Source organism: Peribacillus sp. YIM B13472 (assembly GCF_042788005.1).
In the GTDB taxonomy this organism is placed as follows: domain Bacteria; phylum Bacillota; class Bacilli; order Bacillales; family DSM-1321; genus Peribacillus; species Peribacillus simplex_E.
In genome coordinates, this window is sequence record NZ_JBHZPG010000026.1 from 1 (window position 1) to 57,671 (window position 57,671).

50 protein-coding genes and 3 pseudogenes (1 of these 53 running past the window's edge) are annotated in these 57,671 nt (G+C 38.4%); 15 read left to right on the plus strand and 38 right to left on the minus strand.

Features of this window, described 5'->3' with window-relative positions; translation table 11 throughout:
• Window positions 1-177: 177 nt before the first annotated feature.
• The 5 genes from ACFX4I_RS18230 to ACFX4I_RS18250 all read right to left on the minus strand — a co-directional run bounded on the left by ACFX4I_RS18230 (window position 178) and on the right by ACFX4I_RS18250 (window position 4,488).
• Window positions 178-1,578 carry an MFS transporter gene (locus tag ACFX4I_RS18230; RefSeq protein ID WP_230302531.1) on the minus strand — a complete coding sequence of 467 codons (1,401 nt, stop codon included), beginning with the start codon at window positions 1,576-1,578 and terminating at the stop codon, window positions 178-180.
• Between the two features lie 158 nt (window positions 1,579-1,736).
• The gene (locus tag ACFX4I_RS18235) at window positions 1,737-2,078 is read right to left on the minus strand and encodes a hypothetical protein (protein WP_377422159.1); all 342 of its coding nucleotides are present in this window, start codon (window positions 2,076-2,078) and stop codon (window positions 1,737-1,739) included.
• 502 nt (window positions 2,079-2,580) lie between these two features.
• Window positions 2,581-2,778 carry a hypothetical protein gene (locus ACFX4I_RS18240; protein ID WP_377422160.1) on the minus strand — a complete coding sequence of 66 codons (198 nt, stop codon included), beginning with the start codon at window positions 2,776-2,778 and terminating at the stop codon, window positions 2,581-2,583.
• A gap of 570 nt (window positions 2,779-3,348) precedes the next feature.
• Window positions 3,349-3,696, minus strand: a complete 348-nt coding sequence (locus ACFX4I_RS18245; protein ID WP_377422162.1) for a VOC family protein — start codon at window positions 3,694-3,696, stop codon at window positions 3,349-3,351.
• A gap of 363 nt (window positions 3,697-4,059) precedes the next feature.
• The gene (locus ACFX4I_RS18250; protein WP_377422164.1) at window positions 4,060-4,488 is read right to left on the minus strand and encodes a hypothetical protein; all 429 of its coding nucleotides are present in this window, start codon (window positions 4,486-4,488) and stop codon (window positions 4,060-4,062) included.
• Between the two features lie 369 nt (window positions 4,489-4,857).
• Here ACFX4I_RS18250 and ACFX4I_RS18255 point away from each other — a divergent pair.
• Window positions 4,858-6,075: pseudogene (locus ACFX4I_RS18255) on the plus strand (IS110 family RNA-guided transposase).
• A 261-nt stretch (window positions 6,076-6,336) separates the two neighbouring features.
• Here ACFX4I_RS18255 and ACFX4I_RS18260 read toward each other — a convergent pair.
• Together ACFX4I_RS18260 and ACFX4I_RS18265 are read right to left on the minus strand one after the other, a co-directional pair.
• Complete coding sequence (locus ACFX4I_RS18260; RefSeq protein WP_377422166.1) at window positions 6,337-6,531, minus strand: hypothetical protein; 195 nt, start codon at window positions 6,529-6,531, stop codon at window positions 6,337-6,339.
• A gap of 189 nt (window positions 6,532-6,720) precedes the next feature.
• Window positions 6,721-7,206: a peptidoglycan-binding domain-containing protein gene (locus tag ACFX4I_RS18265; protein ID WP_230302526.1), complete on the minus strand. Its 486-nt coding sequence runs from the start codon at window positions 7,204-7,206 to the stop codon at window positions 6,721-6,723.
• A 687-nt stretch (window positions 7,207-7,893) separates the two neighbouring features.
• On the opposite strand from ACFX4I_RS18265, the gene ACFX4I_RS18270 reads away from it, so the two are divergent.
• The 4 genes and pseudogenes from ACFX4I_RS18270 to ACFX4I_RS18285 all read left to right on the plus strand — a co-directional run bounded on the left by ACFX4I_RS18270 (window position 7,894) and on the right by ACFX4I_RS18285 (window position 12,315).
• Window positions 7,894-9,090: an L-lactate MFS transporter gene (locus ACFX4I_RS18270; RefSeq protein ID WP_230302525.1), complete on the plus strand. Its 1,197-nt coding sequence runs from the start codon at window positions 7,894-7,896 to the stop codon at window positions 9,088-9,090.
• A 103-nt stretch (window positions 9,091-9,193) separates the two neighbouring features.
• Window positions 9,194-10,918 (plus strand): ubiquinone-dependent pyruvate dehydrogenase, encoded by a 1,725-nt coding sequence (gene poxB, locus ACFX4I_RS18275; RefSeq protein ID WP_377422168.1) that lies wholly within the window; start codon window positions 9,194-9,196, stop codon window positions 10,916-10,918.
• A 74-nt stretch (window positions 10,919-10,992) separates the two neighbouring features.
• Window positions 10,993-11,217, plus strand: a pseudogene (locus tag ACFX4I_RS18280) (MFS transporter); the annotation flags it as partial.
• Between the two features lie 417 nt (window positions 11,218-11,634).
• Window positions 11,635-12,315, plus strand: a complete 681-nt coding sequence (locus ACFX4I_RS18285) for a DUF1796 family putative cysteine peptidase (RefSeq protein ID WP_309518817.1) — start codon at window positions 11,635-11,637, stop codon at window positions 12,313-12,315.
• Window positions 12,316-13,106: 791 nt separating this feature from the next.
• On the opposite strand, the gene ACFX4I_RS18290 is transcribed toward ACFX4I_RS18285, so the two are convergent.
• Window positions 13,107-13,961, minus strand: a complete 855-nt coding sequence (locus tag ACFX4I_RS18290) for a helix-turn-helix transcriptional regulator (RefSeq protein ID WP_230300686.1) — start codon at window positions 13,959-13,961, stop codon at window positions 13,107-13,109.
• Between the two features lie 119 nt (window positions 13,962-14,080).
• Between ACFX4I_RS18290 and fabF the strand changes: the two genes are divergently transcribed.
• The gene (gene fabF, locus ACFX4I_RS18295) at window positions 14,081-15,316 is read left to right on the plus strand and encodes a beta-ketoacyl-ACP synthase II (RefSeq protein ID WP_377422171.1); all 1,236 of its coding nucleotides are present in this window, start codon (window positions 14,081-14,083) and stop codon (window positions 15,314-15,316) included.
• Window positions 15,317-15,895: 579 nt separating this feature from the next.
• Here fabF and ACFX4I_RS18300 read toward each other — a convergent pair.
• The 6 genes from ACFX4I_RS18300 to ACFX4I_RS18325 form a co-directional block, all read right to left on the minus strand.
• On the minus strand, window positions 15,896-16,123 hold the full coding sequence (locus ACFX4I_RS18300; RefSeq protein ID WP_377422173.1) for a hypothetical protein: 228 nt from the start codon (window positions 16,121-16,123) through the stop codon (window positions 15,896-15,898).
• A 643-nt stretch (window positions 16,124-16,766) separates the two neighbouring features.
• Window positions 16,767-17,711, minus strand: a complete 945-nt coding sequence (locus ACFX4I_RS18305; protein ID WP_377422175.1) for a sporulation protein — start codon at window positions 17,709-17,711, stop codon at window positions 16,767-16,769.
• Window positions 17,712-18,749: 1,038 nt separating this feature from the next.
• Window positions 18,750-19,178 carry a MarR family winged helix-turn-helix transcriptional regulator gene (locus ACFX4I_RS18310; protein ID WP_377422177.1) on the minus strand — a complete coding sequence of 143 codons (429 nt, stop codon included), beginning with the start codon at window positions 19,176-19,178 and terminating at the stop codon, window positions 18,750-18,752.
• A 311-nt stretch (window positions 19,179-19,489) separates the two neighbouring features.
• The gene (locus ACFX4I_RS18315) at window positions 19,490-20,119 is read right to left on the minus strand and encodes a fumarylacetoacetate hydrolase family protein (protein WP_230300695.1); all 630 of its coding nucleotides are present in this window, start codon (window positions 20,117-20,119) and stop codon (window positions 19,490-19,492) included.
• Window positions 20,120-20,989: 870 nt separating this feature from the next.
• Window positions 20,990-22,219 (minus strand): NAD(P)/FAD-dependent oxidoreductase, encoded by a 1,230-nt coding sequence (locus ACFX4I_RS18320; protein WP_377422179.1) that lies wholly within the window; start codon window positions 22,217-22,219, stop codon window positions 20,990-20,992.
• Window positions 22,220-22,604: 385 nt separating this feature from the next.
• Window positions 22,605-23,240, minus strand: a complete 636-nt coding sequence (locus tag ACFX4I_RS18325) for an FMN-dependent NADH-azoreductase (protein WP_230300679.1) — start codon at window positions 23,238-23,240, stop codon at window positions 22,605-22,607.
• A 240-nt stretch (window positions 23,241-23,480) separates the two neighbouring features.
• Here ACFX4I_RS18325 and ACFX4I_RS18330 point away from each other — a divergent pair, with 240 nt between their 5' ends.
• The gene (locus ACFX4I_RS18330) at window positions 23,481-24,299 is read left to right on the plus strand and encodes a histidinol-phosphatase (RefSeq protein ID WP_377422181.1); all 819 of its coding nucleotides are present in this window, start codon (window positions 23,481-23,483) and stop codon (window positions 24,297-24,299) included.
• 383 nt (window positions 24,300-24,682) lie between these two features.
• Complete coding sequence (locus ACFX4I_RS18335; protein WP_230300677.1) at window positions 24,683-24,850, plus strand: hypothetical protein; 168 nt, start codon at window positions 24,683-24,685, stop codon at window positions 24,848-24,850.
• A 360-nt stretch (window positions 24,851-25,210) separates the two neighbouring features.
• On the opposite strand, the gene ACFX4I_RS18340 is transcribed toward ACFX4I_RS18335, so the two are convergent.
• Entirely contained in the window at window positions 25,211-26,194 is a 984-nt protein-coding gene (locus ACFX4I_RS18340) for an MBL fold metallo-hydrolase (protein WP_377422183.1), read from the minus strand.
• A 275-nt stretch (window positions 26,195-26,469) separates the two neighbouring features.
• Here ACFX4I_RS18340 and ACFX4I_RS18345 point away from each other — a divergent pair, with 275 nt between their 5' ends.
• A complete protein-coding gene (locus ACFX4I_RS18345) occupies window positions 26,470-26,634 on the plus strand; it encodes a hypothetical protein (RefSeq protein ID WP_153246145.1) in 165 nt (54 codons plus the stop codon).
• Between the two features lie 268 nt (window positions 26,635-26,902).
• On the opposite strand, the pseudogene ACFX4I_RS26410 reads toward ACFX4I_RS18345, so the two are convergent.
• Both ACFX4I_RS26410 and ACFX4I_RS18360 read right to left on the minus strand, forming a co-directional pair.
• Window positions 26,903-27,414: pseudogene (locus ACFX4I_RS26410) on the minus strand (transposase); the annotation flags it as partial.
• Window positions 27,415-27,714: 300 nt separating this feature from the next.
• The gene (locus ACFX4I_RS18360; RefSeq protein ID WP_309519106.1) at window positions 27,715-28,341 is read right to left on the minus strand and encodes a hypothetical protein; all 627 of its coding nucleotides are present in this window, start codon (window positions 28,339-28,341) and stop codon (window positions 27,715-27,717) included.
• 456 nt (window positions 28,342-28,797) lie between these two features.
• On the opposite strand from ACFX4I_RS18360, the gene ACFX4I_RS18365 reads away from it, so the two are divergent.
• Window positions 28,798-29,418, plus strand: a complete 621-nt coding sequence (locus ACFX4I_RS18365) for an NAD(P)-dependent oxidoreductase (RefSeq protein ID WP_377422185.1) — start codon at window positions 28,798-28,800, stop codon at window positions 29,416-29,418.
• A gap of 168 nt (window positions 29,419-29,586) precedes the next feature.
• Here ACFX4I_RS18365 and ACFX4I_RS18370 read toward each other — a convergent pair whose 3' ends face one another.
• Entirely contained in the window at window positions 29,587-30,327 is a 741-nt protein-coding gene (locus ACFX4I_RS18370; RefSeq protein WP_377422231.1) for a VCBS repeat-containing protein, read from the minus strand.
• Between the two features lie 425 nt (window positions 30,328-30,752).
• On the opposite strand from ACFX4I_RS18370, the gene ACFX4I_RS18375 reads away from it, so the two are divergent.
• Window positions 30,753-31,334 carry a TetR/AcrR family transcriptional regulator gene (locus ACFX4I_RS18375; RefSeq protein ID WP_230300673.1) on the plus strand — a complete coding sequence of 194 codons (582 nt, stop codon included), beginning with the start codon at window positions 30,753-30,755 and terminating at the stop codon, window positions 31,332-31,334.
• A 25-nt stretch (window positions 31,335-31,359) separates the two neighbouring features.
• Window positions 31,360-32,562, plus strand: coding sequence for an MFS transporter (locus ACFX4I_RS18380; RefSeq protein WP_230300672.1), 1,203 nt, complete (start codon window positions 31,360-31,362; stop codon window positions 32,560-32,562).
• Window positions 32,563-32,747: 185 nt separating this feature from the next.
• Here ACFX4I_RS18380 and ACFX4I_RS18385 read toward each other — a convergent pair whose 3' ends face one another.
• The 10 genes from ACFX4I_RS18385 to murQ form a co-directional block, all read right to left on the minus strand.
• Window positions 32,748-33,476, minus strand: a complete 729-nt coding sequence (locus ACFX4I_RS18385) for a GntR family transcriptional regulator (protein WP_377422187.1) — start codon at window positions 33,474-33,476, stop codon at window positions 32,748-32,750.
• Between the two features lie 127 nt (window positions 33,477-33,603).
• Complete coding sequence (locus ACFX4I_RS18390) at window positions 33,604-34,470, minus strand: MurR/RpiR family transcriptional regulator (RefSeq protein WP_230300670.1); 867 nt, start codon at window positions 34,468-34,470, stop codon at window positions 33,604-33,606.
• A gap of 25 nt (window positions 34,471-34,495) precedes the next feature.
• A complete protein-coding gene (locus ACFX4I_RS18395) occupies window positions 34,496-35,392 on the minus strand; it encodes an N-acetylglucosamine kinase (RefSeq protein ID WP_283931864.1) in 897 nt (298 codons plus the stop codon).
• A gap of 60 nt (window positions 35,393-35,452) precedes the next feature.
• Entirely contained in the window at window positions 35,453-36,538 is a 1,086-nt protein-coding gene (locus ACFX4I_RS18400; protein WP_309518808.1) for a DUF871 domain-containing protein, read from the minus strand.
• Window positions 36,539-36,553: 15 nt separating this feature from the next.
• On the minus strand, window positions 36,554-36,883 hold the full coding sequence (locus tag ACFX4I_RS18405) for a PTS lactose/cellobiose transporter subunit IIA (protein ID WP_377422190.1): 330 nt from the start codon (window positions 36,881-36,883) through the stop codon (window positions 36,554-36,556).
• Window positions 36,884-36,963: 80 nt separating this feature from the next.
• Window positions 36,964-38,310, minus strand: a complete 1,347-nt coding sequence (locus ACFX4I_RS18410; RefSeq protein ID WP_377422192.1) for a 6-phospho-beta-glucosidase — start codon at window positions 38,308-38,310, stop codon at window positions 36,964-36,966.
• Between the two features lie 40 nt (window positions 38,311-38,350).
• Window positions 38,351-38,635, minus strand: a complete 285-nt coding sequence (locus tag ACFX4I_RS18415) for a hypothetical protein (protein WP_098370660.1) — start codon at window positions 38,633-38,635, stop codon at window positions 38,351-38,353.
• Window positions 38,636-38,707: 72 nt separating this feature from the next.
• On the minus strand, window positions 38,708-39,997 hold the full coding sequence (locus ACFX4I_RS18420) for a PTS sugar transporter subunit IIC (protein ID WP_098370661.1): 1,290 nt from the start codon (window positions 39,995-39,997) through the stop codon (window positions 38,708-38,710).
• A 49-nt stretch (window positions 39,998-40,046) separates the two neighbouring features.
• On the minus strand, window positions 40,047-40,352 hold the full coding sequence (locus tag ACFX4I_RS18425; protein WP_061463755.1) for a PTS sugar transporter subunit IIB: 306 nt from the start codon (window positions 40,350-40,352) through the stop codon (window positions 40,047-40,049).
• Window positions 40,353-40,393: 41 nt separating this feature from the next.
• A complete protein-coding gene (gene murQ / locus ACFX4I_RS18430; protein ID WP_377422194.1) occupies window positions 40,394-41,278 on the minus strand; it encodes an N-acetylmuramic acid 6-phosphate etherase in 885 nt (294 codons plus the stop codon).
• A gap of 329 nt (window positions 41,279-41,607) precedes the next feature.
• Between murQ and ACFX4I_RS18435 the strand changes: the two genes are divergently transcribed.
• Window positions 41,608-43,218, plus strand: a complete 1,611-nt coding sequence (locus ACFX4I_RS18435) for a glycoside hydrolase family 10-like protein (RefSeq protein WP_377422196.1) — start codon at window positions 41,608-41,610, stop codon at window positions 43,216-43,218.
• Between the two features lie 160 nt (window positions 43,219-43,378).
• Window positions 43,379-44,539 (plus strand): anhydro-N-acetylmuramic acid kinase AnmK, encoded by a 1,161-nt coding sequence (gene anmK / locus ACFX4I_RS18440; protein WP_377422198.1) that lies wholly within the window; start codon window positions 43,379-43,381, stop codon window positions 44,537-44,539.
• 322 nt (window positions 44,540-44,861) lie between these two features.
• On the opposite strand, the gene ACFX4I_RS18445 is transcribed toward anmK, so the two are convergent.
• The 10 genes from ACFX4I_RS18445 to ACFX4I_RS18490 form a co-directional block, all read right to left on the minus strand.
• Window positions 44,862-46,301 carry an NAD-dependent succinate-semialdehyde dehydrogenase gene (locus tag ACFX4I_RS18445; protein ID WP_377422200.1) on the minus strand — a complete coding sequence of 480 codons (1,440 nt, stop codon included), beginning with the start codon at window positions 46,299-46,301 and terminating at the stop codon, window positions 44,862-44,864.
• Window positions 46,298-47,686, minus strand: a complete 1,389-nt coding sequence (locus tag ACFX4I_RS18450) for a DUF3360 domain-containing protein (RefSeq protein WP_230300663.1) — start codon at window positions 47,684-47,686, stop codon at window positions 46,298-46,300. Before ACFX4I_RS18450 ends, ACFX4I_RS18445 begins: the two co-directional genes overlap by 4 nt.
• Before the next feature lie 14 nt (window positions 47,687-47,700).
• Window positions 47,701-48,852: an iron-containing alcohol dehydrogenase gene (locus ACFX4I_RS18455; protein WP_377422202.1), complete on the minus strand. Its 1,152-nt coding sequence runs from the start codon at window positions 48,850-48,852 to the stop codon at window positions 47,701-47,703.
• Window positions 48,853-48,983: 131 nt separating this feature from the next.
• The gene (locus tag ACFX4I_RS18460) at window positions 48,984-50,588 is read right to left on the minus strand and encodes a sigma-54 interaction domain-containing protein (RefSeq protein ID WP_377422204.1); all 1,605 of its coding nucleotides are present in this window, start codon (window positions 50,586-50,588) and stop codon (window positions 48,984-48,986) included.
• Window positions 50,589-51,311: 723 nt separating this feature from the next.
• The gene (locus tag ACFX4I_RS18465) at window positions 51,312-52,805 is read right to left on the minus strand and encodes an aldehyde dehydrogenase family protein (protein ID WP_377422206.1); all 1,494 of its coding nucleotides are present in this window, start codon (window positions 52,803-52,805) and stop codon (window positions 51,312-51,314) included.
• A 51-nt stretch (window positions 52,806-52,856) separates the two neighbouring features.
• Complete coding sequence (locus ACFX4I_RS18470) at window positions 52,857-53,822, minus strand: PDR/VanB family oxidoreductase (RefSeq protein ID WP_377422208.1); 966 nt, start codon at window positions 53,820-53,822, stop codon at window positions 52,857-52,859.
• Between the two features lie 5 nt (window positions 53,823-53,827).
• Complete coding sequence (locus ACFX4I_RS18475) at window positions 53,828-54,346, minus strand: hypothetical protein (RefSeq protein WP_377422210.1); 519 nt, start codon at window positions 54,344-54,346, stop codon at window positions 53,828-53,830.
• 16 nt (window positions 54,347-54,362) lie between these two features.
• Window positions 54,363-55,349: a heme-dependent oxidative N-demethylase family protein gene (locus tag ACFX4I_RS18480; protein ID WP_283931874.1), complete on the minus strand. Its 987-nt coding sequence runs from the start codon at window positions 55,347-55,349 to the stop codon at window positions 54,363-54,365.
• Between the two features lie 46 nt (window positions 55,350-55,395).
• Window positions 55,396-56,808 (minus strand): purine-cytosine permease family protein, encoded by a 1,413-nt coding sequence (locus ACFX4I_RS18485; RefSeq protein ID WP_230300656.1) that lies wholly within the window; start codon window positions 56,806-56,808, stop codon window positions 55,396-55,398.
• Between the two features lie 85 nt (window positions 56,809-56,893).
• Window positions 56,894-57,097 carry a hypothetical protein gene (locus tag ACFX4I_RS18490; protein WP_141993493.1) on the minus strand — a complete coding sequence of 68 codons (204 nt, stop codon included), beginning with the start codon at window positions 57,095-57,097 and terminating at the stop codon, window positions 56,894-56,896.
• 196 nt (window positions 57,098-57,293) lie between these two features.
• Here ACFX4I_RS18490 and ACFX4I_RS18495 point away from each other — a divergent pair, with 196 nt between their 5' ends.
• Window positions 57,294-57,671: the 5' end (the start) of a sigma-54 interaction domain-containing protein gene (locus ACFX4I_RS18495; RefSeq protein ID WP_377422212.1), read on the plus strand. The gene runs 1,455 nt beyond the window's last position; 378 of the gene's 1,833 nt are visible here — the first part of the coding sequence; it begins with the start codon at window positions 57,294-57,296; its stop codon lies beyond the right edge, outside the window.

The window sequence follows — 57,671 nt, forward strand, 5'->3', positions numbered from 1 at the left end:
AAAAAATATCTTCCCCTATCATTATACCTTAATTATCACAATCGGCCAGATATGACTTCGTTTTTACTGAACTGTTCTGTGTCAATAAGTAAAACAAAAACCCGAAATACAGACGCTCATGTTTGAGTGTCTGTATTTCGAGTAGTAACCCATTGAATGGGTGCTTTTTAATTCCATTTATTTTTCTCTTTGTTCCTTTTTCCACCATAGTGAATCTTTTGGGTTTTCAACAGCTTCTTGATAATCAGATTTAGTAGCAACTGTTGGGTAAGAACCTTTTAGGGATTTTCCTGAAGTACTATTGAACAAGAATACTATCACTAAAAATCCGATAATACTCACGGCTGTTAGATAGAAACCAGGTGCTAAGTTATTCCCCGTTTGGTGAACTAGCCATGTGGAAACTAAGGGGGTAGTTCCACCAAATATTGAAACCGAGACATTAAAGGTCACTGATAATGTCCGATATCGAATATCAGTATAGAACATGGTTGGTAACGATCCAGGCATTGTGCCTTCATAAATTGAAAGCAGAACACCTAGAATTAGAATACCTAACGAAATAAATACTAAAGCATTCAAGTTTATTAAATAAAAAGCAAGGGCAGATAATAGGGTTAATCCGCCTAAACCGATTAAGAGTACAGTCTTATTTCCAATTTTATCACTGAGCTTTCCAAACATTAAAGTAAGTGGCACCATAATAATCATTAGAATCGTAATTAATAGGGTTCCTACTGTACTAGATAATCCAATAATCTCATCTAAATAAGAAGGCATGTATGATAATAGCATATAGCTTGTAATATTAAAGAATGCAACAGCTACAAAACATACAAGAATATCTTTTTTGTGATTTTTAAAAATAGATAGGAAGCTTTCCTCTTGGACTTCATCATCAGAAAGTTCATTTTCAAAAATCGGTGATTCTTCTAAACTTTTTCTTAAGTACAACCCAATAAGCCCTAAAGGTAAGCCGAGTAGAAACGGTATCCTCCACCCCCATGAGGCCATCTGTTGATCAGAAAGAGTGATAAAGAGTGTACTGGCAAGTAGTGAAGCGAATATATAACCAATAAGCGTACCAATTTCTAATCCACTTCCAAGCATATTACGTTTATTGTCTGGAGAAGATTCTGCAATATAGACCATTGCACCAGCGTATTCGCCACCAGTTGAAAAACCCTGAATAATTCTAGCTATTAATAAGAGTATAGGTGCCCATATACCGATTTGATCATATGTAGGTAATAAACCGATTAGTAATGTTGAAAAAGCCATTAAAATAATTGTGGTTGTTAAAACGACTTTTCTTCCTAATTTATCTCCGATTTTACCAAATATAACACCGCCTACTGGGCGCATTAAAAAGGCAATCGCAAATGTTGCAAAGGTGAACACTAATTTTAGCTCATCATTCTCAACAGCACTAAAAAAGTTTTGACTAATGATAACAGCTAAATAGGAATATAAGCCAAAATCAAACCACTCCATAGCGTTTCCTACCCCAGTAGCAAACACACTTTTCTTCGCTTTTTGAATATCTACAACGTTGATTTTTTTCTTGTTAAATTTCATTTTATCATGTCAACTCCACGGGATACAATTATGCAAGAATGAGAAATAAAGTCAAACAGGAGTACAAGCAGATTTTGGGTGTTTTCTAATAAAATTTTGTCTTTTTATGAAAACAATTCCAACAATATTAGAAAAATCGAAAAGCCTTTGTACATTAGTTATTTTGATACAAAAACAGAAAAATATTCGTTTTTTAGCTTACAATAGCCCTTTTTGTTGGTAGGCCCTCTGCATAGAGAAGAAAGCCGGTGAAGAAGGAAATCCCTGATTCCGTAAGGGATGTCTTTCTGCTCTGTTTCCTTACCCCTTGGCATAGTCCAACAAAATTGGAAACGGTTTTGTTGATTCTGTTGTTGACCTGAATTTTGTTGTACTTGAGATGTAGCTTGGGCTTGTTGAACTTGTTGCTGTTCTTGTGCAGTAGCTTGGGCCCCTGCTTGGTTTTGAACTTGTTGAAATTGTTGTTGAGCTTGTTCAAGCTGTTGCTGTGCCTGTTGCAATTGTTGTGGATTTGCATTAAATTGAGCAGATTGAACAGCCTATTGGGCTTGTTGAGCAGCATTGATAGCTTGCTGATATTGTTGTTGTTGATTCTGATTATTTTGTGTCATTTTAAAAGTCTTCTTCACCATTGTTGCTAAAGGCTAAACCTTTAACCTTGTTTATTTTGCATAAAACTTTTGAGATTATTCATGTACAAGGGAGAGAGATCCATTTGCTCCTTTTTCTTGAAGTATTTGTGGAGATAAAGGAAGTGGAAAATCGGCGAAGGGTTTCTAAATGAGGACATCAAAAAACAGAGATTTTATTGACTTAAGGTTTTTAGTTTTTCTGAATCGTTTTCAAATGTATTAACAAGTGATATATTTTTTTCTAATAATTTATTTAGCTTATGGTACGGATCAAAACGTTCACCTGTATTGTTTAGAATATTTAATGACCAAGAAATTGCTTTTAGATATACTTCAATTCCATGATTAGCATTAAAGAGGATAGGGAAAATTAAGGAATCAGCTTTTTATCTACATTATCTATTTTATCTACATTATCTAATAATACTTGTTTTGCTAATAAAGTAGCTGCTGACATAAATCCATCTGCTAAAACAATCATATTATGAATATGGTCATTCCTGTTGGTTCTCCAATTTAAGTAGGCATTTTTTTTAAAATCTGCGTTATAAGAAAATACATTATTCATAATACCCCCTCCAATTTCCCATTATAAATTTTACCAAAGAATAAATTTCCAAAACCAAATGAAAAGCCAACACTATAAAAATATACTGTCGGCTTTTCATTTACATAATCTACCTTACAGATATCTTAACAATCAATGCTACAATTATTATGAGGTGGTACTTTGTTAATTTCTCCAATGCTACTTGCACAAAACAGAGCAACCCTTCGAGGACGATAATTTTATAACTGAACTCAAGTTATCAAGACCTAAATTATAAAAAACCTTAATAAATAAAGGAGAGCACATACTAACCATGTATAATATGTACTCTCCTTTTATCTTTTAATGAACGAACGCACCCGTTAGCCATCCATGAATCGCAAAAATCGGCGATTCACCACAAAGAATGAAAATGGTTAGGAAGTGTCAATACTGATACTGACCTTAATCCAGTCAACCCTAATCTATAAGCTAATTTATTAACGCTCTCCTCTTTTTTTTTACGATTGAGAAGGGTCTTCTTAAGTATTGTCATTTTTCATTTTTAAAGAAACTTATTTTCATGGTAGCTCAATGAATTACAACTCGTTATTTCTCCCAAAGCTCGACCAGTCGACCTTCAGGATCTCTAATCCAAATAAACTTTCCAAATTCACTAATCTCTTTTTTCTTTGCAAGAGGTACACCAATATGTTCAAGATGCTTAATAGTATCGTTTAGATTATGTACTTCGAAATTTAACATCACTTGTTGTTCTGTTGGAAAATAACTGTCATTCTCGGTAAAGAAAGAAAAGATAGTCTCATTTCCTAATTGGGGTTTTATCACAGTCCCATTCCAATTTTCTATTTCAATCTTCAACACTTCACTGTACCATTTTTTTATAACTTCAAGATTCTTAGTTCTCCAAAATATTCCTCCGAAACCTTTTATCATCGTATCTAACTCCTGTCTGTCATCAAATTTTTAGCTATCCGATTACTTTAGATATTCGAGATTTAAATTTAAGTTCCTTCTTCAACTATACTGCCCTATTAGTTCATTAAGAAAAGCGATTCTTATTAAAGAATTGCGCCCGTATAAAAAAACATCTGAGACTTACGAAATGGATGAAAGAGTAAATGGGATTAAGGTTGAATATGTAAAAATAATCGCTATTTCGTATTTAAAGGAGTATCGGTTTCGATGTCTCTTTTTTGCTGTAATATTTCTCGCTGAAAAATACACATGGAAACAGTGAGAAAGTATTTTTTTTTTCGCCAAACTCCCCATTGAGGGAAGTCGTTATAGGTTCTCACCTCAGGGCTTTTCACTTATCTCTTTTCGTTCATGTAAAATTTCTTGAATGATTTCAATATGAACAAAAGCCCATGATTTTTCATGAAAATGAAGAAACACACTTATGGCGAGAATGGAAATATAAGTTAAAATAAAGACAACCCAAAGCAAACTCCCATCTTTGAAAAGGAAATCTTGTAATTGTTTTGAAAACAGAAAAAAAAGCCAAGGTCCAGAGGATATTATAATAGGAATGATTCCCGATCCGTTTTTCTCTTTTATCATACAATAATAAATTTTTTTTAACGTATCGCTATCAATCGAACTATAAAAATTTTGAATTTCTTCCACTTCATTAAGTTTCTTCATACATTTGAAAGATCGGTCATTGTATGAGACTTTTTTTAATTGAAGGTAAATTTTATGAGCATCTCCACGTAATGAAAACATATGTCTAATCTTTTTACTCCTTCCAAAAAAACTCCTTACTAGAGGTTTTGTAATAATCCGTTTTTTTATTTTACAAATTATTGGTACTTCCCATGTAACTAACCTTCCCGTTAGCCACCCATGAAGCGCAAAAATCAGCGCTTCACCACAGAGAATGAAAATGGCGAAAAACCGTCAATACTAATGCTAAGGCTGTGAGAGGAAGGTCGATGAATTATGGTGCCTTAGAGCCCATCCGTTAGTCTGACTCCAACGACCACGGTGCACCACAAACTGTCGCTCCCTTACGGGAAGCACTTATGGTAGATTATCCCTAATTCTGATTGTTGCACCAGCCTCCAATTTTCAAGCCTAGAAAGGAAGATTTCAATGGATGAAATCTTTGAAAAAGCATGTGGTTTGGATGTCCATAAGGACAGTTTCACTGCTTGCATTATGACAACAGAAGAAAAGGAGATTCAAGCGTTTTCTACAAAGACTGTTTTTTATTAAAGTTATTGGACTGGATTAAGGAAAATAATTGTACTCACGTAGCGATGGAAAGCACCAGTGTTTATTGGAAACCTATTGTAAACTTGTTAGAGTCCGAAGGAATTGAGTTTTTAGTTGTAAATGCTCAACACATGAAGGCTCTTCCGGGACGTAAAATGGATGTTAAAGATGCCGAATGGATAGCCCAACTTCTTCGTCATGGATTACTAAAAGCAAGTTTTATTCCAGATCGGAATCAACGAGAACTGCGGGAACTTGTACGCTATCGCCGAAGTATTATAGAAGAAAGAGCCAGACAACATAATCGGATTCAAAAGGTTTTAGAAGGAGCCAATATCAAACTCGGCTCTGTTGTTTCTGATATTATGGGCGTTTCATCGAAGGATATGCTCCGAGCGATTGCGAATGGTGAAGACGATCCTGAAAAACTAGCAAGCTTCGCTCGTCGTACAATGAAGCCAAAAAAAGAAGAACTAGAATTAGCTCTTAAAGGATATGTAACTCACACCAACGATTAATGTTGAAAACCATTCTGACTCACATTGATTTTTTTTAAGTGAACAAATTGAAATGTTGGATCAAGAGATAGCTCAAAGAGTAAGCTCTTATCAGGACGATATAGAACGACTGATTCAATACCTGGTATCGCCACAAGAATGGCTGAGCAAATCTTAGCTGAAATTGGTACGGACGTTGGAAACCAATTCCCGACTGCCGACATTTATGTTCATGGGCAGCATTGGTCCCTGGACACAATAAGAGCGCAGGTAAAAGGAAATCTAGTAGATCTAAAAAGGGAAATAAGTATTTAAGATCCGCATTAACAGAAGCAGCTCAATCAATAAGAGGGTCAAAAAACTATCTTGGTGCACTGTATAGACGCACAGCAGGACGAAAAGGAAAGAAAAAGGCAGCAATTGTAGGTGCCCATGCGATGTTGCGAATCGCATATTACCTTCTAACCCGTAAAGAAATGTATGTCGACTTAGGCGAAGATTACTTTGATAAACAAAGACAAGAATATCAATTGTACGCCATTCGGTTCGAAGACTAGAAAACTTAGGTTATAATGTTACAATTACCGAAGCATCCTAATCCAATTTTCGTATCCATAAACACCTTGATCAGGCGCTCTCCTCTTTTAAAAGAATAAATGACCTGCGTCTTTTAATTATTGCCATTTTTTGGATCTCGCAGAAGTAAATTTTCATGGTAGTTCACTAAGAAAATGTTTTCTTAGTAATTTATGCATCCGGATACGACATAAAAAGAAGCCAACAGATTATCTGCTGACCTTTATAACCTCCTTATTAGACTAATGCACCCGTTAATTTAAAAACAACAATAATGTATACGTTAGTCGTCAAGGCTTTCAATTGGCAACTGGGTACCCATCTCTGCCATGCTTTTGGCTATTTGAGCCAAAGAATAGGCCAGTTCATTCCGTTGTTCTTCCTCTATCGGCACATGGACTTTAATCGTTTTGTTATCTGGGTTGACTCCGAGCGCTATAATATCATATTCATTAATTACCTCATTGCTTTCTTCCATGAATGCTCGGCTCTGTTCTTCCTTTTTCTAATTGTTTAAGTAAACATAGACTAAAAAAAGTATAAACGCGGCCATCAGCACACCTAACCCTAGAAAAACTCGTTTTTTAATTTCTTCACTTTATATCTCCTTGTCCAAAATCCTGTCTCTTTTACATACTCAGCAATCCCCCTTATTGATTCTGTAAATTCAATTCGCATACAAGCGATACTGGTCGCTTAATGTATCTCCATTACCGTAAATATAGGCTTTAGATCCGGATGTATAGGAGGAATTGTCATACTTCCATTTGATTCTGAGACCCATATTCCCTCCTGCTCCATATGTGTTCGTGCCAGTCTTCTTTATATATTGCGAGAAGCTGTCCCATGTCCGGGTACCAACCACACCATCTACTTTCAAATTGTTTTCTTTTTGATATTTCTTTACACCTGCTTCGGTTTTCGGTCCAAAAATCCCATCAACGTCAACGACTGCTGAATCCGTATAAAATCCCATGACATTCAGGATATATTGCATATTCCTGACCTCTACCCCATGAGTGTCCTTCCGCAAAATAGAGTTTTTATCCCAGCTATCTGGGTGGTGAAATCCTGCAGCAGATGCTGAAGCGGTGGAAAAAGATATCCCTAAGGCCATTGCTAATACTACCAAACTAGTAAGTAATTTCTTCATAGCGCCATCTCCCTCTTTTTTGTGAATTCTTACCATTATATTATTTCCTTCCAGATAAGATTTCCCCTTCCGACCAATGTCCTGTTTTGAAACCTGTAGCAAACAGTCACCAAAAGGACTACAGAAATAGGTTAAATATACGCTCACAAAGAGGCTTTCTACGTTTCTAAGTGGCTCATGAAAACATTGTACTTTGTCTACCACTACAACATAGTTGGGGATCACCTACAAAAAATCAATAAAGAAAATCCTTAAAGCATGAAAAGAAGGAGCTCGTACCTTTAAAGTTTTCACTTCTTACTCTACCAATAAGACTGACAATCCCTTGATTTGAACACGAAAGCTAGGTCCAGCACCACCCATGTTTTTTCGAAATGATATTTCCGTCCAAAGATGTAAAATATCCATTTTTCTCATTGAAAGTGAAGGGAATCATTAAAATCAAAGCCTCAAAATAGCCCTTTTTCAACTTCTTTTTCATTCCTTAAAACAAATTATGAGATATCATTTCAAATTCTTCCCTCTCCCTTTATTCCATTCATAATTTGGGCAGCCACGAATCTTCTTTTCCTTTTCAAACTATGCGAAGGTCCACGAATATTATTGCAATGCTGATGGTCATAATAAAACCAATTTAGAATAAAAGAATTTATCGTTCCCCGAGTGTTTCAGAGGAAGGAGGGAAGAATGATTCCTAATCAAAAAGTAAATAAGGGACTCATTGTGTTTGGTACGATCATCATCCAAATAGGTCTTGGCACTATCTACACCTGGAGTTTATTCAATCAGCCCTTGGCAGACAAGTTCGGCTGGAAACTCAGTTCAGTGGCCATCACCTTTTCCATTACAAGCTTTGCTCTAGCATTGGCAACCCTATTTGCCGGGAGACTTCAGGAAAAATGGGGACTGCGTCGGTTAATTGCTTTGGCAGGATTAGTGCTTGGAACGGGATTAGTCGCTAGTTCGTTCGCTTCTTCGTTAATGGTTTTGTACATCACAGCAGGGATTGTCGTGGGGTTCGCAGATGGATTAGCCTACATTACTTCATTGTCCAACCTAATCAAGTGGTTTCCGGAGCGCAAGGGGCTAATTTCAGGAATTTCTGTTTCGGCATACGGAATGGGGAGCTTGTTATTTAAATACATAAACACATGGCTATTAAATAATGTGGGTGCCTCACAGACTTTTTTGTACTGGGGAATCATTGTAATGGCCATGGTAGTGGTTGGGTCGCGTTTTATACGGGAATCATCTGAGACAGTTGAAACTAATGTGTCCTCTCTCAAAGATTCGAACAATTATACCGTCAAGGAAATGATGCGGACAAGAGAGGTATATCTATTGTTTATCATGTTCTTTACCGCTTGCATGAGCGGGCTTTATTTAATCAGTATTGCTAAGGATGTGGGTGTAAAGTTAGCTGGCTTGGATGTAGTCACTGCCGGTAATGCTGTAGCCATGATTGCCATTTTTAACACATTCGGACGGCTGATCCTGGGAGCCCTTTCAGATAAAATCGGCCGGATGAAGGTGATTGCCTTTAACTTCTTTGTTACAGCTGCTGCAGTTCTGGTATTAAGCCTGGGGAATATTAGATATGGTCTCTTTTTTGCCTGTGTGGCTGGCATCGCCTTTTGCTTTGGAGGCAATATTACCGTATTTCCAGCCATTGTTGGTGATTATTTCGGGTTAAAAAATCACAGCAAAAATTATAGTATCGTATATCAGGGATTCGGCCTTGGTGCCCTTTCAGGCGCCTTTATTGGGGCAATCATCAATGGATTTAAACCAACTTTCATGATAATAGCCATATTATGCATCGTGTCCTTCATAATTGCTCTCAGGGTGAAGCCGCCTATCGCGCGCAGTGGAAACCCGGTATAAAGTTCCCTTTGAGGAGCTAGGTGAACTATGCAACAAAGGGCTTATGGTTGTATCCGCAAATACAAAAAAACATATACCATTATGAACAAACAGGAGGAAAAGAATGAAGCAAACAATCGCAGATTTATTAATTGACTCATTATTGCGTGCTGGGGTGAAAAGGATTTATGGGATTGTTGGAGATTCCTTGAATGCTGTCCTAGATTCAATCAGGCGTTCTGGCAAGATTGAGTGGATTGGGGTTCGACATGAAGAGGTAGCGGCATTTGCTGCAGGTTCGGATTCCCTGTTGAGTGGCAGCATTGCTGTTTGTGCAGGCAGCAGCGGCCCTGGTAATCTTCATCTTATCAATGGTTTATATGATTGCCATCGAAGCCGGATTCCCGTTTTAGCCATCGCAGCCCAAATTCCAAGCAACGAAATCGGCAGTGAGTTTTTCCAGCAGACGCATCCCGAACATCTGTTTAAGGAATGCAGCCACTTCAGTGAGGTGGTGACAAAGCCTGAACAGATGCCTCGAATGGTTACAATCGCCATGCAGCATGCAGTTTCTAGAAAAGGTGTAGCTGTCTTGGTTCTGCCAGGAGATGTAGCAGCAATGCCTGACAATCAAACCGTCCCGGAACAGGTTGTACATGTGACACAACCTATTGTTCGTCCATCCGATGCCGAATTGAAAAAACTGGCGGAATATCTAAATGGCGGGAAACGGATTACTTTATTATGCGGTGCAGGATGTGAAGGCGCCCATTCACAACTAATGGAACTCTGTGACCGATTGAAGTCCCCTATGGTCATTGCCCTAAGGGGGAAAGAACATCTAGAGTATGATAACCCTTACTCTGTAGGTCTTACCGGCCTAATCGGCTACTCTTCCGGCTTTCACGCAATGATGGATTGTGATGTATTGCTGATGCTCGGTACCGATTTCCCTTATAGACAATTCTTTCCTAAGAAAGCCAGTATCCTTCAGGTTGACCTCAGGGCAGAGAATCTTGGGCGCCGGGCAAATCTAGCCTTGGGGCTTTGCGGTGATGTCAAGAACACGGTCGAAGCTTTGCTTCCTTACCTAACAGAGACGCATAGCTTGCGGCACCTGGATAAATATGTGGATCATTATAAAGATGTCCGCGAAGGGCTTGATGAACTTGCGGTAGGGAAACCAGGCCATACACCGATTCACCCTCAATATTTAACGAAAATGGTCAGTGATCTTGCCAGTGAGGATGCTGTATTTACATGTGACGTTGGAACACCTACCTTGTGGGCAGCTAGGTACCTCGAAATGAATGGGAAAAGAAGATTATTGGGATCATTCAACCACGGTTCGATGGCAAATGCCTTGCCGCAAGCAATTGGGGCTCAGTGCATCGATTCATGCAGGCAAGTTATTGCCCTTTCAGGCGACGGTGGTCTTGCCATGTTAATGGGAGATATGCTAACTCTTCAACAGCATAAACTGCCCGTAAAGATCATCGTTTTCAATAACAGTGCGCTAAGCTTTGTCGAATTGGAAATGAAGGCAGCAGGCTATTTGGAGACCGGTACAGAGCTTAAAAACCCGAATCTAGCAGCCGTTGCCCAAGCAATGGGAATCATGGGGATACGCGTAGAAGACCCGGCAGACCTCCCGGATGCACTGAAGCGGGCTTTTGAACATAATGGACCTGTATTATTGGATGTACTCGTGAATCGCCAGGAAATATCCCTTCCCCCACGAATTGAATTTGGCCAGGCACAGGGTTTCACATTATGGATGGTCAAGGCAGTTCTGAATGGTGACGGTAATAAATTAATTGAACTTGCCAAGACAAACCTCCTTCGCTAGGTTCGATAAAAAGGGATTCATATACTAACTTTGGATCCCTGATTATTTTGGGTGATTTATGAAATGAGTATTTAATTATAATGATTTTTGGTTTCCTAGTTCTAGGTTTAACAACAAATGCTAACGTATTTGTTATTCTAACTGCTGAAATCTTAACATTTATGAGCTATTCTGCTATTCAAGTATCATTGAACACTCTTATTCCCAAAACATTAAATGCATCCAAAATTGGGGTTGGTCTTGGTTTATATAACTTGTTAAACTTTGTAGGCATGGCTTTTGGTCCAGCAGTAGCAAGTATTAAAAGGCATGAGCCCGGTAGATTACCGGGTTCATGCCCTCAAGGCTGCCTAAGTAAATAAAATGTCTAACTTTTTGGGTTCACTTCAAAGATGGTCCTTTCATTATGTATGCCTACAATTTTAGGGATGTTTTTCTTTAAGTAATTGTTAGGATTTGTACTCCTTGAGTTTCTTGACTTTATAACCAAGAAAAATCATTACACATAAAATATATGTATTGTCAACACTATTGAAAAGAGGGTATTGAAGGCATTAGTTTAACTATGAAAAAAGCTTCCGTGGAAACCTTTTAAACAGAGATATATAAAGCTATAACACATTTCTTAAGTTGACACCTTTTTAACACATTTTTTAAATGTCCAATCAAATAGAATTGCTCTGTTATAAAATATTAAAAAGCAGAGGAGTGATTATTTGAATTTATTGGACATAAAAGGATCATATGAATTGATCGCTGGTTTGGGCAGCTGGTGTGGTCCTGCCCTCCATACAAAGAGGCATAATTTAAGAAGGAATTCATTTCCCTTGGATTGGGTTCAATCTGGTTTTCTCCCTGAAGTAAATAGATTATTAAAGAATAAATTTGAGGGATATATGGAGTTAGAAAATATGCATGAGAAAAATATACTCGCTCATTTTGTTGATGAAGGAAATGTTGTTCTTGAACCAGGGGGTACTCAACCATCAAAAGCACATTTTGTTCATGATAGCAAATATAAAATTGATTCCGTTCATGATTTTCCGATGATTCCAGACCAAGATTGGATTGTTCAATATCCAGCATTTAAAAATAAGCTGAATCACCGCATCCAAAATTTCCTTACAAAAATCCAACAAAGTAAAAATACTTTATTCATCAGATATGAGTGGTCAACGGCGAACTATGAAGATATTATTGAATTGCAATCTATTTTATCACAACTTACAACGGGTAAGTTTAACCTGTTGATTATGCAGCCTGTAGATGGTTTAAATGGAGTTATAGACATGAACTGGCCAAATGATGGGATTTGCTTTGTACAAGTTCCTCGTAATGATCCCAGTAATAATGCCATTTGGGATCAGGTTTTAAAGGGAATAACTTTAACGAATTAAAAAGGATGATCGTTTTAGGCTGCCTTCTTCTAATGAGAAGTTGCCTTTTTTTCTAAAAAGAGCAGAATAGAGCTATAAATGATTGGATGAAAATAATTAAGAAACCCAGCTAATCTTCTAATGTGAAGATAGCTGGGTTTTTAAAGTCGGATGTGCAAAATAACACTTAAAATAAGTGCATATTATCGGTCAAAGTGACACTTTTTAGGCTTGATATATGATACTAAGTAATGATTGTTTTTAAAGGCGCCCTTATTTGAAGCAAGTACGTTTGTTAGTATTCATCTATATTTAGCCATTGACCTTCTGGACCTATGGTTATATATGGAATTTCAGTCGTTTCAAAGAACTTGCAAATATCAATGTTTTTCTTATTTGTTTTATACCAATGTTTAGTAACATCTACGTTAGAAAAAACTAATAATTCATTTATGGTAGACTTGACTATAGAAAGTTAAAAGTTAAAAGTCAATAATCAATAATCAATATCATAATAATAACCTTATTTATCAAGGATTAAGTAGGTTACCTGCATGTTTTTTTCTTTTCTAGCTCTAATTATCCACATATAATGATTAGCTTCATGATCATCTTCACCTAATCCGTTTTTACTGAACTGTTCCGGGAAAGCATGAAATGATTTCTTTACTGCGGCGAAGATTGGAAATTTCCGGCTGATTATAAAACTTGTCCTAAAGATTAATAGGCAAAAAGAGCTTTACTAATGGTTGATCAGTTAGGGTTAAGTGTGACCATGATAATCTATCTATATAAGACAGTAATATGCTGGTTTATGAACTTTCAATGGAGATTTTCTTCATTAATCGTTTTAATTTATCTTCTGTAGCTGTTCCCTCTACTGGTGTATAGATACTGCACCTTAAGTCCATGTCCCCCTGGACTTGGAGAGAAGTTAAATTAAACAGCATCTTTCCGGCTTTAGCATGTCTAAATTCAATCATCATTTCAGGAGCTTTGCTCACTTGACTTTCTTGCCATAAAGATTGAAATTCCGGGTGAGAATTACTCATTTCATTAATAAATAGGTTATACCATTCATCCCCTAAGTATTGACCATAATAGGCACGAAAAATGGAAAGAAATCCTTTAACAAAATGTTCCCAATTCACAGCTAATGCTTTTAATTCTTTTCTTGTAAATATTAGATGGATCAAATTTCGTTGGTCATCCGGGAGTTGTTCAAAATCTAAAAATACATGAGCAGCAGCATTATTCCACCCTACAATATGACAATGTCGATCTGTAATGATAGTAGGGCAATACGTTAACTCAGCTAAAATTCTTTCCAAAGAAGGACTAAGTTTTGGCTGATCCTTCTTTCGATGAATAATGGATGATTTCACTTCTAAAGCTAAATCATATAGATACTCCCGTTCATCATTATTTAATTGTAGAGCTGTAGATATGCAATCCAATACGCTTGTAGAGACCTTTATATCCCGACCTTGCTCTAGCCACGTATACCAAGTAGTACTAACTCCCGCCAAATGTGCAACTTCTTCTCTTCGTAAGCCAGGTGTTCTTCTCCGTGCACCGGCAGGTATACCTATAGATTCAGGCTTTATTTGGGATCGCTTCGTTTTCAAAAATGAAGACAACGCTTCAAGTCTGGTTTTATCATTCATTTCTAACCTCCATCATAACAATTTAACCTAGTAGTTATTATACCAGGATAAACGCTCACTTGTAATAGGATAACTCCGAAGTATAATACAAGTATACTATTCATTTGGAGTGATGAAAAATGGAAAGAGTCGTTATTACAGGAATGGGAGTAGTCTCTCCTATTGGAAACAACGTAGAAAAATTTTGGAGAAATCTGACTGAAGGGAAGTCGGGCATTTCCTCTATTGATACATTTGACGTAAGCAATCATAAAGCAAAAATTGCAGGAATTATTCGTGATTTTAATGCAGATGATATCTTAGGAAAAAATGAAGCACGACGTCTAGATCGCTTTACTCAATTTGCCTTGGCTGCTGCTGAACAAGCTTGGACTGATTCTAATTTAGATATTGAGGATATCAATCTGGAAAGACTTGGCGTATATGTTGGTTCTGGGATAGGAGGAATTGAAACATTGATTGATAATGTGGATACTCTTCGAGAGAAAGGTCCAAGAAGAGTTAGTCCAACCCTGGTACCAGCCATGATTTCAAATGCAGCCGCAGCCCAAATTAGTATTAAGTGGAACGCAATGGGACCTACTATGTCACCTGTTTCTGCTTGTGCGATCGGTAATACAGCTATTGGTGAAGCATTCAGACTTATTCGCTTTGGAGAAGCTGATGCCGTTTTTGCAGGAGGAGCAGAGGCAGCTATAACAGATTTATCTTTAGCTAGTTTTGGTAATGCTACAGCATTATCAACGAGAAACGATAATCCAACTAAAGCTAGCCGTCCTTTTGATGTAAATCGAGATGGATTTGTCATGTCAGAAGGAGCAGGAATTTTAATCTTGGAATCTTTGTCCCACGCTTTACGTAGAGATGCAAAAATTTATGCAGAAGTCATTGGGTATGGTGCAAGTTCTGATGCCTATCATATGGTAGCTACACACCCAGAAGGTAAAGGAGCCTATCTTGCAATGAAAATGGCTTTGAAAAATGCAAAAATTTCTCCTGAAGAGATTGATGTCATTAGCGCTCATGCAACAAGTACAGAAGTTGGAGATCGTTCTGAGACACTGGCAATTAAAAATCTATTTGAATCAAAAGCTTATCAAATCCCAATAACAGCTAATAAATCTATGCTTGGTCACATGTTAGGAGCAGCTGGAGGCGTGGAAGCAATTGCTTTGGCAAAAAGTTTAGAGGAAGGAATTATTCCTCCAACCATCAACTTAGAAAAGCCTGATTCATTATGTGATTTAGATTATGTACCGGGTATTGCCCGTAAGGTGGAAATAAGTACTGGTCTATCCAATTCATTTGGTTTTGGAGGTCATAATGCAGCAATCGTTTTAAAAAAATTCGAGTGAATTAACTTTCGCATCGTATTTTCAAAAGATCCTCAAGAGAAACTTTAGTTAGTTACCTTAATGGGTCTTTTAGGTAATTAACTACGAAAAAGCCCTTTTTTCTTCGATTAAGGGCTTGTCTCTTGTTCATAAAGCCATATTTTTCAAATACCTTTAGCTACATCGACTAAATGGAGGAATTTTATGAAGCCTTAAAGGTAAAGAAACTGCAATAAACAATCACAAAGGAAAATTAGCACGAATGGTCTTCAAGAAAATATATCGTTCAGTATCGATCTGTATTTGTGGTTCTATCCCTCATCGACTAATTGATTTTTTCTTAAATCAATCAATTTACTCAATATCATCGATATTTGCTTTACGATATTACACCTGCTTTATTTAATAGCTCTCTAGCTATATCATCAAGTTCATTGATCGTTATATCAGGAATTGTTCTTTGGACCAATTTATCTCTAATGGAGGCAATCATTTTGCAATCATTTTTCCCTACCTCATTATCTTTTATCATCAATATAAACAAGGCTAAATTTTTCTTCGATTAAGAAAATGACCACAAAAAAGATCTAGTACAAATGACTAGATTCTCTTTTTAATATCTTCCCTTATCGATTCAATGATAGTACCTGATAAATTTGTTGGAAGAGATGAACCATCCTCAAAAACCCATGTATTAATTATTTCAAGATCTTCTTTTTTAAAAGTAATGCTATAATCTTTTTCATTGTGAGTAAAATCAGCTGTAACCGATTCTTCACCATCAAACTCGTCATCAATAATCATATTTTTTATTTCATATGGCTTCACGTTGTAATCTCCTTTTTATCATTCTTGTATATAGAATTGGCTTTATATGATTGTTTATTCATTTTTTTCACGCCAAATCAAAAAGCGAAGGGTTATTTTCAGGAGATGAACGCATTAAAACAATTCAGAAACCAAAAAGTCGATACCATCAAATAAGCGTCAAGAAAAGAAAAAAACATGTAGGTAACCTAATTCATCCATAATTAAAGATTGAGTTTAATAAATAAAGTCAATCAAAACATAAAATCCACATATAATGATTAGCTTCATGATCATCTTCACCTAATCCGTTTTTACTGAACTGTTCCGAGAACGCATGAAATGAATGCTTTACTACGGTAAGAATGGAGATTTCAGGCTGTTGATAAAACTTGTCTTAATATAGGAGTATTATTAGGCAAAAAAACTGCGGATTAGGGGAAAATCGGAGCATATGGCAAAAGGAAGCAAGTTGCACTGTTAAATGCCCTCTTCCTGACTTCTTATAAACCAAACAGCAATAAAACAAGGGTTACTTACTGTTCAAAGTAAGCAACACTTGTCTACCAATCCTTACCCAAGCAATAATTAGTGGGTACTTTTTCTTTTCTACAAAAAAACAACCTAATAATATTGGTTGACACAGGACTATCTAATGGCTTTATTAGGATTCCCCATCCCCATTATCAAAAAATGAATCAAATCCCCCATCAAGATCCTCTGTTGCTTCTTCAAACATTTCCTCAATATCAAAACCTTCCATCATCTCAGTAAATAACATAGTCCCTAAAACACCCACTGCTAATCCACCAACCATTCCAGGTATAGCGTTTCCCATTTGAGAAGCTCGACCATGATGCTGGTTTGCGGAATAAGAGAAGGGCTGTGTAAAAGCATAAGGCTGATCAATAGCTTCCGATATATATTTTCCTAGTAGTTTTTCAAGTCCTGCTTCATGCTCAAGAACATTTTGATTTAAATGAAACTCACGTTTTGCTTCAATTTCCTTGTAGCCGCTGTTACAGTCAACTTCCATCCAGACCCTGATACCTGATTCTTCATTGGCAAACCGCATTTCAACTTCATTTACTTGTCCCATGAATTGTTGAGTGGGAAAAAAAGCAAATTCCTGTCCATATTGGTCGAGTTTACCCGAGTCGGCTGTCTCGCGGAAACCTAATTGAGCCATTGCATTAAAAATGGATTGGATAGATTTTTGGGATTGGATGACTAGCCGGTCTACATCTTTGCGGTCAACCCCACCCTCAATATCAAGATGTGTATCCAAATAGTATGAGACAGTTCCACTAGAAATAGGTATATTCGTAGGTAGGACGTAATGAAAAGGAATGACCTTACGTTCTTTGGGGTGAATACAATCTCGATTAATTAATGGTATATGGGCAACTTCCTTAGAAACGCTTCCTTGTTTTAATACCGCATTCATCATAAACCGGACAGTCAATTGATTAATTTTCTGCTCCACCTCACCACCTTGAATGACAACCTCCCCTTGAATGCTTTCTCCCGCTTGATAATTACGATTACCACATTGTAAATCTACAGTTGCGGCTCCTTTTCCTAAACTTGCTAAAATTTTTTTGAACATGCTTCCTCTTCCTTTCGAAATTATCTAAAATCGTCTTAAGAATATGTAAGTAAAATGGGGCGTAATAAGAAATGACAAAAAATCTATGCGTAGTTCAGGAAATTTCTAAATTACCCTTGATAGTAATACGTCGAAAAATGAAAATAGTTTCAAATGATTTTACCGCAGCAGGTGATCTTCATATGATAAGCAGTACGTAATCTTTTTTCTGATGCTGGTGATGGACTATTGGCCTTTATTTTTCATGAAAATGGTCAAAAACCAAAGGAGTCCCACCGCCCGAATTCAGCAAGTTAGAGGCACCCTTTGAAAGGTGTTGGTAGAATGCATTGGTTATGAACGGCTATATTTACAAACACAAGTTAAATGTGTTTCTTATCGAATTGACCTTGTGATAAACCGTTTAGATTGAATGTGATGGAAAGGTATATCGTTCCTCTCCAGCGCAAAAGGCATATGATAGAAAGAAAGATACGATTCATTGGCAGCAACATTATGAATCACACGCCTCAAGTTCTAAAGAGAGTTAAAACACAATTACATTAAAAAGAGAAGGATAGATACCTTCTCTTTAACTAGTGATTATTGTTTATTTAGGGGGAAAACAGCGACTATACGACGAAGCATAGATATAGAGAGAGTTCAATTTTCGCTCTAAAAAAAGAATGCCTGGGGCTAACAATTCTGCGCCCTGGCATTTTTTGAAAGTACTTTTATAACAAGAAGATCATCTTTATTAAGCTATTTATAATGGTCAAATTCTCCATTCCCATAACTTAATTAGCCTTTACATCTAATTTATCCTCGCTGGTAAAACAAACCCATTCCATCCCCCTTAAATGCATGCGCTTACATTTAATTCCTCATTAACACTTCACTTTTTGTCAACAGATCCGTTCATAATTAAAAGCGAAAGGCAACACTCAGATTTAAATAATTTCAGTTCAATTAAACCTTACTGGCAAAGGAATATTCCTATATCTAAGATATATAGAAATAACCGACTTCACTTACAACTTAATAGATGTAAGAACCCTATTATAATTTCTGGATTATGGATTGTAATTCATCCTGAAGATTTCCTTTTGAAAAAGCAGAGTTCAGAATTTCATGAACAGTATTTAAGGAAATTTGAAGTTTTTCTTCACCTAATGTAGTTAAACGTGTGTAGATACCTCTTCGATCATCTTCACATATATGCCTTTGTAATGCTCCGCAGCTTTTTGCTTCCAGCCTGCCTACCAGCCTTGAAATAGCACTTTGACTTAATCCTACCATCTCTTGTAATTGTTGTAGCCTCAATTGTTTATCGCTTGTTTTGGATAAAAAGTATAGAACGTAAAATTCTTTTAACGACAGGTTATGATTTTTTTGCAAAGCACTTTCCAGCTCATTAGTAATGCTCAATTGAATATTAGTAAGAGATAGCCAATTATCTAAATACTTCTTTTCTTGGTTGTTTGTCATGCCCATTCCACCCTGTTCTAGCCTTTATAATTAATATATGGCACTTTAAATGATTATCGTCATGGATTTAAATTTATTACTCGAGACTTTGTTCTAAAAATATTTCATTAAAAATCGAGTTTACCGAAGCAAGGTTTTAACGGTCAAAAGTACGTGCATCTTTATTTAGCCTTAAATGGAGAAAGGAACTTCTTCTATACCATTATCACCCTTGGATGATTTATTGTTCTCTTCATTTTAGACGAGTTTCTTCCTTTTGTCTAAGATTGAATTATTCCATAAAAAAAACAGTCAAAATGACTGCTCTTTTTTCATGAATTCAGTGTAACTGAACAGGATCCTATTTCATTTCCACCCCAGTTTAGTGAAAGCTTGTCTTGATCTGAAAGTGGTCCTACGCCGCTTGGAGTACCGGTAAAAATAATATCTCCTTTCCCAAGTCCAAAATGCTCTCCTGTAAATTCTATAATGGTTTGCAAATCAAAAAGTAAGTCTTTAATATTTCCGACTTGTACACGCTCTCCATTTTTTAACAGGGAAAAATCTAATTGTTCACATGCTTCGACACCTGGAAACGGAATAAAATCACTAACAACAGCTGAATTTTTGAATCCTTTAGCCAAAAGCCAAGGGTGCTGTTTTTGTTTTAACTGTGATTGAACATCTCTAAGAGTTAAATCCAACCCAATGGCCAAGGCATCAACCATTTCATCTACTTTCATTCCTGATTCGTATTGCTTTGCGATATGTATGACAAGTTCAGTTTCAAAATGAACGGAACCCTGATTACTCGGCAAAGTAATTGATTGACCTTTTGCTTCCACAAGCGAATGAGTTGGTTTTGAAAATAAAAAAGGGGAAGTTGGTATTTCATTATTCAACTCTTTTGCATGCAAAGCATAGTTTCGACCTACACAATAAATATTTTTAATGTCTTTCATCATAAAGCTCACTCTTTTCTTTTTAGAAATAAAAATTAATGAATAGTAAAAGGTAAATATTAAGAAGTGATTGCAAATTTCCCTAGTCATGACAATCGTGGTTTAATAGTCCACCAGATTAATAATCACAAATTGTTACGTAAATTAAGAAAAATCCTCCGATTTAAGTATATTTTATATTTTTCTGACTTTTTATACAACCGTTATACCTGATATAAAGAAAATCCAGTGAGATAACATAATTCCATTTCGTACAATATGCAAAAATAATTATTACGGATTAGAAGAATAACTAGAATGAAATTTTTCATGTTCTTTGGTGATATAGTGCCTTCTCTTCTTTTTCCTTCATAAAGTGTTTAAACAACCTCAGAACCAGTTCTTTATTTACGTCACATTATTTACGTATATTATCACTATTACCCTTCATTTGTTTTGTCACTTTTTTGTCATCGAAAAAAAGCGCATTGAAGGGGGACCGCCAAACTTCGGTATTATGTACGCTAAGCAAATCCCAGCAAAAAAAGCCGTTTCCTGTATGTTAGGAAATGACTTTTTATTTCTCTTATTGGGTTATAGCTCTGTTGAAAAAAGTACCAACTGTAGTTTTGTAATAAAGATTGATCAAATGTTCCCCGTAAACCCCATATTAAGGGTAACACCATTGACGCGCTACCCCTATACTAAGTATAAGCTCAATAGTAAGCTATTGTGTACCCCGGCAACTTCACCAAAGAGGAAACGCTATCCAAAATGAGATTGAACTGATTTATATTTTTTTGAATGAGTTTTCCTACCTTAAAACTAACTGCATATTGTTGCTCTATGTTTATAGCGATATAGCGAATTATTTTTGTACTTGGATCATTGCTAGATAGACTGCATAATTCGTGCGAGTTCTTTTTCTAAAACAGCGGGCTCGTTTGCGTAATTGTAAATCCCTAAAAACTTCTCTATAGCCTTTGGATGGGAACTGATTAGCTTGTTGACAGCATCCTGTTGTTCAGAAATGCGTTCATTCTTCGAAATTTGGCATCCCATGTGAAACCGGACCATAAACTCATCTTCTATTGCCTTTTGATATTCTTCAGACATTTGATTCGATTGATCGGATTGTCCCTTATATTTTAATAGAATATTGGATAATATACGTGCTCCACATATAGCATCATGGATCCCCTGCGCCATGCCAGGATCTTTAAAACAAACCGCGTCACCAACCAACGCCCATCCTTTTCCCATTCCTTCATACCAGTAATTGTCATATCCGAGGATGCCTTTGACCGGTTCTACTAGTTCGGCATTTTTCAAGCGCGCCCCAATTGTTGTATTCGGAAAGTTATCTGTTAAGAGATTCCGTAGACAGCTTTCCGGATTTAATTTCAACCGTTCTATCAATTCCTTATTTTCTAATGGGAAAATGCCGGTAATAACATATAAGTCATCATTCGTCGGAAAGAGAATGGCTGTGTTTTCTTTTCTTTTGTATACTTCAAATTTAGGGACATTATCGTGGCGAAATCCAGAGAAATACCCGAAATAAATGCCGACTGTTGCCGGAATGCTTATTTTGAGTTCACTGTTTACCAGCTTGCGAATAATAGAGGATCGGCCGTCTGCCCCGACTACAAGGCGAGCTAAAAATTCTTGTTTCTCGTTGTTGGCGTCTAAACCTTTCACGCCTATTACTGTTTCGTCATCACGGATGACATCCGTCACACGAAAACCTTCTAAAACGGTTACATTCATTTGAGCTTTGGCCTGTTCAAGTAGGATATGATCGAGATAAGTTCTCCTAATACAATAACAACTGGCCTCTCCGTAAACCACAGGGATGAGACCTTCTATCACGGTATCCTCAAATTGAAATTTAATATCCCGTACCGGTGGTGCTTTTGTTTCCAGCAACTTGTCCAGGACACCTATTTCTCGAAGAAGAGCGACAGTATTATTGAAAAAGGTATGGGTTGATAATGTGTCCCTTGGAAAAGTCGATCGGTCCACTAACAACACATGGAAACCTGCCTTAGCAAGATAAATTGCCAGTGCAGAGCCGGCACATCCAGCACCGGTAATGATGACGTCATACATCTTATTCATCGTATCACTCCATTTTCAAGTACCATTATTGACTTGCTTATCCATTAGCAGAGTTTGATAAAAATATACTACATACATAAAAGTATGGAAGTTATAACAAAAAAAGTACAGAGAATTCCAAAGCCGATCTCCTCTATGTTAAGGAATCGATTTTTTACTTCTTCTTATAGAACTCCCTCAGTTAATTAAGTATTTCTTACGAATGCCCTCGTTTATTCGCAGGATTTCATCCCACTGGGTAGAGTAATGACAAGGGCACCCCCTCCATATGAATAGCCGCACATAATAAAAAACCATAATCCTATATTTGAGATGTCCTTGTTTGGTAAGAATAAATCCATTTATTTTGACAAAAAAAGAGCCAACAAGTTGTTGGCTCTTGGATTTAAAAAGTAGAAGCTAAATCTTTTGATCGTGCTATAGCATTTTCTTTAATTTCTTGTGCTTTATCAGGCATTGCTGCATGTCCTTCAACGAATATGCCTTCAAAGGAAGGCACTCCGAAGAATTGCATAATGATATTTAGATACCGGTGACCCATTTCCATTTCAGCTGCTGGTCCTTCTGAATAAATACCACCACGAGCTTGAATATGCAAAGCTTTCTTATCAGTTAAAAGACCAACTGGGCCTTGTTCGGTGTATTTAAATGATTTACCTGCAACAGCTACGGAATCTATATATGCTTTCATTACTGGCGGGAATGAAAAATTCCATAAAGGTGTTACAAATATATATTTATCGGCAGCTATAAATTGCTCACATAACTCTGAGAGTCGACTAACTTTTGCTTTCTCTTCCGCCGAAAGTTCTTCAAAGTCCTTTCCAGATTGAAGTTTCCCCCAACCACTGAAAACATCTACATCAATTTCAGGAATATTTTCTTTATAAAGGTCAATATTCACAATTTCATGGCTAGGATTTACTTCTTTATAAGTGTCAATAAATGCTTTTCCAACGGCCATACTGTAAGATTGTTTATCATCATGAGGATGAGCTGTGATGTACAATACCTTAGTCATTCTGTATCTTTCCTTTCTTTTTACATATTTGAACATTCTAGTTTGTCTTGGAAATTCATCATTTATTCAATTACTCGAACTAAAATATATTTAATTGTTATGTATAAAATTATCCGTTACCCGCCCATAAAACGGCAGATTTAAGGAAGGTATAAATCTTCTTTCAAGTTGTAAGAAAGAGTGTGAATTTTGGATATGATATAACAAGACAATCCGGTTATTTTTAGGAGGCTTAAGGAAATGACGAATTCAATAAAATTTGACCTGCACACTCACCATGAACGATGTGGACATGCTATCGGCACAATTGAGGATTATGTAAAGCAAGCCATTGAATACGGCTTGCAATATATTGGGATTTCTGATCATTCTCCATATTTTTATAGTGAGGACGACCATCTCTACCCAACTATTGCAATGGCAAAAAGTGAACTTGTCCCTTATATTGAGGAAGTACTTCGCTTAAAAGAGGAATATGAAGGTAAAATCCACGTGTTATTAGGAATGGAAAGTGATTTCTTCCCTGATCACATTGAAGTCTACCGTGATCAATATCTTTTACATCCTTTTGACTACATAATTGGATCTGTTCATTATGTTCAAGACATTAGCATTTTTAAAAAAGGGCGTTGGAATGGTTTAACTTCTAAAGAACAGGCAAGATTAAAGAATGAATACTATGAATTAATACAGAAATCTGCAAAAAGCGGAGTGTTTCAAATCTTAGGCCATATTGATGCAATGAAAGGGTTTTATCCTGCCTTTTCATCAATTGAAACAGACAGTATTGAAAAAACGTTAAAAATCATTAGTCAAGAAGATATCGCCATTGAGATTAATACCTCTGGTAAAACAAAAGAGTGTGGTGGGTGGTATCCAGCAGATGACATTTTAGAACGAGCTCTTTTCTATAATGTGAAGGTAACATTTGGATCAGATTCGCATACACCTGAACGTATTGGCGATGAATTTGAACAAGTTAAAAAAAGACTAAAGGAGATCGGCTTTTCTGAGTGGGCTTACTTTGTTAAAAAGCAAAGGATTCTCACTCCACTTTGATCTTCTTAGACAAAAGGAATAGATCTTGTCCAATCGCTAAGTATCCATTAACAATGTGTATCGTAGGGATGGTTTTTCAACCCTTTTGCTACTAAGAAGGGCGATGCACAAAAAAAATTCATGTACAGATTTCGATAATGATCCTGCTTGGAATCTCATTACACCCCTCATCTGATCAAAGAATCGGTACCAATCTTTTTATTGAACATAAAATAATCATTATGCATCCTGTAATAAAAATTTTAGCACGATTGCTTACAAGTTCTTACCCGTTCATTTCAACGAATCACAGTCATCATCATATTTTTTAGCATAAAATCAAAATATTTAGGGAATTAATAACTTACCATTCGTTAATCTTATAAAAAGGAGTTGATTTGGGTATGATTGATAACCCATTGCATAAAAAGAATGACGAAAACTCTGCAGAGTCAGTTGAAGGTAAGGCTGTTTTAAACTCTTCAATAGGGCAATCCGAAGCTCCTCCAATAACTCCGTCAAAAGATCCTGAATTCGATCTTTTTGGCACAGTATTAAATGGGTATCTTTAATTTATACTTCCTAATTCAATATACCTTCAGAACATTGTGAATTATAAAAACCTATAAAATAAAGAAGAGCACATATTGGTCAGGTACAATATAAGCTCTTTTTTTATTAAATTAAAGCGCCCTTTTCTGGATTTAGGCTAGTGTACCTAAATAATAATAATTCATTTGCCTCTTCAGGTTAGTCTATCTCACCTGGTTCTTCACCTGAAATTAACACTTCTCCAATTTTATCAATTGAGTCAACTATCGGCACTTTTTTAAACTGCCTGCCCCATTAGTAACATAAGAAAAAAGGTTGCATCAGCAAACTCCCTTTGAAGTAAGCCCTCTCTTTCATGAAATAGCTGAAGCTGGTCTGTTTTAGTTCCCCGGGTTCGCCTCGTTTCCTGGCTGCTGTACTTGAACCTTGTCCCCTATTTCAATGGACAACAAATCCTCTCCTACTAAAACAGTTCCTTCATATGTTTTTTTTGTTCTATCGATAGCTTTTTCTTCTGTTAATCCACCTAACAATACAATATGTGAGTACACAGCAAGTTTTGGTTGGATTTGGCTAAAGACTTTACCTGCTTCCTCAGGTGTAGTGTGAAGATCAAGTATATTGGCGATTGATTCTGATTCATTATCAGGTTTTGCCGCTGCAACCTCATGAATGACTACGTCAGCACCTTTGGCAAATTTTATAAGATTTTCATTATAGCGGGTGTCGCCTGAGATAACTACTGAATGTCCTTTGTAATTAACCCGATAACCGAAAGCCGGCTCTATTGATTTATGGTCAACCTTGAAGGCTATTACTTCAATTCCCTTTTTGTTATAGACAATACCCTCCTTGATATCATTTGCGACAATACTTGCTCCTTCAACGTTCCCATTTCCAGAGTCATCCCTTGCATCCAAATCGGCTTTAAATGCTTTATTCATATGTACCATCATTTTCTCGGTTCCCTTAGGTCCCCAAATCTTAAATGCTTGCTCTCTTTTTCCTCCTGTTGGTAAGGAACCTGTAAGCCATACGTCCGGTATGCCGATTGTATGATCCGAATGCAAATGCGTAAGGAATAACTTATCAACACTTCCTGGTAACATATTCGCTTTATATAATTGTAAAGCGGTTCCGCGTCCAGCATCAAAGAGGAGTTTTTCATTACCAACTTCTACAAGAGTAGCTGGACCGGAGCGGGATGTACTTAAAAGTGGAGAACCTGTACCTAATAGGGTTACTTTAAAATCGGTTTGCTGGACCGCTGTTTGGCCAAATGAAGGAAGAAATAATGATAATAATAGAATTATGGTCACTACCAACAAAAAACCAAACGAAGTATTTCTTATTCTTTTCTTCATAACAAAAACCTCCTGTCAGATTATTTGACTGTACACAAGGAAAACCCAGTTGTTTCGAATATAAAACCTCGTTTCAAAAAAACAAATGTGCAAAATAAATATTACAATATTTATAATATTCAGTCAACGATAACTGAAATAATATCGTGTATGTTGTTTCAACCTTCCATTAAGACAACCGGACTCAATTTGGGAAAGAAGCAGAAATAATCTTAGTGAATATTGGATGAATCGTTCATACTAAATAAAAAATAACTGTTCAAGAAGGAGATTATATGCCAAAAGAAAAAAATAATCCAGCTCAGCCAAAAAGTCAGGTTAGTCGATTAAACGACGTGATGGAAGTGGATACAGATGTCAATGAAGATCCTAATCGGGAAAAATTATTGGACGAATCCGTTGATGCTTTTCTAAAATCGAAAGAAGGACAGGGATATTAGGGGCAAAATTGTGGTCGCTATTGACTTGTTTTAAGACGTTTTTATATTTTTTTCACGTTAAATAGGCCCCTCATGAAGCTATTGAGCGGCCCGTTTTGTTTCTTTATCAACGAACGTTTTTCTTCTTGGGATACCGCCACATCGCCATCAAGGTACGCGCGCAAGAGATAATATACAAGGATGTTCTCTTTAATTTGCTTTGGTAACGCTAAAAATAACGCATGACAAAAAAACCATCCATGTTGAAATTGATTCATAAGCTCTTCCGTTCTAACTGAATAAAGAGAGTACCTTTCTTCACAGTCCCATTCCAAAAAAACTCTGGTTCATCATTCTTACGATATATACGAGAATTCAACTTCAAACGTGAGATTTAGTAAGTACCTTCATCATTCATTTTCTGTAAGCGTGTAAGTAGAAATACCCTAAATTCCTTATGTATAAGCCTTTCGGTTGAATGGTTAGTAGACCCGTGGAACCGAAGGTGGTTTTATCATTTTCTCTCGCTTTTCCTACTAAACGTGGAGGAACTCCCCACCCCTCAGGGCTCATGAGGACACCTGTAGATGCTTCGAGGCGGCTACACAATTGTGTGAGTGGTGTTACTCGCGACTGTTGACTAAACCATACACATAAAGCAATTAATTCTTGTGCTTGATATTTAGTTGTACGTTGAACAAAACCAACTTCTTTAGCTAATTGTTGTAGAGAAGATGGAGATAAGTAGTTTTGAAACTCTTGAGAAAAGAGATTCATTTCGTCTGAAACAGAAAAACTCATAGAAAACGCCATCATTCCTGTATATTTCTACAAATGAATAGCGTTTTTTTATGATGATACAAATTCACCTTAGCTTGATGGCGATGGAGTCCCGCCAACATTTTAACGAAAATATACGCAAAGCCTTCGGATGTTACCAGACCCGGCCGTCTCTCCTCTATAAAGTCTGTTTTTATGAAGTAAATCTTTTTGTTCGTGATAACAAAAAGGAAATATTTGTTTTTGTGTGAATAAGTCGAAAATATATAAAGGTGAACTAAACATTGTATATTTTCGACTTGTTGCTAAAGTACCAGTGTTTCATTCACATCTGTACTTGAACTGAGGCTCTGTCTGTATATAAAAGGCATTTCTTACTTGTGCACTCCAATTTGCAAAGGCTGATCTCCATTCAGGAGTGTTAAAGAATTGATCTACAGTTTGAGTTTCAGAATGCCAAACTATAAATAGGTTGAGTGGTGCAATTCCTCCTGCCCAAATTCCATTATTTGCGTCAGTATCTTCTTCCCTTACTAATAATAAGGGTAGACCAAATTGAAAAGCCATTGAAGGTTCTACTTGTGAATAAACTGATCCTTCCCAGAACGGAGTGGATGGTGGAAGGGGTCCCTCATTGACGCCAACTGTCTTAATTTGAAAACGACGGAGGTTTACAGCCAACATTCCATAGCTTGATGAAACTAACCGACGAATATCGGTTAAAATGGCTTCGGGATAACTTTCGCTTAAAGGTAAAGTACGTGGAAAAAGCAAAGCATTCTCAATCTCAAAAATTAGACGGTTTAGAAACTGTCGTTGGTTATCATTTAAATGAGTTGTCGTACTTAAAAATATGGGAATACGATAAGCACGGTCAATACACTCTTGGTGTGCCGATCCTATTTTTGCTTCATCTTTGCGTAAAGAGCTATGCTCATTATTACTCACTTTCTCTTCATCCTTGCGTGAAGAGCTATTCTTACTTTTACTCACTTTCTCACCTCCTTTTTTTATTAGTATATGGAAAAGGAATAAGTGAGCTTGGACATAACAGAATTTCATATTAGAAAGGCTTTATAAAACAAAAATTAGTAATTTTGTCTAAATATGAATAATTTTATAAAAAATTTATTTAATTTATCTGAAGCAGGAAATAGGTAATCTTTCATTAAGCTATCCACAATAAGCTTTTGGATGAATTCAATGTTGAGGAAAAAATATAACCCACAACAAGATTGTGGGAAAATGCTCTTGGGGTATTATGGTATCATACCTTGATGGGCATGGGCTACCGCCAGCAAACACTGGATTATAATGATTTAATGCACAAAACTCCCCATTAGTTGAAAATGACGATACAATGTTAGTGGAATAATTATATTAGAAAAAAAGGAGGTCGTTTCCATGAATATTTTAATTTTGGGTGCAACTGGACGAGTTGGGAGTCAATTAGTTATTTATGGTCTGCAAGACAATCATCATGTTACCGTTTTAGTTCGCACTCCAGAGAAGATTGCTATAAATAATGCCAATTTAACAATCATTCCAGGTAATGTTTTAAATAAAGATGATATCGTACGCGCCATGCATGGAATTGATGTAGTTATTAGTGCACTTAATACTGATGGGACAACGACTTTATCAGCAAGTATGCCACTAATTATCGAAGCTATGGAAAACGAAGGTATACAACGAATTATTACCATTGGAACGGCAGGTATCCTCCAAAGTAGAACAATCCCAAATTCTTTGCGTTATCAGACAAGTGAATCAAAGCAGAAGTCTACCCGTGCAGCGAAAGAACATCATGAAGTTTTCGATTTGCTTAAACAATCAACACTTCAATGGACAATTGTCTGTCCTACGTATTTGCCGGATGGAAAAAGAGTTGGTATATATCGTATAGAAGGCGACTTTTTGCCGAAGGATGGGGTTGAAATATCCGTTCCGGATACAGCAGAATTTGCATTTAGCCAAATAAAAAGTAACGATTTTTTAAAAGCACGTGTAGGCATCGCCTACTAAAAATTCCAATATGCATTAATCCCCTTCGAAGTTGAATCGTATAGAAAGCCGGTTCAATTTTCTTCGTCAATGAACACAGTCAGGTGAACCATTGCCAGGAATATTTTCCGGTTTCTTTAGGGCGAAGATTTTACCTGTACCTTGTTCATGACCATCTATTCCATTGTGCTATATTTCTCCTCCAAAAATAGCCACATTTTGCCTGTCAGGAGTAAATGCTTTCCCGTCCCATTTCAATACGGTCTGTACAAATCCCAGTGAGTCGGCATTGTACCTCCCTGCGATCCTCTGATACGCTTCGAGCTCATATATGCCATCCCGATTGAAATCAACCGGATATAAACCAGATAAAGGATTGACCCATCCTTCAATCGGCGCCTTCAATACACCATTCTTGTTATAAATTTCAGATAAATATTCCTTATCCTTATAAGTAAGGTCAAGAATGTACCCTTCTTTTAGGTAATGACTGTTCACCTTTACTTTGTATTGGTTTTCATAATGAACATCGTATTTATAGGTTTCATTGAATGCGTCTGAATTAAAAATGGTCATGAGTTGACCATTAAGATATGAAAAAACATACGCATAAATGGAACCCCCGCTTCCTCCTGTATCAATGACCACTAAAATGTCATCCCCTTTGTTACCTGTAAAATCACCCAGAAAAAGGGTCGGATTATATCCTGCGTTATTTTTCATGGGAACTTGTTCATATTGATTAGTCCTTCCATTTTGGATAACCAAAGTTACATTCCTCCAAAATGGGCTATCAGGGGTTTTATTTGCGGTAAGAAAAACATTGTCCTTTGTCCCGTCCCCATCAATATCTCCCTGTTTTGAGGTCACTATGACTGTTCTGATGGAGTTCATTTGTCTTGAAAGAACGGTTTGGAGGTTCAATTGCATGTCTAGCAGTTCCTGCTTTGAAGGATAAGGATTTGGAAACGACAAGGCGTTATCAATCGTTTGCATCGCTTCACTTGTTAAACCGGCCCTACTTTGAGTCTCAGCCAAACAGTACCAATAATAGGGGTCATTCGTTTCTTGTATTTTTGTGTAATAGTAATGGATCACTTTTCTGATGTCATACGTATCCAACTTCATCCCACCTGTCTCTCTTTATTATCCATATGAATTATATGCGGGAATTTAGTGAATAATCTTGAGTACATATCTATTGCTGGAAACAACAATATTGTCCTTTTCAAATATAGGCCCTTTATCAATGATTACTGTGGTCTAATACCTTTTTTGAACTTTTTCGCTTGCATATATTTATTTAATTTGCTATTATAACTGACGAACGTTCGTTAAATTATGAGGTGATATTATTGAAAAGTAATGAAATTAAGGAAGCCGCTCTAAAATTTTTCACGATTCATGGTTATGAAGGAGCGTCCCTTTCTCAAATAGCTGAAGAAGTGGGCATGAAAAAGCAATCCATTTACGCCCATTTTAAAGGCAAGGATGATCTTTTTCTGCAAGTTTTACGTGATGCTAAGGAGACGGAGCTATCTTCGAAACTCCAATATTTCAGTAAAGTCGATTCAGAAAATCCTGAAAAAGATTTATATGGATTCCTGCAATTGGTCATCGATCTTTTCCAAAAAAATGAGCATATAAAGTTTTGGCTGCGTATGTCCTTTTTTCCGCCAGCGCATCTTGAAAAAGAAATCGGGCAGGAAGTCATAGATATCGAGGAAAAGGTGCAGGCAATCCTGGAATGTAAATTCCAGGATTGGATCAATGCCAAATTAATCGTCGAAGATGCAGCCATAACGCCAACCTATGCTTTCTTGGGAGTAGTGGATTCCATTTTGCTGGAGCTTGTATACGGCAATGATGAGAAACGGCTGAAGGATAAATTGGCAGCCTCTTGGAAAGTGTTTTGGAGAGGTATTTCACAAGAATGATTCACAAAGAAAGTGGTGTTAACACATGAATAAACCAATTAAAGATCAAAAGGCGGTATTAATTATTCTTCTAAGCAATATATTCATTGCTTTTCTGGGAATTGGACTCATCATCCCCGTTATGCCGTCATTTATGAATATCATGCATTTATCAGGAAGTACGATGGGCTATCTGGTTGCCGTATTTGCGGTATCACAGCTTGTTATGTCACCTTTCGCAGGTCGTTGGGTTGACCGGTACGGCAGAAAGAAAATCATCATCATCGGCTTATTCCTTTTTGGTGTTTCAGAACTTATCTTCGGTGTAGGGACAAACGTATCGGTGTTTTATTTATCAAGAATCCTAGGGGGAATAAGTGCCGCCTTTATCATGCCGGGTGTTACTGCATATGTTGCGGATATTACATCCGTCCAGGAAAGACCAAAAGCAATGGGCTATATTTCAGCTGCCATTAGCTTGGGTTTTATAATAGGTCCCGGTATCGGTGGCTTTATTGCAGAATATGGTATACGATTGCCCTTCTTCCTTGCGGCGGCCATTGCTTTTTTAGCATGCCTTTCATCAATATTCATTTTAAAAGAGCCGCTTACAAAGGAACAGCTTGCAAAAGTTTCTGCCAGTACAAAACAAACAAACTTTATAGGCGATTTAGAAAGATCACTTAATCCGCTTTACTTTATTGCGTTCATCATCGTATTTGTACTCGCTTTTGGCTTATCAGCCTATGAAACTGTGTTTAGCCTATTTTCTGATCATAAATTCGGTTTCACGCCGAAGGATATTGCAATTATCATTACAATAAGCTCTATTTTCGGAGTTGTTGTGCAAGTATTTATGTTTGGAAAACTGGTGGATATTCTCGGCGAAAAGAAGCTTATCCAATTATGTTTAATCGTCGGTGCCATTTTTGCGGTAGCGTCCACTATGATTTCTAGCTTTTTGGCAGTTCTAGTGGTAACTTGCTTCATCTTCCTTGCATTTGACCTGCTTCGTCCGGCATTGACGACATTTTTATCAAAAGCTGCCGGGAAAGAACAAGGATTCGTTGCCGGAATGAACTCCACCTATACGAGCTTAGGGAATATCGCCGGGCCATCTATAGGAGGATTGCTTTTTGACGTAAACATCCACTACCCTTATCTTTTTGCTGCTGTCATTATCGTCATTGGACTGGGCATTACAGTCATTTGGAAAGAAAACCGATTGACAGAAAGCTTAGCGAAATAATGAAAGTCCCGGATTGTTATTTGTATCTTTCGTTTTAGAGTTGGAAAACTCCCAAACTTGAAAAATGATATTCTACTAAAAACCCCCTTGTCCATATTGGGCAAGGGGGTTAACTTTTCCAGATAAATTAGATTTGCTTTTATTAATCTTTTAAGAACGGGATTCTTACTACTATTTTTTTTAGCTCATGACAACCGCTCCAAATTGATTTTGAATTTATATCGATCTGCACGGTAGACAGATCTGACAACCCCAAGGGGTCGATTGGTATCTAGGATAATTCTTCGTTCTATCAGCAATATAGGGGAACCTTCGGCTATCTCGAGCATTTCCGCCTCTTTTTTTTGAGCAATGGCGGCTTCAATTACCTGTCTGCCATGCTCGATTTGTAAGCCAAAGTTTTTTTCAACATAGTCATGAATGGAACTCACGGCTATTTCTTCTGTTAGATCCGGGGCAAGATCTTTAGGGATGTATAGCCTTTCATATGCCATCGGCAACTGATCAGCAAGCCTCACACGTTCCAGTTCGAAAATAGAAGTTCCTTCTTCAACCTCAAGCTTTGCAGCAAGTTCATGATCAGCATTGACCTCTGTAAAACTGATGAATTCTGTACTTGGTTTAAGTCCTCTTGAAATCATATCCTCTGAAAAGTTTGTTAATCCTTGCAAGGGTTGCTCCATTTTTTGTTGGGCAACGAATGTTCCTTTTCCGCGCTGCCTGTATAAATAACCGCCATTTACGAGGTTAGAAATGGCCTGTCTCACCGTCATCCTGCTTATTCCATATTTTTCAGTGTATTCTTTTTCTGAAGGAATCATCTCTCCTGGCACCAATTCAAGATTTTGAATCGCTCCTTTAATCTCCTCTTCAAGTTGATGATAAATGGGACTGGGAGAATTCTTTTGGATCATTCAGCGTACATCTTCCTTTCATCGTGATGAAATTTTACAAGGCATCCTGTTCGGAAACATCTCAAGCTAAAATTCCGTTCGTTGACCCTATCCATGCTAATAAACACGATAAGGATAAGACTCACATTTAAGTATCCAAATTCCTTTTTGTGAATTTCAATACCGATTCCCTTGAACGTTCAATTTCATTTTTATTTTCATCATAGAATTTTGAAACGTACGCATAGAAAATAATGCTGACCGTTAGAAATTGTGCAAAAAGCGAACTTGTTGCAGCACTTCGGAATTTAGCCTCCGGTGCACGTACATGATTTAGGGACATATCAACTTTTTTAGTTAGGCCATTGTTCCCCAATCGCGATAAGCCAATTGTCTTTATGCCATATGCTTTAGCAATATCAACGAGTTCCAGGACTTCTTCAGTTTCACCACTATTGGAAATACAGAAAAAAACGGTATTCTTTGATGATGCAGCCAGTGCAGTTGCCGTGATATGCGGGTCTTGATTGGCACTTACAATTTTTCCTAACCGTAACCATTTCTGAGTAATATCTTCAGCAACGAGCCATGATGCCCCTAAACCATAGACATAAATTACATCTGCACTCCTCATGGTTTCAATGATATTGTCAAGAACGGCCTCATCCAAATAATGTGCCGTTTCTTGGATAGCTTGGACAGAGTTGGACACTATTTTATTTTTAATGGACGCTATTGTTTCGTTAGGCTCAATGTCATGGAAACCTTTTTTCTCAGGTTGGGAAATCAGGGATGATAGGGATACCTTCAGTTCTGAAAAGCTGTTAACTTTTATAGAATGACAGAATCTCGTTACAGCCGAACTGCTTGCCTTGGCATGATCAGCTAATTCATGTATCGTCATTCTTATAATGTCGTTTGGATTTTCTAAAATATATTGGGCAATTTTCCGTTCTGATTTAGGCAACTGGCTCAATAAGCTTTCAATTCTCAATATAATATTTTCGACGTGCATATGATTTACTCTCCTTGATCTAAACTTACTTTAAATGCTTCAATGCTATGTAATAACAACCCAAGGTAGCTGATACGTCTTCCAAAACAAATTTCACATTTGGGTTTTCAAGTTTAATATGATTGATGAAAGAGCTTTGCACCAATGATATATTTGTCAAGATGCTACCTTTTATTGCAATTGTAACATTCTCACTTAACTTTAACTTCTTGATAACCTCAAGCGTTTGTTTTGAAAGGTGGTACCCAGCCTGATTCAGAATATTTTGCGAGAAACCATCGCCCTTAACCGCATGGTGGACAATCAGGGGAACAAACGCGGCAATCTCGGATTTCGTGGCAGAATAAATGAATTTCTTCAGTTCCATAACACTGTTGTAGCCAAGTTTATGAAGTATTGACTTGGATAGCTGGCTATAGATATACCCCTCATCCTCTTCTTTCGTCATTTTTATAAAAGCCTGCATGGCGATCCAATAGCCACTTCCTTCATCCCCAAGGATGTGTCCCCAGCCACCAGCCGATTTCTCGATTCCTTTATGGATGCCGATACTTACAGATCCAGTTCCGGATATGGTCAAAATGCCATCATTTCCTTTAAGCAAAGCAGCATGAGCGATAATTGCATCATTTACAATCGTGAACGGGGCCTTAAATGCCCTGTTTAATGCACTTTTTATGCCCTTCGGATTTTCAACTCCTCCATACCCAGCTAACCCTAAGCAAATGTAATGGCAGCTTCCATTGTTAATGGGCATTACGCATTCTTCAATTGCCTGTATAATGTTAGCGATGGCTTTTTTTTCATTAATAAGCAGGTTTCCAAACCCCGCTATGCCTTCACTAATTTTATTACCATCTAAATCATAAGCCACTGCTTCAGTTTTAGTGCCACCGCCGTCAACACCGATAATATAATTCATATCATTCTCCTATTCAGTAAAAAAAGGGAAGGAATATTACCTTTCCTTCCCAGAAGATTCTCAATTAACATTGAATTGGAATTTACCCCATGGTTCCAAATAATCGAGGAGAAAAATTTCCTCTTCCGCTATTCGGCCAACTACATTTGTTTTCCCCGAATTCTTCATTTCCTTCAATGCAATCTGCAATTCCCCTTTATATTGTCCATAGAGCTCATTTTCAATTAAAATATCACCTCGTCTAATGTCAGGCGTATATGTTGGTTTAAATTCTTCGCCCTTATATTTCACGCGTGATTGAGTCGAGCGAATAAGATAATCGGAAACATCTCCACGGTAAAAATGGAATTCTTCCAATACTATTTTTTTCTCTAAAGCTGATATGGTTTCGTGAAGGTTAACATTAAATGTTAACAGACCGCTATTTAACAGGCTAAGCTGCTTCAATTCATCTTCGGATGCGTAAGCATTTGCAATAATTACATCATCAATCAACCCTGTCGCATACAAGTGTTTTGCTTGTGTTGTAATGGGCAATTCCCGGTGCATTTCTAATGTACATAAACCTTCCATTATAGGCCAAGGTCCGTACGTTGCTGCATGTGAGCTTATAAAAGCTGCCGTCCGGATATTATGCTTTTTGAATGACTCACAGCATTTTATAAAATGAGGATAGCTCAATCCTGCATAGCGATGAGGATAGAAGTTATGCGATCCGACTAAATTCTCTATATTTGGTTTGTAATCGATAATATTTTCTAAATATTTTGTTGCATTGCTCATATTTATTTCAATTTTGAGACCATATGGATTATGTGTCATAATCGACTCTTCGTTACCTGTAAAGCCCATGTCCAGCCTGATCCCATACGCACCTAATTCTGCAAAAAACGATAAGTCATTATAAGAAATGCCTAGCGAACCGAATACTCGGGGAGCAATATCGACCATCACTTCCATATTTAATTGATTGGCATAACGAATTGTTTCTTTAAATTCTTTTAAAATCTTCTCTTTGTCACCTTCGACAGATAGCAGGCAAGTAAAGATCTTTTTGAATCCATATTTGTGTGCAAGTGCAATGTATTCCATGTCTTTTTCAACGGTTGAATGCTCTGGATAGATAGAAATACCGAGTTTACCCATTATTTAATCACCTCTTTATTGTTGTGGAGCTAGCTTTTTTACAATGCGAATCATATGTTCAATTAGCTTTTGTTCACTCATTGCCGTCATCAAGTGATCCTGAGCATGAATCATTAATAGAGTTTTCTCACTTGGAACTCCATTTAATTCTGCTTGAATCAGTTTGGTTTGTGTTTTATGGGCCAAGTTCAATTCTTCCTGACCTTGTTTAATTAGATCCTCTGCCTTTTCAAAATTGAATTCTTCCGCTTCTTTCAGTGCGTCGAATGCTAAACTTCTCGCATTTCCACTATGTGATATTATTTCAAAAATCTCCATTTCGTTATTGTTCAGTTCAGTTGACATATCATTACACTCCTATTTTATGTTAGATTTTGAAGGTTCATTGGATTCCTGTAATTCATATTTACTGTTTAAAACACCATTCACTTGATGTTCGGTACAGCATTTTCACTGAAGAATCGTGGTAAGTATTCTTGATGCGCTTTTAAAAGTTTTTGTAAAACCATTTCCGCCAGGTCATCACTTGGAATAAGCGGGTTAATCGTTAAAGCTAATAACGCTTTATCATAAGAACCTGTAACGGCTGCCTCAGCACCAATTCTTTCAAATGATTTGATTTGTTGAATTAAGCCAAGCACTTGTATGGGTAATTTACCCATACACAAAGGAATTGGTCCATTTTTGGTGACGATACAGCTTACTTCGACTGCTGAATCATAATCAATATCTGTAAGCGATCCTTTGTTTTGTACATTTAGCACTTGAATGTCTTTTTTATCATTATAAATGGAAGAAATGACGTTACACGCTGCATCGCTATAGTAAGCTCCACCGCGTTGCTCTAATTGTGGAGGCTTGATGTCAAGGGTTTCATCCTTGTATAGGTCAAACAAACCTTCTTCTAATTTTTTCACAACTTCTGCTCGAGTTTCCCCAGATTTGAATGCTTCCAACTCTTCTTCTAAAATCGTTTTTGTTTTGTAATAATAACGATGGTACGGGCAAGGCACCACTCCTAAAGAATTCAAAAATCTTCGGTTCCAAGCCAATGGAGCAATATTCTTCATCGTCAGTTGAATTTCAGGATTGCCAAGCATATCAAGCACTTTATCTGTGACTTCTTGATCATCAACGAACACATGCATCCCGAATACCATATGGTTTAACCCGGCGAAATCTATGTGCACTCTCTTCATATCAACACCAAGCATGTTAGAAATAGACATATGCATATTAAATGGAACATTGCATACCCCAATGACTTTTTTATGCTTGCTGTAGCGGAGAAGGGCTTCCGTTACCATCCCAGCTGGGTTTGTGAAATTAATTAACCATGCATCAGGGCAGAGCTCCTGCATTTCTTCTGCAATTTCCAGAAGAATGGGGATAGTTCGCAATGCTTTGAACAATCCTCCTGCACCATTTGTTTCTTGACCAATTAAGCCTAATTCCAATGGGATCCGCTCATCCTTGATTCGTGCATCAAGTAAACCCACTCTCATTTGCGTTGTGACAAAATCAGCATTTTGCAAGGCTTGACGGCGGTCTAACGTTAGATGTATCTCCATTGGAAGTCCTGCTTTTTTAACCATACGTTTTGCTAATGTTCCTACAATCTCCAGTTTTTCTTTTCCTGCCTCAATATCCACTAACCACAGTTCTCTAATAGGCAACTCATCATATCGTTTAATAAAACCTTCTATCAATTCTGGTGTATAACTGGAGCCTCCACCAATTGTGGCAATCTTCAACCCGTTTTTCATTTCCATTCCCCTAACACCTCATTGTAAGCTAACCTGAATTTTTCATTTATTTATAGATGATTGCATAACAAACCAGTGCGCTTACCGCTAATAAAGACAAGAATAATAGTGATGCTTGTTTCTTGTTTTTAAACTTACCTTCAACAAAACAAACAACCATCGTCAATCCTGCGCTTATGGCGAAGGTATTTCCCAAGTATAGTGATAATTGTTTATTTATCTCAAAGGCATCCATGAATCTGTTAAAGATAAAATTAAAAACAAGAATGAAGCTAAAAAATAGAAAGGCACTTTTGTAACTAAAAAAGTGAATTCTGGAAGTAGAATTCATGTCCTTTCCCCCCCTCTCAATTCATAAAAGGAGCTTGGAGCATTTAGTCCCAAACTCCCTTTTAGGTATTCCTTATAAAGCGATATTTTTATTATCCGTTGTTTCCACCATGTTTTCCTGCGCTAAAAGCTTTTTATCGTACATCTTAAAGAATGGCAGATAAATAATAACGGAAATAGTTAAATTCACCATCACTAGAACAATGGCTCTCCAATCGCCGCCTGTTGAAAGGTAGGCACCTATTGGAGCGGGCAATGTCCAGGGAACCATTACATATGTCGGGTTCACCAGTCCGATGGACGTTGCTATATATGCAAGTGTTGCACCAATTAGCGGTGTAATGATAAATGGAATAATCAGTACCGGGTTTAGTACAATTGGCATCCCAAAGATGACAGGTTCATTGATGTTAAAAATGCTTGGCACAATTGTTGCTTTCCCCATTGCTTTACTATAGGTGGACTTTGCCGTTAAGAGCATGGCTATTACTAAACCCAATGTTGCACCAGACCCACCAATCCAAATAAACCATTGGAAGAATGTTTCAGGAGCGATGTGGGGAATTGCCTTTCCAGCTGCAACCGCTGCAGAGTTATTCCCCAAGTATACTTCCCATACCGGACGAGCTACGGCACCTACGACTGATACGCCATGAATACCAAATGACCAAAAGAATGTAATCAAAAATACTGGAATTAATACACCTGGCAATGTATCGCCTGCACTGATGAGTGGTGCAACCGCTTTATCGACAAGTGAATGTAAATCAACAGCAAAAACGACTGTAATTAAAGTCATAACAAGCAGTACAATTGAAACTGGTATTAATGCTTCAAATGAACGGGCCACTGAAGTTGGAACAGAATCAGGCATTTTAATTGTGATATTCTTTGTCTTACAAAGACGTAAAATTTCGACAGCAAAAATGGATACAATCATTCCTACAAAAAGACCATGGCCTCCGAGATTTGTCATTGGCAAAACAAACCCCACATCATCCATCATCTTTACACCAATTGTGAACAAGAAGGCTGCTAATGATAGTAAACCTCCAGATAGCGGATCAAGTTTATAGCTTTGAGATAAACTGTAGCCTATACCAAAAGTAATATATAGCGTCATGATAAACATCGTTAATCGATATGGTATTAAAATTTCAGCGATATGTTTTGCAGACCATTCACCTAATGCAGTATCTGCTGCAACGGGCGGAAATGCAATGATCAAGAATAAACTGCCAAAGATGATGAAAGGTAACGCAGAAACCACACCATCCCGAATCGCGCGTAAATGTTTTTGCTCAGACAATTTAGCCATAGGTGTTGAAAGATTATTTTCTAAAAAAGCTACAAACTTGTCCATTCGTGTTTTCCCCTTTTACGTTTAGTGAAAAGAAATAGTAATTAGTTTATTATTTTGCTAGTTCCGTTACCAGTTTTAATAGTTTAGGTCCGCCAAGAGGGCTGTAAGCTTGGGCTGGAATGGCTTCACATGGGACACCCGCTTCATCCGCCGATGCCTTAAAGCCATCGAAGCGATGTTTGACTTGCGGAGCTACCATTGCAACATCCCAGCCATTTCGTACTTCTGCATCAAATTCTTGAGTGCCGACTGCCAATACTTCTATGGTTACACCTTGTTTTTCCCCTTCCTTTTTTAAAGCGCTTACAACGATTGCACTAGACATTCCACCTGAGCATACGAATAATACTTTCATTCTTTGTTCCTCCAATTTTTTTAATTTTTTTATAAAAAGCCTTAAATCGTTTTTCTTATGAATCCTTGTGCTTTCACTAAACGATTTGAGGCTTCTTCATATGAAACATTCGTTAAAATCATGACAATTGCAATTTTAGGCTGTGCATTTGCCTTTTCTAAAAATTCATCTGCAATTTCATAGCTACAGTCAGTAGCATCCATGATAATACGTTTTGCGCGTTCGACCAGCTTTTCATTAGTTAACTGTAAATCTACCATTAAATTACCATAAACTTTGCCGACTCCAACCATTGAGGCGGTCGAAAGCATGTTGCATACTAACTTTTGCGATGTTCCAGCTTTTAAACGTGTAGAACCCGTCAGGACTTCAGGCCCGTTTACCACTTCAATCGCAACTTTTGCAATCTTACCTATCTCAGAACCTTTGTTACAGCTTATCGACACAGTTCCTGCACCAACTTGATTGGCATATTCCAATCCAGCAATAACATATGGAGTGCGTCCACTAGCTGCAATGCCCACTACAACGTCCCTGTTTGTTAATTCGATTTTCTTCAAATCTTCAGGACCTAATTCAAAACTGTCTTCAGCACCTTCAACTGCCTTAATGAAAGCCTTTTCCCCACCGGCTATAAGACCCACTACTTCACTAGGATCGGTATTGAATGTCGGGGGACATTCTACTGCATCCAATAAGCCGATGCGCCCGCTTGTTCCTGCACCCATGTAAATTAATCTGCCATTTTTTTTCATGGCTTCGACGATCATCTCCACGGCTTTAGAAATTTGCGGAAGTTCTTTTTTTACACAATGGGCAACTTTAATGTCTTCTTCGTTCATTACCTCTAAAAATTCAAGTGTTCCCATTTCATCCAAACTCATGGTCTTTTCATTACGACGCTCTGTCGTTAAATGCTCTAGCATACATATCATCCTTTTTTATATCAGTGGTGAAAGTGGTGAAACTTTTTTAGCTATAGAGAATATATCATTATTAAAAATTAATTTCAATATTGTGTATACATTTTTAAAAATTAATTTTAAAATAAACGGTAGATAGCTAAATGGTTGTTATCTTTCTATTAAAAATTAGAAATGATTGACTAGCCATTATATGAACCAAACCTCCGATTCTTTTTATTGTTTAAATCTTATCTCACTATTCATATGTGACAAATTCATATATTCATTATTTGTTAACGCTTACAAATAATTAAATATAAATATTATTATGAAATGAGGTTGTACTATTGATGAATGAAAGAATTACAAAAACAAGATTTGGTTCACTGGCGCTAGCCGCTTTGGTGGGAGGATCACTTCTCCTTCCATCCGATTTGATTGCACATGCAGAAACGGGGACTATCCCTCAGCAAACTACTTATGTAAAACAGGAACTGCGCGCAACTTGGATTGCAACTGTATTAAATATTGACTGGCCGTCCAAACCAGGTTTATCCATATCAGCACAGAAAGAAGAATTCATAAAATATTTGGATGAACAAAAAGCAATGGGGATGAATGCTGTCGTTATGCAAATTAAACCAACTGCAGATGCTTTTTACCCTTCTGAATACGGTCTTTGGTCAAAATATTTAACAGGAGTCCAAGGAAAAGACCCTGGGTATGACCCTCTTGCATTCATGGTAGAGGCAGCACATGATCGTAATATGGAATTTCATGCGTGGTTTAATCCATATCGCATTACCATGCCTTTAGGTAAGACAGCTGAATTATCGGATATTGATAATCTTCCAGAATCTCATCCTGCTAGAAAGCACCCTGATTGGGTCAGACCATATGGACAACAGTTGTACTTTGACCCAGGCATTCCTGGCGTACAACGATTTGTGATCGATGGAATAATGGAAGTTGTTAAGAATTATGATATTGATGCAGTCCATATGGACGATTATTTCTATCCTTACAAGATTGCAGGAGTACCTTTCCCAGATGAAATTTCCTATCAAAAATATGGAGCAGATAGATTTACAAATGTGGAAGATTGGCGAAGGGATAATGTAAATAACCTTGTTAAGAATATAAATGAAGAAATCAAGGCAGAAAAATCATATGTGAAGTTTGGTATAAGTCCATTTGGAGTTTGGCGCAACAAAGCAGTTGATCCCACAGGATCTGACACTGCCGCTGGACAAACGAATTACGATGATTTATATGCGGATACCAGAACGTGGATCAATAATGGATACATTGATTATATTGCCCCTCAATTATATTGGAATATAGGATTGCCAGTAGCTGACTATGCAAAACTTCTTGATTGGTGGACAAAAGAAGTCGAAGGTAAAAATGTTCAACTCTATATTGGACAAGGAGACTATAAAATTAATACAGAGTCCAATGGTGTCCAAAACTGGTTTAATCCTGAAGAAATGCCAAACCAGTTAAAACTGAATCGAACATATAAGGAATTTGATGGAAGCATGCATTTCAGTGCCAAAGATTTACGGAAAAACCCGCTTGGGATAGCGGATCGCTTAAGCGAGGATATTTATAAGCATCCCGCATTGGTTCCTGCCATGCCTTGGATTGATGATCATGCCCCAAAGGCTCCAAAGGTGAGCAAGGCAACACAAGCAGGAGATGGAATACAATTTGAAATTCACGATCACAAGCAATCAGATGCATCCTATTATGCCATTTATCGTTTTGATGGGAAGAAAAAAGGAAACATAGAAGACTCAACGAACTTACTTGCCACAGTGCATAAAGAAAATAAACGTCAAATGTTTATTGACGGCACTGTAGAAAATGGAAAGACTTACACATATGTTGTGACTGCCTTAGACCGGACCCACAATGAAAGTAAACAAACTAAACAGATTAATATAAAAGTAAAATAATCTTCAAGAAATAGCTTTACGGTTCAAGAGGCGCATGTCAGTGAACAATGGAAGTAAGGTATATATCAAATTGTTTGAAATGGCCTTATCTTAGTATCATATACTGTTTCATATGATGCTAAATCAGGATTATAAAAGAATCGAAGTGGGTGGAATGACGATGTACATAGTTGGATTAATGTCCGGAACATCACTGGATGGAATTGATGCCGCACTTGTTCGGGTGAATAATAGTGGACTCGAGACTGAAATGGAAATGATTGAGTTCATGACATGCCCTTTTCCAAAAGATATTGAAAAAGAAATTATGCAGTCTTTAACTGCAGACACATCCAATGTTCAATTAATATGCAGTTTGAATTTTAAATTAGGAAAATTATTTGCCAATGCGGTAAAGGAAGTTTGTCTTAAAGCTGGATTTCCCATTAATAAACTGGATCTTATTGGATCCCATGGACAAACCATTTACCACCAGCCTTTAAAGGACCAAAATTATATACCCTCCACTTTGCAAATTGGGGAAGCCGCAGTAATTGCTTACGATACAAACACACTTGTAATCTCTAATTTTCGTACGATGGACATGGCATCTGGTGGCCAAGGTGCTCCTCTTGTTCCTTTTACCGAATACATTCTTTATAGAAGTGAAGTAAAGGGAAGATTACTTCAAAACATAGGGGGCATTGGAAATGTAACCGTCTTACCCAAGCAAGCATCTCTTGATGACATGTATGCTTTTGATACAGGGCCTGGGAATATGATCATTGATGAAGTATGCCGCCAATTGTTCAATATAAGCTATGACGAAGGCGGTAACATAGCTAAACAAGGAAAAATCAATGGCGAACTTTTATCTTATTGCATCAGTCATCCTTATATTATGAGCCCTCCACCAAAATCAACTGGTAGGGAATTGTTTGGCAAGGAATATGTAGTAAAACTATTAAAGATGTTTGATTCACTTCCAAGTCAAGATATTTTAGCAACAGTAACGATGTTTACAGCAAAGTCCATTGTGGAGAACTATCGAAATTTCATCTTTCCAAAAACCAATATTGATGAAGTGATTATTGGCGGCGGTGGAAGCTATAACAAAACGTTATTAAATATGATTCGATCAATGCTTGGAAATTCTATTCAAGTCTTAACTCAAGAAGAGTTGGGATACTCTTCCGAGGCGAAAGAAGCGGTGGCCTTTGCATTACTTGCAAATGAGACTTTCCATGGTAATACAAGTAACGTTCCCAAGGCTACCGGAGCTGACTTCGATGTCATCCTTGGAAACATGACCTTCCCTCCTTTACATCGAATTAGTAAGTAAACATAAGATAAAATAGGTTGAATAAAAGTCTCCCTTCCCCCTTGGATTTCTTAGGGGGTTTTTTCATTTGATCCGTCATAAATTCACTTAGATGGCAATCACCAGAATGATAGCGATGGCCCTCGTACATAACTGTAAACGTACCACCCACTTGGATTATTTATTCTGAAGCAGAAAATAACGTCACGATTTGGATTTGCCATTGAAGGAACATATGCTTTTTAGCCATTGGAAAAGAACAGAAGGCACATCCAAATTTGATGTGCCTTCTGTTCTTTTTTGAATACCTGAAAATCATGGCGTACTATTCTATTCTATTTATTTACTGGCCTAGCAGCATAGAGACATACTTCACTTCTAAATATTCATCCATGCCGTAGTGTCCCCCTTCCCTGCCTAAACCACTTTCCTTCATGCCTCCAAATGGTGCTTGGGCAGTGGATGGGGCACTGTCATTAATACCGACAATCCCATATTCAAGACTATCCGAATAGGCAACTGCCTTATTTATTGACTCGGTATACACATAAGCTGCCAAGCCGAAATTCGTGTTATTGGCCCGATCGATCGCTTCTTGATCGGTTTTGAATGTACTGACTGGCGCAATTGGCCCAAACGTTTCTTGCTGCATGCACAGCATATCATCCGTTACATTGGAAAGTATGGCTGGTGCGATAAAATAGCCTTGTTTTTCATCGACTTTTGAGGTTTTATGGATGATAGCCCCTTTACTTGCAGCATCCTCTAATTGAAGCTGGACTTTTTTAACTGCGGCTTCATCTATCAATGGACCAAGATCGGTTCCTTCCATTCCATTTCCAACCTTCAAAGTTAAAACGGCTTCTTCAAAAGCTTGTATAAATGGTTGTTCAATTGTCTCATGGACGAATATTCGGTTCGCACAAATACATGTTTGTCCAGCATTCCTGAATTTCGATTGAATCAAACCATTTACTGCTTCTTCGATATTCGCATCTTCAGCAATGATGAACGGAGCCAATCCACCGAGTTCAAGCGAGACTTTTTTTACTGTTTCTGCCGCCTTTTTCATTAGATGTTTCCCTACAGGAGTGGAGCCAGTAAATGTGATCTTTTTAACACGTGAATCATTCATCCACACGTCTGACACATCTCCCGGTTTTTGTGTTGTTACAATATTTATCACACCGGCCGGAATGCCTGCTTCCTGGGCACTTTCAACTAATAGCAAAGCGGTCAAAGGCGTTTGTTCCGCGGGTTTGATGACCACGGTACATCCTGCAGCAAGGGCTGGCGCCACTTTCCTCGTGATCATGGCAGCAGGAAAGTTCCATGGGGTAATGGCAGCAACGACACCGACTGCCTGCTTTTGCACTAAAATACGCTTTGATGCAACGGAGGCTGGTATGATTTCCCCATAGTTGCGCTTTGCTTCTTCAGCAAACCATTTCACGAAACTTGCAGCATATTTCATTTCACCTTTTGCTTCGGCCAATGGCTTTCCTTGTTCCAGTGTCATGATCGTTGCGATTTCATCCAGCCTATTCTCAATGATCGTGTACCACTTCTCAAGTAATTCCGCCCTATGATATGCACTGGTTTTCGACCAAGTCAGAAAAGCGGCTTGAGCTGCATCCACAGCAGCCTTTGCCTCTTTTTCGTTAGCGTCCGGAACATAACCCACAGGCTCCAATGTTGCTGGATTTTCCACTACAAAATGACGTTCTGTATGAATAGGTTCGCCGTTTATATAAATTGGCCATTTTTCGACTACTTTTTTCATCCTGCTTTAATCTCCTCTTCTTCTGCATGATCCGTAAAAGTCTTATCATTCTCTCCTTTGAAAAAGTCCTTGCCATATAGAAGGACACATAATAGAATTCCTGCTGCAAACGCCATTCCAGCACCTTTTATAACAAGGATGGCAGCGACGACCCCTGCAATTCCCAGGTCGCGTTGGCTCTTCGCCTGCATCACACCGACGCGTACGCTCACATATCCTTGAACCAAAAGCGTTAGGGCCAAGGCCACACCGAGAATTGGTTCAACCAAGCTGACTACCGGCAATAAGAATAACCCTGTATTCGTACCCCAACGGAACGAGCCAGCACCGCCGAAGAAAGAATTCATGGCTTTCTTGCCATTCTTGAACCGTTCCACAACAACGACCTGCATGGCTGCCCACAACGGACCGCACATAGTTATATCAGGTCCGATAAAACTCATGATCACATTTCTGCCGCCAAAAATTAAATGAGCTCTGTTTGGATTATAGTCCACTTTTTCATCCTCCCTGACCTCATCGGATTCAGAAAGCAACGCTTTTGTTTTCAGCACATCCCCGAATACAACTAAATAAGTGGCAAAAACAGCTGGAATCGCACTTAAAAAGAAGGTCAAGGCAGGGAAACCTAAACCGAACACAGTATAGTCCGACCAAAGCGTAGCAAAGTCCGGACTGCTGAATCCCCATTGAATATCAGGCCATTTTGCTTCACCAAAAATAGGGGCTACAAAGACCGCAAGCAAGATTGCTGGCAATATCCCTAAATTGCCTATGAACACCCAAACTTTATTTCGCATTTTTAATTTACCGAAATTTTTCGAAAAAAGTAGATAAAAGGCAAATCCGATACAAATGCTTATTGTATATGGAAATAAATCAAACTTTCCCCCCACTTCGAAAATGGAAACGACAGCACCAATTCCTGCCCCTAAAATGATGCCTGATTTTATTGCATTCGGCACTAATCGTACGACCTTACTGGCAAGTCCGGTCATTCCAAGCAATATCGATAAAATTCCTAATGTTAATTGAAATGCAACGAGTGCATAGACCCGATCAGGTCCTTCCGGAAATTGCCCGACGAACAATACAAGCAATGGAACCGCAGGTGTAATCCAACCTGGTATAACTGGGTCCCCGAGTAAATGATGTGCTAAATACAATAATCCATTCAAGACAACGACGGCCAGAGCTACATCAAAAGGCATCCCCAGATGGTCTGCAAGCAGTGTAATCGCTCCAAGGTCAACTGCACACATCAATAACCCTTGAACATAGTCAGGCCACTCAAAACGATAATGGACAAATGGAAGTCTAATTTTAAAAGGTCCCGCAGGTATATACGATGTCTCATCTCCGTAGCGACGGTTTTTCCATTTCATATTGTTTCCTCCACTTAAAAGCCATAGGCTGAACGGTAAATTTTTTCGATATCCCGAACGTTTAATGCACGGGGATTATTGCGAAGTAAACGGACTTGTTTGATGGCCTCAGCAGCCATTTCACTTAAAGCCGATTCAGGAATGTCAAATTCACTTAGTGACTCAGGTATATCAACGTAACGGCATATTCTAGTCATCGCTTCTATGGCTTTATCCGCTGCCTCATCATCATTTAAATGATTGACTTTCTCTCCAAGTGCTTCAGCAATGTCTCGGAACCTTTCCAAACATGCAATTTTATTCCACTTCATGACAAATGGCAGTAATAATGAATTGCTGACTCCATGTGATAAATGGAAGCGGCCTCCAAGCGGATAAGCTAAGGCATGGACAGCTCCAACACCGGCATTTCCAAAAGCTAACCCTGCCATTAGGCTTCCAGTGATCATCGCTTCCCGTGCTTCCAGATTATCCGGAGCAGCATAAGCCTTAGGTAAATTTACAGCGATTAACTTCATGGCCCCAATTGCCAAGGCATCCGTAACGGGCGAAGCAAATTTGGAAATATAAGCCTCGACCGCATGAACAAGTGCATCCACTCCACTCGCAGCAGTCACACTTGGCGGGCAAGTCAGCGTCATGACGGGCGATACAATCGCTACATCCGGTAAAAGATATGAACTAACAATTCCCTTCTTTACCTGTTCTTTTTTGTCCGATAAAATCGAAATATTCGTCACTTCAGACCCGGTTCCGGCCGTCGTCGGTATGGCTATTAAAGGTAAACCCGGAACTTCAATCAAATTCGTACCGAAATAGGTCTCGATGCTGCCTGAATTCGTAGCCATGACGGAAGATGCCTTCGCAATATCCATCGCACTTCCACCGCCTACCGCAATCAGTCCATCATGTTTTCCATCCTTGATTGACCGTACACATTGCTCAACGATTTCAATTTCCGGTTCTGGATTCACATCCGAAAAAATACCACATTCTGTAGAAAGTAAATCCTCAACCCTTTGCACAACCCCAGCACCTACTAAAACTTTATCTGTAACGATCAACGGATTCTTCATCCCTAATCGCGTAACCTCATCAGTCAGCTGCTGTAAAGAATCTGATCCTGTCACCAATTTGTTAGCCATTGAAAAAATAGACATATTCATGGTTATCTCCCCTTTCATGTATTTACTAATGCAGGAATCATGCCAAATTGAAAACGCTTAATTTATAAGGGGGATAACCTTTTTTTCGTGGATAACAATAGAAATAATGAGTAGAAATCAAATCAATAAAACTAATTCGATTCGTTTTCTAATCGAATGTGAAATTTTTTCATTTTTTGCACCAAAGCGCTTTGACTGATATCCAAAGAGATGGCCGCAGCCCTTGTAGTCCCATATTTTTTCATCGCATTCAGGATCAGGGATCGCTCCAACTCGGAAACGGCATCCTTCAATGAATGTGTTGTAGGTTTTTTTGATAAGACCGGCTGGATGAAAGATGGTAAATTAGGCAAATCAATCGTATCATCATAAGTCGTGACGACCAATCGCTCTGCAAGACTCGCGAGCTCACGTATATTACCAGGCCACGAATAGTTCGTCAGCCATTCATAGCATTCCGGTGTCATCTTTTTCTTTTCATTATATTTTTCATTGAATTTTTTCAAATACATTTCTAAAAGCGGGATCGTTTCTTCCTTTCGCTGGCGTAAAGGCGGGACTTCAAAGGAAACGATATTAAGCCGGTAATAAAGATCTTCGCGGAAAGATCCTTCTTGCACGAGTGAGGCCAGATCGCGATGGGTGGCTGTAATTAACCTGACATCCACTTCTTTCATTTCGGTAGAACCTACTCTCATAAACTTGTTTTCTTCTACCACTTTCAAAAGTTTTACCTGTAGCTCTAAAGGTAAATCCCCAATTTCATCCAAAAATAACGTGCCACCATTCACTTTCTCGAAAATCCCCATTTTCCCATTCTTAAGGGATCCGGTAAATGCCCCTGGTTCATATCCAAAAAGTTCAGATTCCACCAAGTTCGCTGGTATGGCTCCGCAATTTAATTCAAGGAAGATTTTTTCCTTCCTGGAGCTTTTGGCATGTATGTACTTGGCGATTAAACTCTTCCCTACTCCCGTTTCCCCTTGTAACAAGATCTTCGCATCCGTTTTAGCTACTTTATCAGCCAGTTTAAATAAAGGAGTTGTAGAAGGCCCAATGATTATTTCTTGTAAATTGACCTGTTCCGAGCCAGGCAATAATTGAGAAATAGGTTGGAAAGATAGCTTTTGGCTGTCGATCGTGTACTTCATCCGGATTAATTCAGTTATATCCCTTACACTATTTATGACAAATATGACTTCGTTCTGTGGTGATAGAATAGGTGTGGCCGATACGATAATCTTTCTTCCATTTCGAATTCTTTGTGTCAAAGTAACTTGATTCTTCGTTCGGATTGAGTCCAATGAAGCAGAAACGGATATCATACCCTGCTCAATTAAATAACTCATCGGTTTTCCGATAATTTCCTCTTCTCTTATTCCGGTAATACGCTGATAAGCTTGATTGATAAATAATGTCGTTCCGGCACCATCCGTGATATATACGCCATCATACAAGGCATTAAATACAACCCTGCATAAATCACTCTCAAAAAATGCTTGAAATTGTTCATATGGTATTGAGTAATTGCGTAAATTTTGTAGCGGTGCATTTACAGTAATGAAATGGGAAATAGGCTTCGTCAAATCACTCTGCTGCACTGCCGCAGATAACGCTTCTATTGTCAAAAATCCGATGAAATCTTCTGAATCATCCAAAACTTCCACTTCAGTGCTTCCTATGGGAAAACATGATATTGCTTCCTCCACTGTCATATCCGAATAAAACTTAGTCATCAATATTCACTCCTAACGTGTTCCCTGACTGGTCTTAACATTGATAGAACACTTCTTCCTTGATTGAAGTACTCTTTGAAGTCAAGGCACTTCCTCTCTATTTGTGAGCATTATGTAATGTCTTTTCCTTTTTAATGATACTATGTAGTACAACCAAAGACACCACATTAAGTGATACAGCGGCAATCCCCATATGCCCCTTCTGATTAAAAGCGATAAAAAAGTATTGGTAGACACTTTTTTCATACCAGTGCTTTTTCAAATTCATTTTCAATCATCACAGGGGAAACTACCTCTTTTGTTGCATAATAAATAAGCTTGCGAAATGGCTGAATACCTTGACTCTCAGTTATATAAGTTTAGAAACAACTACTTTACCTTCTTTTTGAAGACTTTAAAAGGTTTCTAGGCAGTTTTTAAAAAAACCTAATCCGTATTTGGATTAGGCTGCAGACTGTAGACAAACTCGATGAAAACTCAGTTTGCCTGTAGTTTTTTATTTAAAAAGTTCAATTGATTTCAGAGATCCGCTCCCTTTCCGCCGACTGTCTGCCAAGCCTCCTCAGCGCAAGCGCCTGTGGGGTCTCGGCTAGCCAGTAATTCGGCAGGAGTGTCGCAAATCTCTTCAATCCAATGAGGATTACAGTAAAAAAACATTCTCTCTAATCAGACTCCTAACCCATTTTGTCGCCAAACTGAAACTTAATCCGTTCTAACCAGATCTTATTTTGGAAACCAGCCGACCGGTTTTACATCGAGATTAATGTTGATTTGTTTAATTTCCTGGTATTCATCCAAACCGTATTTTCCTAAACTGCGTCCAATCCCGCTCTGTTTGTAACCGCCCCATGGCGCCTCGACATATGTTGGATGATAATCATTCACCCATGTGATGCCTGCACGTACCTTCTTGATCACTCGCAATCCTTTTGCGCCATCGTTAGTGAAGACGCCGCCTGCAAGGCCGTAGTCTGTATCATTTGCAAGTTTAATAGCTTCTTCTTCATCTTTAAACTTTTGAATGACAACGACTGGACCGAAGATTTCCTCTTGTACGATGCGCATGTCAGGTGTTACATCGGTGAATACAGTCGGTGCAATGAAGTATCCTTTGTCAAGGCCGTCATCAACAAGACGGTAACCGCCAGCTGCAAGTGTCGCACCTTCCTGTTTGCCGATTTCAATATAGTTCAAAATGCTATTCATTTGCGCTTCGCTGACAATTGCCCCCATGTTGCTGTCTTCTGCAAGGCCAGGTCCAACTTTGATTTTATTTGCGCGTTCCACATAGCGTTTTACATACTCATCATAAATATTTTCTTCAACCAGGATGCGGCTACCTGATGAACATACTTGGCCGGCACCGAAGAAGATGCCAAATAATCCGTAATCGACGGCTGTCTCTAAATCTGCATCAGCAAAAACGATGTTAGGTGATTTACCGCCAAGCTCAAGGGAAATTTTCTTTAAGTTGCCCGCGGCCGCTTTCATGATAGTGCGGCCAACATCCGTACTTCCCGTAAATGAAACAATGTCAACGTCCTTGCTTTCTGCAATGGTTTGACCGACAACAGTTCCGCGGCCCATCACCATATTAGCCACACCTTTAGGGATGCCGACTTCATCCAGGATTTCAAATAATTTCATTGCTGTTACAGGTGTCACTTCAGCCGGTTTATATACAATGGTGTTACCTGCCGCAAGGGCCGGTGCGATTTTCCAGACACTCATTAGAAGAGGGAAATTCCAAGGTACAATCAAACCGGCTACACCTACTGGCTCACGAACGACCATCGCTTGCACTGGAGCGGGAACTTGATAAGTTTCCCCTTCTGGATGATGGATCAAACCAGCGTAGTAACGGAAACACGCGGCGGCATCGGCAATATCGAAACCTGCCTCTGCTTTAAGTTTCCCGTTGTCCATTGTTTCGAGAATCGTTAACTCTTCCGCACGTTCATCAATTTTATCAGCGATTTTATATAGGTAGGAAGCTCGCTCCTGTGCCGTCAGTCCTGACCAGATTCCACTTTCAAAAGCTGCTTTCGCAACTGAGATTGCATTTTCTGTATCTTCCTTGGTGGCACGCGGAGCCCTTGCAATGACTTCCTGTGTTGCAGGATTGATTACCGGGATTACTTCATTTGAAGATGAGGACTGCCACTTACCATCGATGTAATTTTTAAGTTCTATAACTGCCGTTTCTAAAATTGTCATGTTTTTTTCCTCCGGTTTTCATTATTTTTTTTGTAAGCCTGTACGGAATCGTTAAATTTTTAAAACAAGTCTGTCGTCCTTCGCACGTGAGCAGCATGTCAGGATTGACTTACGTGATTGACGGTTTTGTTCGCTAAGGAAGAAATCCCGGTGATCCACTTCACCTTCTGCAACATCTACCTCACAACTTCCGCACCCGCCCACTTTACAAGAATAAGGTGCATCAATTCCTTCCCTTAAAAGCGCATCAAGCAGTGTTTCTCCTTCATGAACGTGGATGGACCGATCGCTGTCTGTAAGGTCGACAATGAAAGGATCTTGCGGCCCATCATTTTTTGTCGAAAATAATTCGAAGTGGATCGCATGTTCCGGATAACCATAGGACCTGGCGGCTTTTCGATACTCTTGAACCATCTCGATTGGTCCGCAAAAATATACATGCGTGCCAATGCGATGATCCTTCATCTTCGCAGGCATCATTCTGCGTTTGTCTTCTGCCTGCGAAAAATAAAAGGTGCATTGATCAGGATATTTGGCTTTCAACAGATCATAAAAAGCACATAATTCCGGTGTGCGTGCTGCATAATGGAGTTCGAAGGTTTGGCCTTCGGCAGCCATGTCTTCCATCATTGCCAGAAATGGGGTGATGCCGATTCCAGCTGCATAAAAAGCATGATGCTTTGCTCGAAAGCTGAGAGGGAAGTTATTTTTAGGGAAACTGACTTCCAACCTGGAATCTATCTGTACATGATCATGCCAGAAAGCGGAACCTCCGCGTGACGCCTCATCACGCCGAATGGAAATGGCATATTTTTTACGGTCCCTTGGGTTGCTGATAAGGGAGTATTCTCTCTCGAATATCGTATCCCCGGCCGGCATGAATGTGGTCAAATGCGAACCGCCTGTAAAAGCAGGCAATGGGTTTCCATCAACTGGATTCAACTCGAACTGTTTTACGAATGGAGTTTCTTGAATGATCTTGTTTACTTTCATTTGAATATTTCCTACTACCCGCATGATGATCAGCTCCCTACTTCTTCTTTTCCGATTGGGATGAATGGGTAACCAATATAACCTTCCCGTACTATGGAATAAAAAGGTCCTATTTCAAGACTTGATTCGCAATGGTCACATTCTGCAATCTCTGCTTCTTCAGCAACTTCCGACACTTCAAAACATTTCATGCAATATACGTACCGCCGTTTAGGCCCGATAATCACCGTCTGGATCTCAGCTTCAGATAGGCCAGCTTCCACCCCGAGCGAGAAGATCATTACGGCGTTGTTCCATGCAGCCGCAATATAAAATTGGGTGCCCATCTTTTGTGACAAGATGACTCTCTTAATCTCCTCTTTATCTTCCATTCCGTTAACGGAAAGACATTCAAAAGGCATTGTACCTGCAAGTTCAGAAGTGAAACTTTTCGCCTTTTCATTTCCGGCTTGATCAGAAATGACGACAAACTTTCTTCGTTCATTCCGAGGGGTAAATTGATTTACGATCGTAATTGATTTATCAAACAATACTGGACTATTATACAAGGCCCTATCCTCCTACTTATTGTTTATCTTCGCTTTTTTGTTTTTCATCAATACGCCTCAAATATTCAACCGATTGCGGAAGAAACGGGGCAATTCCTTTGTATGCAGCCATAGGTTCCGGAATATCCTGCAGTACGCTATATGTCAGATCAAACCACTCCTGGCGCAATGTCAAATCCTCCAGTGGCAGGAACTGCGTATTCAATACGAATAGAATGGCGTTGCTTCGTGGCATGCGATAAAATTTTTGTTCTTCAACACGTAAACGAACAAGTTTACCTGCATTTTCCGGTGTTATCCCAGAACGCTGCGGTCCCCATACATCCATCGTTTCATAGTTGACATCCCAACGGTCCGCCATCAGGTTCCAGTTGATGCGTGTCCATGGCTTTCCTGGCTCAATGGATAATAAAAACTTACGAACGCGATCTGCCAGTTCATCGCCTTTCCGCGATACAAATGGAACAGGTGCATGGATCTCATCAAAGGACATGCCTTTATTCCAGTTAGCTGAGAAGAGTGCGGCGTATGAAACTTGTCCCACTTCCAAATAGAAATTACTATCGCGATGAACCATTAAAACAAAATCATTGTGGAAATGGCGGCCTATATAATCAAGCGGCTCATTTGGAAGCGTACTGGCATCGCCATACACGAATGAATCGGATTCCCCGAAAATGTGGTTCTTGAAAGTCCAGTTGTCTCCATCTTTAATGACCTCGAAATGCTCCGGATAGCGATCAGCTGCCATGTCGATGAGCATTTCCAACACTTCCCATTGCATTTCCATTGTGTGTGAAAAAGATTGAAACCTTATATGCGGCTGTTCTTGAAGGAGACGACGCTTCGTTTCCACTTGGAGTCTGTATTCTGGTGTAACTTCAATACAGTTAATGTTTGAGAGTCTTTTCAAGTCGTTTGAATAACGATAGTTACCTGAAGTGAATGGAAATGGGAATGTGTCTAAATCAGTTGTTTTGAAATCTAAACTTTGTGTAAACATTGAACAATCTCCTCTCGTCCCCTAGATTCTTTATATTGCGTTTTTTCTATTTAGCTTCCTTTAATTCAACGGATGGACGCTCCATGTCAACTTCAAAACGGAAAATGTATTTAGATGAAACATAGTAGGTGACTAAAGCGACAAAGTATGTTGGAATTCCGGCAGCTGTATAAAGGAAAAAGTCACTTGCTTCAAAAGTCAATGGATTATAGAGTGCCCAGTAAACGATCGTTCCAATGACCACCGTGAGAACTGCCGACGGGTTAATGCCTTTCCAATAGGTATAAGAGCCTTGTGTGTCATACAAATCCCTTATTGAAATGCGTTGTCGCTTTACAAAAAAGTAATCTGCAACGACAATGCCGCCAAGAATAGCCATAATAAAAGAAATGACAGCAATGAATGAACCAAATGCATCGTAGAACGTCGAGCTTAGAAGTAAGAATATAGTCGGTACGGTTGTACCCATCGCAATCATCCATGACTTTTTCGGGAATACAGTTTTAAAGCTGACAGCTTGTGAGTACATAAGGAAAATGGCTGCACCGACATTCCCAACCGAAAGTAAAATCAAGCCAATGAAGCCGCCCCAACTTCCTGCGATGGAAAACATCCAGTCAGAAGGATTAACTGAACCAGCGACTAATGCAGCAATGGCCCCAACTAACGCGGCGATACAGACGATGATTCCATAGCTGTAGAATCCTGCTTTAAAAGCTCCTCCTTCTGTTTTAGATAAACGGCTGTATTGGCCAAGGTAAGGAAGCCATGAGAAGCCGAGACCGATATTTAATTCCAGGGCTGTCGCGAATGAACGAGAAGTGGATTCAAATGGCTCGGAAGGAAGTATATGAGCAACGTTAGTGAATCCTTGTCCAAACAAGACTATTGCGAGAAGACCAAACATGAGAACCATAAATACCGGAACGGCTACTGCGGTATATTTCTGAATCGCTATCGGTCCCCTCACCGTTACAAGGAATGCACAGATGAAGAGTAAAATCGAGAAAAACGGCGCTCCAGTTGCTTGGCTTGAGAAAATGGCGGGCATCCCCATCCAGTTAGCAGCCTCTGCTAACGCCTGGCCGGACATGAAAAGCGCAATGGAAATATAGCCGAGAGTTAAAATAAGAAAAACAAAGAAAAAGATATTCGATCCTAAATACCCAAGTGAACTTCGAAACCCAACGAAGGTGTCTATGCCATATCGCGCAAAATAAAGGGTAATGGGAACGATCAACAGCATAGGGAAGGCGTTACCGAATAAAATCGCTGCAAGTGACTGCTTCGCATCAAGCAATGTACCTGTGTATCCACCAGTTAACAGCCCAAAAGATGAGAGACCAATAACAACCTGAACTAAAATTAAATCCCGAAGGTTAAAAATCCGGTCACTTTTACTTGCCGGTAAAAAACCAAAGGCCACATCCTTTGAAATGGAGGAATTCTCTTTACTCACTCGCTTCTCTCCCAACTATAAAATAATGATTGTATCGCTTGAAAATAAGGCTGTTATTGTTTTGGGTGAGCTAAACAAAACTACTTTAGAAAAGTGTATAGACCAGGTAAAAGATGATTAAAATCATGAGAAAAATAGAACCTGTCGCATCCTTCCATTTCATTTTGTCGATTTTCACGGCATCTTCCTGCTCATACGCATTGATCCGCTCATTCAAATCTGAATATAGATTTTTAATAAAGGGATCTTCAGAATTGATATTCTGTTGGAACTGATTCTCTTTATTCAAAATAGCTTCTCCCTCCTTTGCAATCATGCTTTCCAGTCCCTTCTCTTTACTTTAATGCAATAAACATGCCAATCAGAAAACACGATGCTTACTGGGTTTTCAAAAGGAAGAATATTCATTTTTGAAACTATTGAACAATTGTGAAATTTCTGTAATATAAAAACTAGAAAGTTAAATGAAAGGCAGGTAGACATAAATGGATCACTTCACCTCTGCACTCTTGTCTATTTACGATCAGCTTATTGTGACAGATAAAAATGGCACCATACTGAAATCGACCGGAACAGGGAATTCCTTATTCCAAACAGTCAAATCCGCTAATGTCGGCGGTTCCATCAAGGATGTTGAGCAAGATTTATTTTCCACAAACTTTGCAGAAGAGATAATGGGCAAAAATGAAAAAAGATCTTTCGTGCAGTCCTCATGGCAGGGTCCAGAGATGCTGATGACGGCATACCCGATTGAATCTGGGGCATGGGTTTGGGCCTACAAAGAAATTAAAGACTCTTATGCAGATACATCAAGGGTGCAATCGGGGCCTTTGTTGGAATCGAAGAAGCCATCTTTTCCATTT

Coding starts and splice junctions, on each gene's coding strand:
- ACFX4I_RS18335 (WP_230300677.1), top strand. CDS start 24,683: ATGATTGATAACCCATTGCATAAAAAGAATGACGAAAACTCTGCAGAG.
- ACFX4I_RS18315 (WP_230300695.1), bottom strand. CDS start 20,119: ATGAAAGACATTAAAAATATTTATTGTGTAGGTCGAAACTATGCTTTG.
- ACFX4I_RS18460 (WP_377422204.1), bottom strand. CDS start 50,588: ATGACTAAGTTTTATTCGGATATGACAGTGGAGGAAGCAATATCATGT.
- ACFX4I_RS18470 (WP_377422208.1), bottom strand. CDS start 53,822: ATGCGGGTAGTAGGAAATATTCAAATGAAAGTAAACAAGATCATTCAA.
- ACFX4I_RS18455 (WP_377422202.1), bottom strand. CDS start 48,852: ATGAATATGTCTATTTTTTCAATGGCTAACAAATTGGTGACAGGATCA.
- ACFX4I_RS18260 (WP_377422166.1), bottom strand. CDS start 6,531: ATGGAAGAAAGCAATGAGGTAATTAATGAATATGATATTATAGCGCTC.
- ACFX4I_RS18345 (WP_153246145.1), top strand. CDS start 26,470: ATGCCAAAAGAAAAAAATAATCCAGCTCAGCCAAAAAGTCAGGTTAGT.
- ACFX4I_RS18230 (WP_230302531.1), bottom strand. CDS start 1,578: ATGAAATTTAACAAGAAAAAAATCAACGTTGTAGATATTCAAAAAGCG.
- ACFX4I_RS18445 (WP_377422200.1), bottom strand. CDS start 46,301: ATGAAAAAAGTAGTCGAAAAATGGCCAATTTATATAAACGGCGAACCT.
- ACFX4I_RS18340 (WP_377422183.1), bottom strand. CDS start 26,194: ATGAAGAAAAGAATAAGAAATACTTCGTTTGGTTTTTTGTTGGTAGTG.
- ACFX4I_RS18450 (WP_230300663.1), bottom strand. CDS start 47,686: ATGAAATGGAAAAACCGTCGCTACGGAGATGAGACATCGTATATACCT.
- ACFX4I_RS18265 (WP_230302526.1), bottom strand. CDS start 7,206: ATGAAGAAATTACTTACTAGTTTGGTAGTATTAGCAATGGCCTTAGGG.
- ACFX4I_RS18305 (WP_377422175.1), bottom strand. CDS start 17,711: ATGTTCAAAAAAATTTTAGCAAGTTTAGGAAAAGGAGCCGCAACTGTA.
- ACFX4I_RS18365 (WP_377422185.1), top strand. CDS start 28,798: ATGAATATTTTAATTTTGGGTGCAACTGGACGAGTTGGGAGTCAATTA.
- ACFX4I_RS18320 (WP_377422179.1), bottom strand. CDS start 22,219: ATGAATAAGATGTATGACGTCATCATTACCGGTGCTGGATGTGCCGGC.
- ACFX4I_RS18380 (WP_230300672.1), top strand. CDS start 31,360: ATGAATAAACCAATTAAAGATCAAAAGGCGGTATTAATTATTCTTCTA.
- ACFX4I_RS18415 (WP_098370660.1), bottom strand. CDS start 38,635: ATGAATTCTACTTCCAGAATTCACTTTTTTAGTTACAAAAGTGCCTTT.
- ACFX4I_RS18330 (WP_377422181.1), top strand. CDS start 23,481: ATGACGAATTCAATAAAATTTGACCTGCACACTCACCATGAACGATGT.
- ACFX4I_RS18425 (WP_061463755.1), bottom strand. CDS start 40,352: ATGAAAGTATTATTCGTATGCTCAGGTGGAATGTCTAGTGCAATCGTT.
- ACFX4I_RS18435 (WP_377422196.1), top strand. CDS start 41,608: ATGAATGAAAGAATTACAAAAACAAGATTTGGTTCACTGGCGCTAGCC.
- ACFX4I_RS18245 (WP_377422162.1), bottom strand. CDS start 3,696: ATGATAAAAGGTTTCGGAGGAATATTTTGGAGAACTAAGAATCTTGAA.
- ACFX4I_RS18370 (WP_377422231.1), bottom strand. CDS start 30,327: ATGCAATTGAACCTCCAAACCGTTCTTTCAAGACAAATGAACTCCATC.
- poxB (WP_377422168.1), top strand. CDS start 9,194: ATGAAGCAAACAATCGCAGATTTATTAATTGACTCATTATTGCGTGCT.
- ACFX4I_RS18310 (WP_377422177.1), bottom strand. CDS start 19,178: ATGACAAACAACCAAGAAAAGAAGTATTTAGATAATTGGCTATCTCTT.
- ACFX4I_RS18465 (WP_377422206.1), bottom strand. CDS start 52,805: ATGACAATTTTAGAAACGGCAGTTATAGAACTTAAAAATTACATCGAT.
- fabF (WP_377422171.1), top strand. CDS start 14,081: ATGGAAAGAGTCGTTATTACAGGAATGGGAGTAGTCTCTCCTATTGGA.
- ACFX4I_RS18290 (WP_230300686.1), bottom strand. CDS start 13,961: ATGAATGATAAAACCAGACTTGAAGCGTTGTCTTCATTTTTGAAAACG.
- ACFX4I_RS18420 (WP_098370661.1), bottom strand. CDS start 39,997: ATGGACAAGTTTGTAGCTTTTTTAGAAAATAATCTTTCAACACCTATG.
- ACFX4I_RS18240 (WP_377422160.1), bottom strand. CDS start 2,778: ATGAATAATGTATTTTCTTATAACGCAGATTTTAAAAAAAATGCCTAC.
- ACFX4I_RS18400 (WP_309518808.1), bottom strand. CDS start 36,538: ATGGGTAAACTCGGTATTTCTATCTATCCAGAGCATTCAACCGTTGAA.
- ACFX4I_RS18410 (WP_377422192.1), bottom strand. CDS start 38,310: ATGGAAATGAAAAACGGGTTGAAGATTGCCACAATTGGTGGAGGCTCC.
- ACFX4I_RS18385 (WP_377422187.1), bottom strand. CDS start 33,476: ATGATCCAAAAGAATTCTCCCAGTCCCATTTATCATCAACTTGAAGAG.
- ACFX4I_RS18405 (WP_377422190.1), bottom strand. CDS start 36,883: ATGTCAACTGAACTGAACAATAACGAAATGGAGATTTTTGAAATAATA.
- ACFX4I_RS18480 (WP_283931874.1), bottom strand. CDS start 55,349: ATGTTTACACAAAGTTTAGATTTCAAAACAACTGATTTAGACACATTC.
- ACFX4I_RS18390 (WP_230300670.1), bottom strand. CDS start 34,470: ATGCACGTCGAAAATATTATATTGAGAATTGAAAGCTTATTGAGCCAG.
- ACFX4I_RS18395 (WP_283931864.1), bottom strand. CDS start 35,392: ATGAATTATATTATCGGTGTTGACGGCGGTGGCACTAAAACTGAAGCA.
- murQ (WP_377422194.1), bottom strand. CDS start 41,278: ATGCTAGAGCATTTAACGACAGAGCGTCGTAATGAAAAGACCATGAGT.
- ACFX4I_RS18325 (WP_230300679.1), bottom strand. CDS start 23,240: ATGACTAAGGTATTGTACATCACAGCTCATCCTCATGATGATAAACAA.
- ACFX4I_RS18250 (WP_377422164.1), bottom strand. CDS start 4,488: ATGTTTTCATTACGTGGAGATGCTCATAAAATTTACCTTCAATTAAAA.
- anmK (WP_377422198.1), top strand. CDS start 43,379: ATGTACATAGTTGGATTAATGTCCGGAACATCACTGGATGGAATTGAT.
- ACFX4I_RS18270 (WP_230302525.1), top strand. CDS start 7,894: ATGATTCCTAATCAAAAAGTAAATAAGGGACTCATTGTGTTTGGTACG.